Annotated in this window: 49 protein-coding genes and 1 tRNA gene (1 of these 50 cut by a window edge); 12 read left to right on the top strand and 38 right to left on the bottom strand. The window is 46.7% G+C overall.

The genetic code is table 11. The features are described from left to right. From WC647_06485 to WC647_06470, 4 genes are all read right to left on the bottom strand, one after another. Window positions 1-804, bottom strand: an 804-nt coding sequence (locus tag WC647_06485; protein MFA6221944.1) for a DUF3782 domain-containing protein, incomplete at its 3' end; no start/stop codon positions are given. A 494-nt stretch (window positions 805-1,298) separates the two neighbouring features. Then, the gene (locus tag WC647_06480; protein ID MFA6221943.1) at window positions 1,299-1,940 is read right to left on the bottom strand and encodes a hypothetical protein; all 642 of its coding nucleotides are present in this window, start codon (window positions 1,938-1,940) and stop codon (window positions 1,299-1,301) included. Window positions 1,941-1,986: 46 nt separating this feature from the next. Then, a complete protein-coding gene (locus tag WC647_06475; protein ID MFA6221942.1) occupies window positions 1,987-2,295 on the bottom strand; it encodes a hypothetical protein in 309 nt (102 codons plus the stop codon). A gap of 75 nt (window positions 2,296-2,370) precedes the next feature. Then, window positions 2,371-4,224 carry a hypothetical protein gene (locus tag WC647_06470; GenBank protein ID MFA6221941.1) on the bottom strand — a complete coding sequence of 618 codons (1,854 nt, stop codon included), beginning with the start codon at window positions 4,222-4,224 and terminating at the stop codon, window positions 2,371-2,373. A 340-nt stretch (window positions 4,225-4,564) separates the two neighbouring features. Between WC647_06470 and WC647_06465 the strand changes: the two genes are divergently transcribed. Next, window positions 4,565-4,855 carry a hypothetical protein gene (locus WC647_06465; GenBank protein MFA6221940.1) on the top strand — a complete coding sequence of 97 codons (291 nt, stop codon included), beginning with the start codon at window positions 4,565-4,567 and terminating at the stop codon, window positions 4,853-4,855. A 485-nt stretch (window positions 4,856-5,340) separates the two neighbouring features. Next, a complete protein-coding gene (locus WC647_06460) occupies window positions 5,341-5,577 on the top strand; it encodes a type II toxin-antitoxin system HicB family antitoxin (GenBank protein MFA6221939.1) in 237 nt (78 codons plus the stop codon). A gap of 154 nt (window positions 5,578-5,731) precedes the next feature. Here WC647_06460 and WC647_06455 read toward each other — a convergent pair whose 3' ends face one another. From WC647_06455 to WC647_06440, 4 genes are all read right to left on the bottom strand, one after another. Continuing rightward, on the bottom strand, window positions 5,732-6,028 hold the full coding sequence (locus WC647_06455) for a nucleotidyltransferase family protein (GenBank protein MFA6221938.1): 297 nt from the start codon (window positions 6,026-6,028) through the stop codon (window positions 5,732-5,734). 56 nt (window positions 6,029-6,084) lie between these two features. Next, entirely contained in the window at window positions 6,085-6,342 is a 258-nt protein-coding gene (locus WC647_06450) for a DUF2442 domain-containing protein (GenBank protein ID MFA6221937.1), read from the bottom strand. Between the two features lie 519 nt (window positions 6,343-6,861). Next, complete coding sequence (locus WC647_06445) at window positions 6,862-7,056, bottom strand: DUF2283 domain-containing protein (GenBank protein ID MFA6221936.1); 195 nt, start codon at window positions 7,054-7,056, stop codon at window positions 6,862-6,864. Then, window positions 7,053-7,436 carry a DUF4258 domain-containing protein gene (locus WC647_06440; GenBank protein MFA6221935.1) on the bottom strand — a complete coding sequence of 128 codons (384 nt, stop codon included), beginning with the start codon at window positions 7,434-7,436 and terminating at the stop codon, window positions 7,053-7,055. The genes WC647_06445 and WC647_06440 overlap by 4 nt, the downstream gene beginning before the upstream one ends. Before the next feature lie 245 nt (window positions 7,437-7,681). Here WC647_06440 and WC647_06435 point away from each other — a divergent pair, with 245 nt between their 5' ends. Beyond that, entirely contained in the window at window positions 7,682-8,146 is a 465-nt protein-coding gene (locus WC647_06435; protein ID MFA6221934.1) for a DUF3782 domain-containing protein, read from the top strand. Between the two features lie 404 nt (window positions 8,147-8,550). Here the strand turns inward: WC647_06435 and WC647_06430 are convergent, their stop codons facing one another. From WC647_06430 to WC647_06405, 6 genes are all read right to left on the bottom strand, one after another. Next, the gene (locus WC647_06430) at window positions 8,551-8,775 is read right to left on the bottom strand and encodes a hypothetical protein (GenBank protein MFA6221933.1); all 225 of its coding nucleotides are present in this window, start codon (window positions 8,773-8,775) and stop codon (window positions 8,551-8,553) included. Window positions 8,776-9,060: 285 nt separating this feature from the next. Next, window positions 9,061-10,737, bottom strand: a complete 1,677-nt coding sequence (locus tag WC647_06425; protein ID MFA6221932.1) for a long-chain fatty acid--CoA ligase — start codon at window positions 10,735-10,737, stop codon at window positions 9,061-9,063. Window positions 10,738-10,812: 75 nt separating this feature from the next. Further along, window positions 10,813-12,015 carry an acetyl-CoA C-acetyltransferase gene (locus tag WC647_06420; GenBank protein MFA6221931.1) on the bottom strand — a complete coding sequence of 401 codons (1,203 nt, stop codon included), beginning with the start codon at window positions 12,013-12,015 and terminating at the stop codon, window positions 10,813-10,815. Between the two features lie 134 nt (window positions 12,016-12,149). Next, a complete protein-coding gene (locus WC647_06415; GenBank protein MFA6221930.1) occupies window positions 12,150-14,279 on the bottom strand; it encodes a 3-hydroxyacyl-CoA dehydrogenase NAD-binding domain-containing protein in 2,130 nt (709 codons plus the stop codon). 74 nt (window positions 14,280-14,353) lie between these two features. Further along, window positions 14,354-15,604, bottom strand: coding sequence for a TetR family transcriptional regulator (locus WC647_06410; GenBank protein ID MFA6221929.1), 1,251 nt, complete (start codon window positions 15,602-15,604; stop codon window positions 14,354-14,356). 398 nt (window positions 15,605-16,002) lie between these two features. Beyond that, window positions 16,003-16,134, bottom strand: a complete 132-nt coding sequence (locus WC647_06405) for a hypothetical protein (protein MFA6221928.1) — start codon at window positions 16,132-16,134, stop codon at window positions 16,003-16,005. An 84-nt stretch (window positions 16,135-16,218) separates the two neighbouring features. On the opposite strand from WC647_06405, the gene WC647_06400 reads away from it, so the two are divergent. Further along, window positions 16,219-17,058, top strand: a complete 840-nt coding sequence (locus WC647_06400; protein ID MFA6221927.1) for a MaoC/PaaZ C-terminal domain-containing protein — start codon at window positions 16,219-16,221, stop codon at window positions 17,056-17,058. A gap of 255 nt (window positions 17,059-17,313) precedes the next feature. Here the strand turns inward: WC647_06400 and WC647_06395 are convergent, their stop codons facing one another. Beyond that, window positions 17,314-17,571: a hypothetical protein gene (locus tag WC647_06395; protein MFA6221926.1), complete on the bottom strand. Its 258-nt coding sequence runs from the start codon at window positions 17,569-17,571 to the stop codon at window positions 17,314-17,316. A 446-nt stretch (window positions 17,572-18,017) separates the two neighbouring features. Between WC647_06395 and WC647_06390 the strand changes: the two genes are divergently transcribed. Together WC647_06390 and WC647_06385 are read left to right on the top strand one after the other, a co-directional pair. Beyond that, window positions 18,018-19,772 (top strand): hypothetical protein, encoded by a 1,755-nt coding sequence (locus WC647_06390; protein MFA6221925.1) that lies wholly within the window; start codon window positions 18,018-18,020, stop codon window positions 19,770-19,772. A 221-nt stretch (window positions 19,773-19,993) separates the two neighbouring features. Further along, entirely contained in the window at window positions 19,994-20,287 is a 294-nt protein-coding gene (locus WC647_06385; protein MFA6221924.1) for a hypothetical protein, read from the top strand. A gap of 178 nt (window positions 20,288-20,465) precedes the next feature. On the opposite strand, the gene WC647_06380 is transcribed toward WC647_06385, so the two are convergent. The 8 genes from WC647_06380 to WC647_06345 form a co-directional block, all read right to left on the bottom strand. Then, complete coding sequence (locus WC647_06380; GenBank protein MFA6221923.1) at window positions 20,466-20,759, bottom strand: hypothetical protein; 294 nt, start codon at window positions 20,757-20,759, stop codon at window positions 20,466-20,468. Window positions 20,760-20,916: 157 nt separating this feature from the next. Continuing rightward, complete coding sequence (locus WC647_06375) at window positions 20,917-21,060, bottom strand: hypothetical protein (protein MFA6221922.1); 144 nt, start codon at window positions 21,058-21,060, stop codon at window positions 20,917-20,919. A 231-nt stretch (window positions 21,061-21,291) separates the two neighbouring features. Continuing rightward, window positions 21,292-21,531, bottom strand: a complete 240-nt coding sequence (locus WC647_06370) for a hypothetical protein (GenBank protein ID MFA6221921.1) — start codon at window positions 21,529-21,531, stop codon at window positions 21,292-21,294. A 1-nt stretch (window position 21,532) separates the two neighbouring features. Further along, on the bottom strand, window positions 21,533-21,778 hold the full coding sequence (locus WC647_06365) for a hypothetical protein (protein MFA6221920.1): 246 nt from the start codon (window positions 21,776-21,778) through the stop codon (window positions 21,533-21,535). A 193-nt stretch (window positions 21,779-21,971) separates the two neighbouring features. Then, window positions 21,972-22,226 (bottom strand): hypothetical protein, encoded by a 255-nt coding sequence (locus WC647_06360; protein MFA6221919.1) that lies wholly within the window; start codon window positions 22,224-22,226, stop codon window positions 21,972-21,974. 57 nt (window positions 22,227-22,283) lie between these two features. Continuing rightward, a complete protein-coding gene (locus WC647_06355; GenBank protein MFA6221918.1) occupies window positions 22,284-22,598 on the bottom strand; it encodes a hypothetical protein in 315 nt (104 codons plus the stop codon). 66 nt (window positions 22,599-22,664) lie between these two features. Further along, on the bottom strand, window positions 22,665-22,961 hold the full coding sequence (locus WC647_06350; protein MFA6221917.1) for a recombinase family protein: 297 nt from the start codon (window positions 22,959-22,961) through the stop codon (window positions 22,665-22,667). A gap of 751 nt (window positions 22,962-23,712) precedes the next feature. Further along, window positions 23,713-23,788 (bottom strand) — tRNA-Arg (locus WC647_06345). A gap of 120 nt (window positions 23,789-23,908) precedes the next feature. Between WC647_06345 and WC647_06340 the strand changes: the two genes are divergently transcribed. Next, window positions 23,909-24,256: a P-II family nitrogen regulator gene (locus WC647_06340; protein MFA6221916.1), complete on the top strand. Its 348-nt coding sequence runs from the start codon at window positions 23,909-23,911 to the stop codon at window positions 24,254-24,256. A gap of 25 nt (window positions 24,257-24,281) precedes the next feature. Here WC647_06340 and WC647_06335 read toward each other — a convergent pair whose 3' ends face one another. Next, a complete protein-coding gene (locus WC647_06335) occupies window positions 24,282-24,620 on the bottom strand; it encodes a hypothetical protein (protein ID MFA6221915.1) in 339 nt (112 codons plus the stop codon). A 139-nt stretch (window positions 24,621-24,759) separates the two neighbouring features. On the opposite strand from WC647_06335, the gene WC647_06330 reads away from it, so the two are divergent. Further along, window positions 24,760-25,830: a serine hydrolase gene (locus WC647_06330; protein ID MFA6221914.1), complete on the top strand. Its 1,071-nt coding sequence runs from the start codon at window positions 24,760-24,762 to the stop codon at window positions 25,828-25,830. 34 nt (window positions 25,831-25,864) lie between these two features. Here the strand turns inward: WC647_06330 and WC647_06325 are convergent, their stop codons facing one another. Beyond that, complete coding sequence (locus WC647_06325) at window positions 25,865-27,418, bottom strand: ATP-binding protein (protein MFA6221913.1); 1,554 nt, start codon at window positions 27,416-27,418, stop codon at window positions 25,865-25,867. Window positions 27,419-27,626: 208 nt separating this feature from the next. Here WC647_06325 and WC647_06320 point away from each other — a divergent pair, with 208 nt between their 5' ends. From WC647_06320 to ispG, 4 genes are all read left to right on the top strand, one after another. Next, on the top strand, window positions 27,627-28,355 hold the full coding sequence (locus tag WC647_06320) for a sugar phosphate nucleotidyltransferase (protein ID MFA6221912.1): 729 nt from the start codon (window positions 27,627-27,629) through the stop codon (window positions 28,353-28,355). Window positions 28,356-28,357: 2 nt separating this feature from the next. Continuing rightward, window positions 28,358-28,855 carry a dTDP-4-dehydrorhamnose 3,5-epimerase family protein gene (locus WC647_06315; GenBank protein ID MFA6221911.1) on the top strand — a complete coding sequence of 166 codons (498 nt, stop codon included), beginning with the start codon at window positions 28,358-28,360 and terminating at the stop codon, window positions 28,853-28,855. A 100-nt stretch (window positions 28,856-28,955) separates the two neighbouring features. Beyond that, window positions 28,956-29,975 carry a dTDP-glucose 4,6-dehydratase gene (gene rfbB / locus WC647_06310; protein MFA6221910.1) on the top strand — a complete coding sequence of 340 codons (1,020 nt, stop codon included), beginning with the start codon at window positions 28,956-28,958 and terminating at the stop codon, window positions 29,973-29,975. 12 nt (window positions 29,976-29,987) lie between these two features. Then, window positions 29,988-31,073 (top strand): flavodoxin-dependent (E)-4-hydroxy-3-methylbut-2-enyl-diphosphate synthase, encoded by a 1,086-nt coding sequence (ispG, locus tag WC647_06305; GenBank protein MFA6221909.1) that lies wholly within the window; start codon window positions 29,988-29,990, stop codon window positions 31,071-31,073. A 24-nt stretch (window positions 31,074-31,097) separates the two neighbouring features. Here the strand turns inward: ispG and WC647_06300 are convergent, their stop codons facing one another. From WC647_06300 to WC647_06240, 13 genes are all read right to left on the bottom strand, one after another. Then, window positions 31,098-32,150 carry an efflux RND transporter periplasmic adaptor subunit gene (locus WC647_06300; protein MFA6221908.1) on the bottom strand — a complete coding sequence of 351 codons (1,053 nt, stop codon included), beginning with the start codon at window positions 32,148-32,150 and terminating at the stop codon, window positions 31,098-31,100. Window positions 32,151-32,337: 187 nt separating this feature from the next. Further along, window positions 32,338-32,793: a ferritin family protein gene (locus WC647_06295; protein ID MFA6221907.1), complete on the bottom strand. Its 456-nt coding sequence runs from the start codon at window positions 32,791-32,793 to the stop codon at window positions 32,338-32,340. Between the two features lie 43 nt (window positions 32,794-32,836). Beyond that, window positions 32,837-33,352, bottom strand: coding sequence for a thiol peroxidase (tpx, locus tag WC647_06290; GenBank protein MFA6221906.1), 516 nt, complete (start codon window positions 33,350-33,352; stop codon window positions 32,837-32,839). A 30-nt stretch (window positions 33,353-33,382) separates the two neighbouring features. Next, a complete protein-coding gene (gene cydB, locus WC647_06285) occupies window positions 33,383-34,408 on the bottom strand; it encodes a cytochrome d ubiquinol oxidase subunit II (GenBank protein MFA6221905.1) in 1,026 nt (341 codons plus the stop codon). A 64-nt stretch (window positions 34,409-34,472) separates the two neighbouring features. Continuing rightward, a complete protein-coding gene (locus WC647_06280; protein ID MFA6221904.1) occupies window positions 34,473-35,777 on the bottom strand; it encodes a cytochrome ubiquinol oxidase subunit I in 1,305 nt (434 codons plus the stop codon). Between the two features lie 84 nt (window positions 35,778-35,861). Then, window positions 35,862-36,500 (bottom strand): DVU0298 family protein, encoded by a 639-nt coding sequence (locus WC647_06275; protein ID MFA6221903.1) that lies wholly within the window; start codon window positions 36,498-36,500, stop codon window positions 35,862-35,864. Between the two features lie 83 nt (window positions 36,501-36,583). Further along, window positions 36,584-37,786 (bottom strand): flavodoxin domain-containing protein, encoded by a 1,203-nt coding sequence (locus WC647_06270; GenBank protein ID MFA6221902.1) that lies wholly within the window; start codon window positions 37,784-37,786, stop codon window positions 36,584-36,586. Window positions 37,787-37,804: 18 nt separating this feature from the next. Continuing rightward, window positions 37,805-37,963 (bottom strand): rubredoxin, encoded by a 159-nt coding sequence (locus WC647_06265; protein ID MFA6221901.1) that lies wholly within the window; start codon window positions 37,961-37,963, stop codon window positions 37,805-37,807. Between the two features lie 100 nt (window positions 37,964-38,063). Further along, on the bottom strand, window positions 38,064-38,504 hold the full coding sequence (locus WC647_06260) for a flavodoxin domain-containing protein (protein ID MFA6221900.1): 441 nt from the start codon (window positions 38,502-38,504) through the stop codon (window positions 38,064-38,066). 78 nt (window positions 38,505-38,582) lie between these two features. Further along, window positions 38,583-39,245, bottom strand: a complete 663-nt coding sequence (locus tag WC647_06255; GenBank protein ID MFA6221899.1) for a flavodoxin family protein — start codon at window positions 39,243-39,245, stop codon at window positions 38,583-38,585. Between the two features lie 103 nt (window positions 39,246-39,348). Then, window positions 39,349-39,519, bottom strand: a complete 171-nt coding sequence (locus tag WC647_06250) for a hypothetical protein (protein ID MFA6221898.1) — start codon at window positions 39,517-39,519, stop codon at window positions 39,349-39,351. A gap of 30 nt (window positions 39,520-39,549) precedes the next feature. Further along, the gene (locus WC647_06245; GenBank protein MFA6221897.1) at window positions 39,550-41,055 is read right to left on the bottom strand and encodes a multiheme c-type cytochrome; all 1,506 of its coding nucleotides are present in this window, start codon (window positions 41,053-41,055) and stop codon (window positions 39,550-39,552) included. Window positions 41,056-41,188: 133 nt separating this feature from the next. Then, window positions 41,189-41,741, bottom strand: the 3' portion of a protein-coding gene (locus WC647_06240; protein MFA6221896.1) for a peroxiredoxin. The gene runs 71 nt beyond the window's last position; 553 of the gene's 624 nt are visible here — the last part of the coding sequence; the start codon falls outside the window, past its right edge; it ends in the stop codon at window positions 41,189-41,191.

The following is a 41,741-nucleotide window of genomic DNA, read 5'->3' as shown; positions in this document are numbered from 1 at the left end:
AGATGCGTAGGAATAGGCGATTATACCCCGATCCTTGATAAATTCATTGGCCTTTTCATCCATCATCGGTGAAATTACTACTAGGGCGTTGGCCTTTTTGTTGTGTTTTTCCTCGTAAAATTTGGCTTTTTTGACAAAAATGGCTACTTCATCCCCACTGACGGATGCTTTTATTTCAATAACAAACAACTTGCCGTTTGTTACAACTATATCCAGTTCAACTTGCGCCGGCCATCCAAAGACTACCCCATCCGTATCGTTCTCAATGACATTTAACACCTTGTAGTGCGTGGCTTCTTCGAGTATGCCTTTTAATGCGTTTCGAAACGATTGTTCCGATCTTGTTCCCCAACGGGTCCCCAAAGAGCCTACAGTTTCAGTGAAAAGGCTTCTTAGTTCCTTGTTGTTGATTTCAACTATTTTTATGCTCGCAAGAATTTCATTGATATTCTTTTGGTTTTCTTCCCATCTGCGATTGTGTTCAGCCCTTTCCTTAGTGCTTTCTTCCCATTTGCGGTCATTTTCCACCAACGTTTTTTGGGTTTCATCCCATTTACGGTCGTTTTCCTCTAGCTTCTTTTGGGTTTCTTCCCATTTGCGATTGTTTTCGGCCCACCGCTCATCGCTTTTCTCGCGTGCGATACGAATTTCATTCATCATCCGGTCGAAACGCTCGTCGGACGATTCTTTCCCCAAAAAACGATCCGAGACTACGTTATTCACGGCGTCACGGACTTCTTCATTTGAATTGATGGATTCTGCGACTTGTTTTTCGAATTTGTCTTTAAAGCTTATTGATTTCATGACCCGCCCCTATTTTGTTTCCAATTATAATAGCATCCTGGCGCAAAAAGACAAGAATTGCTAACAGAATGGAATGTTCACCCGCGTAGGTCTGCCTGTAGCCGACAATCGGCATGGCGCATGTTCGACGGTGGGAGAAGAATGGCGGGCACGGCCCGCCCTACGTAAAACCACATCCATGTCATCTCGAGCGAGCGTATAGCGACGAGAGATCTATCCCGCAACGGTGTTTATTAACCTCGGCGCCCTACCCACGGCGATGCCGTGGGCTAACATATCATGCCCCCGTTGGGGGCGGTCAGACCATGCATGGTAACCATTCGGCCCCTCGGCCATAACCGTTTTTACCCCGACAGGGGTTACATAATTCAGCCCCCGGCCTCGCCGGCGGAAGTGGCCGTAGGTCTTTTCAGTGAATGGTCGGTTTCGCTCGGGGGTTGAAATGGCCTTGATTGCCGCCCCGGGGGGGGGCAAGATTTTGAACGCCGCAGCGGTTAGAATTCGGTAGGTTTAAAGCCGGGTTCGTTCATAACGTCCATTAACTCCGTGCCCACGGCAAGCACAAGTATACCATGCCGCGATGCGTATTTGATCAAACTCTCGTCTGCGTACAATGAAGCTAACGAACCAATGATCCTTTTACTTTTATGTTCAGGGAAGTATTCCCGAAAGTCCGAAATAGTATCCAATAGTTCAGGAATGTCCGTTGGCCGAAGCTTACTTTTCGTCTCAGTTACCATAACGTATTCCCCGCACTCGGCTATAACGTCAAACTCTTTTCGTCGGCTTCGGTCTTTTGAATGAAATCGCTCCACCCTCTCGGATTTGATGCAGTTACAAGACCCAGCGCAGCCAACAACTTCCTGAAGGATGCGGCATATACTTGGCGCCACAAGATCTTCGGCCATGCGACCCTGCTTGTTCGCAATTTCGCCTAGTTTTTTATTAAACTTGTGATTCTGAAAACTCATCTCGTCCCTGAATTGCTTCATCTCATCCTTCATCTCTTCTTTGAAGGCCGCCATCTCCAGGGACGTTTGCGCAGCTATCCTGGAAGTGTTCTCAGACGTTGCAATCAGATCGGCCATCATTTCTTCAAGGCTTCTCACACGTTTGTCCATTAACGGGATGTTCATGTTTGCCTCCTTACCCCCTTGTATACTCGTTCTTAGGATGAATTATTTAGGAGCGTACGTCAAGAATGGAATGGTGGGCACGGCCCACCCTACGTAAGAACACACCGACGTCATCTCGAGCGAGCGTAGCGACGAGAGATCTTACCAGGTAGCGAACAGGCATTACCTGCAGGGTTACAGCGTCTAAGCCACCTGGTTGGATTTCTCCCAGGGGTCGAAATGACATCCAGGTTGAGCCGTAGAAGTTCAAGGTTTTGAACCCCTTCAATGTTTCTACCACCATGTCTTCACGTAGGTCGGCCCATGGCCGACAATTGGATTTGTACGGATTCGATGGGGAAAGAATGGCGGGCACGGCCCGCCCTACGTACAAGAAAAAAGCCCGAAGGCTAAATGCCAACGGGCTTTTGGATTCAACTAAGTTAAAGACTTAGAATGTGATATTGAATGAGCCGTGGAGGGCTTGAATGGCGTCACGTCCAAACATCAACCCCTGTCCTTGGACACCAAGGCCCGTGCCACCGGTAGTCTGAGCCGTGAATGCGCGGTAAGCCGTATCAAACCAGGGGCCGACTGACCAATAAGAATACTTGAGATTCATGCTCAGGTTTTCAAGCAGTTTCCAGTCAACGCCTGCCTGCGCTTCCCAGCCGATGAAGTTGTCATCAGGATACGGATTCATATTAGCCGCATCGCCGCCAAGCGCAGCCGCTTTCCAAGCCTGCGCCGAAGCTACGCTAACGCTTGCGCCACCGCCGTTAACCGTTCCGGTTGTGCTATTTACAGCCGCCAGCTTACCACCAGCCCAGTAACCGGCCGTCTCGAGGCGCCTTGCCCACATGTAAGTTCCAAACAGGTTCAAGTTCGCCGCGGCAGCGTAATCGACTCTAGCGGCGAGCACCATCCCATCGCCGAGTTGTCCAGTTCCGTCTGCATTGAAGGTGTCGTTTCCACCACCGTATATCGGGAACATCAGGAAGCTATATGGGTCCAAAACCTGGTAGTTAACCGGATTCGCAGCGTAAACTTTTCCAAAAGCCGCAGCGCCAGAGGATATCCTGGCACCGTTGTTTAGCACTGGACCGGAAGATTGCGCCCACATAAGGCTCAACTTTCCAGGTCCGCACATCACGCCTCCCTCGGCAAAAGCGTTATACAGTTCTACATCTGTGCCATAGTAACCCACCCTGCGAACATCCTGGGTTCCGCATGCATACTCTGCGTTCAGGAAGAAGCGTCCGTTGTTGTACTTTCCAAAGCCAAGATAAAGCGGGGAAGTATAATCATAAGCAGTAGTAGGCGAATTAGGAACGTTGTAATGACGTTGTTCATATACGGCTGCCCCGCCTAATTGCACTGGACCATTGTCGTATGTGAACAGGAAGCCTCCGTAAAAATTGGCCTTTCTGTCTTTGTCAGGAACGGTTTCCCAGCTTGCGGCGCCAATCCTGTTTCTCGCCAACCAATTTCCCCACATAAGCCTGAACGGCCCATAAGGAACAATCATTAGGAAAGCTTCTGATACGCTATTATTCGCGAAGTTCGTGCCTGTGCCGAAGGGGAAGTCCTTGGCGCCGATTGATATGATGAAAAGAGGAAGCTGAATTGTAGCCCTGACCTGTTCCCAGCTACCGATCGCCGCGGTGTTGTAGGCGCCTTCATGAGTCTGCAGGGTATAATAGCGCTCGAAAGGTGGGGTGCCAGCGGAAACTTGCCCATAGGCATCCGACGTGTTTTGAGCGTATTTGTTCCGAAAACCACCAACAGTGTATACGCCGTGCACTCTAATGGCGTTGTTCACTCTTATGGAGGGAACAAAGGTCAAGCGTTGGTCGTTGTACAGCGCGTCGCAACCATAACGAGAAAAACCGCCTCGTGTAACTACTACTCCGGCGCTAGCCGCGTCGTCAGCCAGTCTTGGAGCCGGGCCTGTTGGATTACTGAACCCATTATTGTAATAGTTGGGTCCAGCGAAACCAACGTAGTTCGAGTTGGCAGTTGCTGGCACGGCCCCAGCTATCCCGTAAGCGGTCCTAGCAGACAATGTCGGAGGCAGCGTGGTCGTAGCCCATGTTTGGGCCACTGGTCTTTGAACCTCGAAACTATTGTTAATTCCGCCGTCCTGCACGAAAGCTTGACCGAAGAGGTCGTTATTACCCGATCGAGTAAAATACCTGAGCCGGTATTCGTACTCGCCCGTCATGGTGAATTCCCATGCGAAACTGGGCGCGACGAATACGACAACCAACATCGTCGCTAAAATGCCCAACCAAAGTTTCTTCATCTCTCTTCCTCCCAATCCAAAATAAAATTGCCCGAAGGCAGTTAAAACCATATCGCCATACAACTTTCGGGAGGCCTCATACCGCCAGTTTCCCTCGGATCCGGCCAAGATCTTCGAGAAATAGCGGCTCAGCCTTTTTATACGGCGAACCTTTAGTTTTATTCAAGCCTAATATTTTGACATTCTTGTAACATGGAAAATGAAGGAAAGTCAACAAGAAAATTTTAACTGAATTCTAACAGGGCGGATTTTTTTGTGAAGGGCTATTTTCATTGAATTTTGTTCGTACATTTTTGATAGATTTTAACATATTTGTGGAGGGATGGGAAGACGAAATCGAATGAACGGTAATGCCGGTTTCAAGGGGTTCAAGATTTTGAACCCCTACGAGACGCGATGTGTTTCCACATATCATTATGTTCCGAGGGGTGGACGGAAAATCCCATCCGCAATGAACCATTCCCACGGCGATGCCGTGGGTTATTATGACGCCGCCCCTACGGGGCTATTGAGGTCGCACTGTGTTAACATCGCCGGAGTTTTGACCCCGGAGGGGTCACGCAGAATAGCGCATAGCAACGCTATGGGTAGCCGGATGGATCACAACCCCACCAGCCGGAATCATCTGTAAAGGGCCTCCTCGTTTGTCATTTCGAGCGAGCGCAGCGACGAGAAATCCCGCCAAACGCTGTTTGTGATTATGGAGGGCTATTGGGGAATCGAGCGACGGGATGGATTTCTCCCAGGGGTCGAAATGACATTGGGGGGCTTTATATTCAGGATGCTTTCTTGAGCCGCTCCGCTATCCAGAGCTTAATAATGGATTGCCTCGGCACACCCAAAAGCCTAGCTTCCTTGTCCAGTAACTGAATCATCCACAAGGGGAAATCCACATTTATCCTTTTTTATTCCTATTTCGGTCTTCGAGCCGTAGGGATGTCTATATACTGGGAAAAATCAACCCCCGCATCGAATTTGTCGTCAAACTCCTGTGCTGTCATACACGTTAAATTGAAATTATTGAGCGATACGATCGATTATTTTCGTCATGCGGGTCATGATTATAGTATCTTATAGGAATGTTTAACTTAGGTTTCGGCCATGAGGAAGTGAACCATGGAGAAGATCCTCAGAATACGTGTCGAGAGGTTGCCCGAAGGTGTGTACCTTGCGACCTCGGAAGATTTGCAGGGGTTGGTGGCCCAGGGGCGCACAGTTACAGAGACCATGGAAATAGCGCGTGACGTGGCGCGAAAATTGCTGGAAGCCAGGTCTGAGCGCAACCAATCGACGCCATTGGAGGTAGTCGCCGACCAATTTGAGTATCCTTTGATTGTCGGATGCGGAAATTAAATGGGCAAACTTGGCGGCTTTCGTTACTCTCCGAGCGATTTTGAAGCAGGCGGGTGTTGAGCCCGATGATTTTCTAAAAAGTCGCGCATGATGTCGTTTCCAATTCCGCATTTCGAGTGCGTCAAGTATATCCCGAATACGGAAAAGCAGTTGTCTAGGCGGCACGGACCGCCTCACTCAAAACTTGGTCTCTGAAAGCCTTGCTCAATGCGTCAGGAGTGGTCAAATCGACAGATCTTCCTAGAATTTCCGACAGCGTTCGTTGGAGACGCGAGAATTCGAAAAGGCCAATATGCGCTGTTGATTCGAACTCTACAAGCATGTCCAGATCACTATCCGGACCCGCTTCACCCCTGACAACAGACCCGAAAACGTAAAGCGCCTTGATGTTGTAGATTGCTAGGCTCAAGCGGTTCTTGCTCAGAATTGTCCGGATCTCCTCAACTTCCATTTATGGGCCTCCAAATCCTTGGGGACCAATTGAGGTTGGTGTTTCATTAGTCTGAATCAGGAAAGCACCCATTCCCCCTTCCGGCTTATAGCTCCATACATGGCGTCAGGAGCCAGATCGATATTTCCCGGCCAGGACACAAATCCGTCGGTTACTCGTATTTGTTGAAAAATAGTTGGATCAGCCAGTTTGGCAAAGACTCCGTGAAGATGCGTAGGTAGTATCTTCACTCTTCCTGAGGCGCCGTCAGCAAATTTGACTGTAAATTCCAAATGCTTTGTTACTTTTGCCTCTACGACATCGTAATAGGTCATTGTTCGAAACCTCTTACTGTAGTGGTTCGATAGGACTTGGGACGTGGTGTTGCCTGGGGAGGGCCATGGTCGTCGAAAAACATTCTGATAACAATCCCGTAAAATAGGCTAATTGTTGGCATAATTTATGGCCCTATTCCGTGTCGTTCCAGGCATGACTCAGTCGCCGCATTGTTTAAATTAGCGTACCATATTTGACAATCGGCATCAACTTCTCGTTCGTATTGGATATTAATGGGTTTGACAATATTTGGACGATCTTCGCGTAGAAAGAATGGTGGGCACGGCCCACCCTACGTAAGAATATCCCCAATGTCATTTCGGGCGCATCGACGGGAAATCTTGCCAAACGCTGTTTGGCAAGATGGTTGGTCATGTTGGTATTGCGGCACGGTGGCCCCCCACGACGACGCCGTGGGAGAACGAAACCAATACCGTAAATTGTACATCTTGTGAGAATTTATATGTTGGACAGCCCGTGCTGTCCAACATTAACCTATCAAATCTTTGAGCCGTTAATCATGCCACCTTAAATTGTAATGTCGCATAGTCCGGAACCTTCTTCGAAGCGTCAAGGATTTCCAGGCTGACCAAGTCCCCCTCTTCGTCGTAATCGAGGATAACGCCATTCTTGCCTTCATCACTCTCCGCAACTGGTCCAGGTTTGAAGACTACCGTGAGGGTATCGGTATTGGAATCGTATGTCACGTTCATTGTTGGACTCCATATTTCTCCAGTTTACTGGTTTTGTAGGCTGTCACTATTACTGGAGGATTTCTATCAACATCAACAAATATTCTTAATAAAGCAGACTTGCGGGAAATCTCCGAAATGACGAGGCCCTGAATAACGACACGGCCTTCTCTCGACGGCGCTATGCTTAAAGGGTTGGCGAGAACCTCACGGATGTCTTTAGGCGTTATTCCCCTGCGGTTGATCTGATTTGCGGCATGATCCGAAAACACAGCCAAAGAAAAATTATTTGTGTTGTTATAAGCCACTCCAAATATCCTATGCTCTTTGTTTATGGTGTAGCGCCTCGGCCTATTGTACACAAAACCGGTTTTTTTGCTAATGTCCTCGATCAATTTCACACTATTTGTCTGTATTGAGAACAGCCCATAGCGACACTATGGGTTATGGGTTACGGTCATGGATAGCGAAAGGTTTCCCACGGCGCTCGAAATGACATCGAGAGCCTCCATTACACACACGGTAATACCGTGGGGGCGCCGTTCATATTGATGGACGCCTGGGACCAAGGCTGTTATAATGATTATAAATACAACAGGGGTGGGTCATGAAATCGATTAACTTTAAAGACAAAATCTAAAAAGAAATCGTCGAAACAATTCAAACAAACGAAGGGGTTCACGACGCGATCAATAACGTCGTAAAGGAGAGGTTCGTAGAGAAAGAGACGTTTGAGCAACGCTGGGAGAAAAGCCAGAAACGATGGGAACAAAATCAAAAGGCAATTAATGAAACTCTTTCGAAGATGAAGATTGTCGAAATTACCGATGAGATGCTTGAAGATCTCTTTGCATCCACCGTTGGCGCTCTTGAAGCTCGATGGGGGATGGGGCCCGAAAAATCATTCCACAACGCATCGATAAGAATCTTCAAAAGAAACACCGACTTGAAGGTAATGCACGTTGTTGAACCCGATGAAGATGGAATCGTTTTCGGACGGCCGGAACAGATTGAACTCGATATCGTATTAAAAAATGGCAAATTCCTGATTATGGAAATTAAATCGAGCTTGAGTAGAGCCGATGTCATCTTGTTTGCGAAAAAGGCGTAATTTTACCAGGAAAGACTTAACAAAAAAGCGACGGCTCTGGTCATGATTTCTCCGATGATAGACGAAAACGCCCAGGATTATATCAATCATTTCGGGATAATCGCTTATTCTTTCGCCACTGAGGTTGACCCTGTCCTTCTGGATTGAAAGCCCCCCGATCAAGATGAAATAAGCGGTACAGAATCATGAAATGCAGAGCAGACATACGGGGCTGGCCCTAGGCCATGGGGTTCAAGATTTTGAGCCCCTACGCGAAGCGTGGTGTTCCCCCATGTCATTTCGAGCGAGCGAAGCGACGAGAAATCTTGCCAAACGCTGTTTGTGATTATGGAGGGCTATTGGGGAATCGAGCGACGGGATGGATTTCTCCCAGGGGTCGAAATGACGTGGAGGGGGCTTTATATTCAGGATGCTTTCTTGAGCCGCTCCGCTATCCAGAGCTTAATAATGGATTGCCTCGGCACACCCAAACGCCTGGCTTCCTTGTCCAGCAACTGAATCATCCACAAGGGGAAATCCACATTTACCCTTTTTTGTTCCTGTTTCGGTCTTCGAGCCGTAGAGATGTCCATATACTGGGAAATATCAACCCCTGCATCGAATTTGTCGTCAAACTCCCGTGCTTTCATATATTTCCACCGAATTCAACCAGAATAGTATAGGTAATATGCCTCATATATACATACTGTCAACTATTTCTCCGACAATTTTGAATCCGTTGTCATTTCGAGCGAGCGCAGCGACGAGAAATCCTGCGAGGCGCTCTTTTCGCAACATGGTTGGTTATGTTGGTATTGCGGCACGGCGCCACACAGCGTCCGCTACATTCTCACTTGCAACCTTTGTTCTCATTTTCCGCCTCCTGACAGAGCGGGCAATTAACTTGAAAACAGTCGTTCATGTAGTGCCCTGACCTACTTGCCGGAGCCAGCCTTGGGTTGATTAGCGGCCCTTAGCTCCTTACGGAGGATTTTACCTATTGCGCTCTTGGGAAGACTATCGACGAATTCCACATACTTTGGAACCTTGTACTTCGCAAGGTTTTGCTTGCAGTAGTCGATGATTTCTTCGGTGGTGGCCGTTTCCCTTTCTTTGAGCACTACATAAGCCTTGATCCGCTCGCCTGAATAATCATCTGGAACGCCTATCGCACAAGCTTCAAGGATTTTGGGATGCGAGAATAGGACTTCATCCACATCTCGTGGATAGATGTTGAAACCACCCGAGATGATCATGTCTTTCTTTCGATCCACGATGGTGAAATAACCTTCTTCATCAAAAATAGCTATATCACCAGTCAACAACCAGCCATCCTTGAGAGTCAGGGCTGTTTCGTCCGGCTTATTGATATATCCAATCATTACCTGTGGGCCTTTTACGCAAAGCTCACCGGGAGTCCCAGGTGTTGTAATCTCTTTGTCATAGTCATTCGCGTCTACCAGTTTCACGTCCGTATTGGAAAAGGGCAGACCTATGGTTCCAGGTTTGGTCTTGGCGCCATACGGATTCACATGTGTTGTCGGCGAAGACTCAGTAAGACCGTACCCCTCACAAATCTGTTTGCCTGTCAACCGCTCAAATTTCTTGATAGTCTCCATGGGAAGGGGCGCTCCGCCGGAGAAACATCCTTTGAGCGAGGCTAGATCATAATTTCTCAGTTCAGGAAAATTAATCATACCATTATACATTGTCGGCACAGCAGCGATAAATGTCACCCTGTATTTTTGAATAGCCTCAAGGATAATTTGCGGTTCGGGCTTCGGAATCAATACGTTTCCCCAGCCATAGAAAATTGCGCAATTCATAGCCGAGGTCATCCCGAAGGAATGAAAGAACGGCAGACACCCAATCACTGTTTCATTTCCTGGCTCGAAATCAGGGAACCATGCGTTAGTCTGTTGAACGTTCGATGACAGATTCTTGTGAGTCAATTGAACGCCCTTGGAAAGACCTGTGGTGCCGCCCGTGTAAAGAAGGCATGCCGTGTCATCCCATTTACATTTGTAAGTATATGTTGTTGAAATATCTTCCTTTACAAGGTCTGTGAACTCGAACATGTTTTCTGCGGCAGGAGTTTCGAGATGCATGCCCCTCCCTATTAGAGTAGGCAGATGGTTGAACGGAGAAGGCAGGTAATCACGAATATGGCACGAAATAATTTTAGTGATACTGGTTTTCTTTCGTAAAGCGATCATTCGAGGCACAAATAAATCCAGGGAGACCAGAAACTTCGACCCTGAATCATTGAACTGATGTTCCAGTTCCCGGTCCGTGTACAATGGATTGTTTGTGACAACGATCCCGCCGGCCCTTAACGTTCCATAAATCGCCACCACCATCTGCACAAGATTGGGAAGCAATGTGGCTACGCGATCACCCGACTGGAGGCCCAGCGAGATGAGCGAATTCGCGAACCGAGATACCATTTCGTCTAGCTGTTTAAAAGTCACCGTGGTACCCTGAAATAACAGGGCTGGATTGTCAGGAAACTGCGAAGCGCTTCTTGCAAGGGCTTCAGAAAGAGTGATCTCCTCCAACGTAATCTCCGCAGGCACATCTTTCCTGTAAGACTTCAACCAGATTTTCTCCATGACACGCTCCTCTCAATTAATGACTCTACGAACTGACGATGAACCTGCGGATCGCTTCGGCAGGTTCATCAATCATCAGACAACTCGTTCTATTATCGTGGCCACGCCTTGACCACCACCCACACAGGCGTTGGCGCATCCATAGCGCCCGTTCTTCTCTTCCAGAATCCGGGCCAAAGTTCCCACGAGTCGAATACCGGTCGCTCCCAGGGCATGTCCAATGGCGATTGCGCCGCCCATCACATTGACCTTGTCCGGATCCAGCCCCAGTTCCTTGATGCAGTTAAGAGCCACAATGGAGAACGCCTCGTTGATCTCCCAGTAATCAACGTCTTTGGCTTTCAGCCCCGCCTTTTGAAGGGCCTTGTGGCTAGCGGGTACCGGCCCCGCTCCCATGATCGTGGGATCCACGCCGGCGAACCCGATGGACTTTATAGTGGCCAGAGCCTTGATTCCTTTTGCCTGCGCCGCCTCTTTGGACATCAAGATCATGGATGACGCCGCCGCATTGAGGGGCGACGAATTCCCTGCGGTAATCTGGTGGTCTTTCTTGTAAGCCGGAGACAGTTTTGCCAGACCTTCGAGTGTCGTGTCCGCTCGTACGGTCTGATCCGTCTTCACGGCCATGACCGTCCCGTCAGCTTGCTTCGCCTCTATGGGCAATATCTCACCATCGAAGAAACCATTTGATTGAGCCTTTGCGGCGAGTTGGTGAGATCGCAGAGACCATTTGTCCATATCTTCCCGGGTTAGGCCGCACTGGAGGAGCAGCTTCTGGGCTGTGAGCCCCATGTTCAGGGTCGTCATCATATCCCAGTGTAAGTACTCCGGGGCCGAGAATAGCGCTAAGTTCGGGGCGATTAACCCACCCTCCGTCGTCGATTGGCCCATCGGGATCCTCGTCATGTGCTCCATGCCTCCCACCATGACGACATCCGCATTGTCGGTGGCAATCTCCAAGAACCCCATGTGTATGGCGGCCATGGAGGAACCGCACTGTTGATCCACGAACTTGGCGGCGACGGTTTTCGGGAAGTTGGCCAAAAAAATCGGGAAACGGCCTCCGTAGGCCCATTGTTCGCCAACCGCCGTGGCGCACCCTACGATGAAATCATCGATTTCTTCGGGTTGGATACCTGTTCTCTTGGCCAGTTCCGGGAGTAACTTTGCCAACAGCTCGTCGGCTCTCATTTTGCAGAATACATCTCTGGACGGATCCTTGGGCCGTGAGCGGGATTGAGCCGTTCTGAGGTATCCTGCGATGACTACTTCTCTCATGTGAGTATCTCCTTTTATGGTTATGGATTCTTGACTTACCGAGACAATTCCATTCTCAGAGGGATAACTCTTTGCGACAGGCGTGAGCAAATCAAGTAACAGTTCGTGCCGTTCCTTTTGCTCCGCATCCTCCGTTAGGCCGGGTAAAAAGTCTTACCGGATTTGGCCATTTCTTTTAGGAGATTCGCCGGCTGGAACCGCGACCCGTAACGCTTCTCGAGTTCAACCAGCTTAGTGTGAGCGTTGGCGCCGCCCCACTTGTCGGCGTAGCGCAATATACCGCCCCTGTACGGAGGAAATCCGGTACCGTAGATCATGGCCAGATCCATGTCTTGAGGCCTGTCGCAAACTCCCTGTTCGATCATAAGCGCAGCCTCGTTTATTGCGAGCGCGAGCATAGCGTCAACGATATCCTGATCGGAAAGTTTCTTTGGTGAGACGTCGTTTTCAGTCAGATAGCCCTGGATGACGTCTTCGACTTTTTTGTTGGGCACGGGTTTGGGCCCACTGTAGTCCATATATCCGGCCCCGGTCTTTCGTCCGTAACACCCGGTTTGATAAATTAGTTCGTTAAGAGGATGGACCATATATCTTTCACCCAACTCTCGCTCGAACGTCTTGTTAACGTGATGGTTGATGTCTATGCCGGTAAGATCGGCAAGTTCCGCCGGTCCCATCGGCATCCCGAAATCTTTCATAGCCCTTTCTATCTGGTTCCCATTTACTCCATCGGCGACCAAATATACGGACCCACCAAAAAGCCCGCCGAGTTGTCTGGAAACATAAAACCCAGGAGCGTCATTTACCACGATAGGAATTTTTTTGATCTTTCGAGCGAACGCCACGCAAGTCGCCAATGTTTCGTCTGACGTTTTCTTGGCGCAAATGATCTCCAAGAGCTGCATGCGGTGCGCCGGATTGAAGAAATGCAGGCCAATCATTCGCCCTGGGTCATTGAGCGCTGAAGCTATCTCGGTAATCGGCAAAGCAGAGGTATTCGTGGCAAATATAGATTCTGGTCGGCAGATCTTTTCGAGCTTCTTCCACAGGCCCTGTTTGACATTCATATCTTCGAGCACGGCTTCGATGATCAGGTCCGCGTCTTTCGCTTCCTCTAGAGATGTTGTCGCTTTGAACTGCTTTTTCAGCATTAACTCCAGATCATCCTGGGTCATTTTTTTCTGCTTGATGGGATAATCGAAGGTTTTCCTAATGGACAAGACGCCTCTATCCAGAGCCTCCTGGTTGATGTCCCACAGAACTGTCTCGAAACCGCCTTTGAGCAAAAGGTTGACGATCCCTGAACCCATGACTCCGCCACCAAGCATCACAGCCTTTTGAATCGGGGCCGGTTTAATACCTTCAATTCGCGGGAGCCGACCGGCAGCCCTGGTATTAAAAAATACGCCGATGAGGTTTTTGGCCACATCCGAGACAGCGCATTCGACAAAAAGCTCTCCCTCTCGTCGGATATCGGCTTCAATGTCAAAGGTGAGGCCTCTTTCTACAGCTTCAATAACTTTAAATGGCGCAAGATAGCCTTTTGCTTTGGTCATGGCCATAAACTTTGCGCCGTTGGCGACAGCTTTTAGTTCACTGGCGCTTGGAAGTCGATTGTTTCGATTACGCGTCCGCCTGTCATTAAGCGACAGGGATCCTGATACAAACTTACGGACTGCGCCAATAGCCACGTTCATTAAATCCTGAGGTTCAGCTATTTCGTCGATGAGTCGTCTGTCAAACCCCTTTTCGGCGGTGATTGGGTTGCCGGTAGTCATCATTTCCAAGGCGTTGGGCAGACCTATGAGTCTCGGTAAGCGTTGAGTGCCTCCGGCTCCAGGGATAAGCCCTACCTTGACCTCAGGTTGCCCAAGCTGGACGCCCCTGGATGCCACCCGGTAATGACATGCCATGGCGATCTCAAGCCCTCCTCCGAGCGCATTGCCGTTAATTGCCGCTATCACAGGCTTTGGCCCTGTCTCGATTTGGTTTAAAAAATCCGACATGGTTTCCACTCTGGGCGCCGAGGGCTCTTTTCCCGTGAATTTATAAATTTCCGTGAGGTCCGCGCCCGCTATGAAATTCTTTCCTGTTCCAGTCAGAATGATTCCTTTTACGTCCGAGTCCTGGAAGCCGCTGAAAATAGCTTGGGCCAATTCCTTTACGAAGGCCTTCGAGAGCTGGTTTACCGGCGGGTTGTTTATGAAGAGCGCCGCCACGCCATCCTGAATTTCTACTCTCACATGATTGAAGTCAGTTTTCATCCTCATCCACTCCTTTCGCCGGCCCAGATCGCCGGCGTCTGTTGTCCTCGGCAGTACAAACGCCACTGCCATTCTTATTGCGCCCGTTTATGAGAAGGGCTGTCCATAACCGCTGATGTGAGAAGCTCGGTTACTTGCTCAATCTCCTCCATCCTGTCCACATGATCCGGTTCACGTAACATTAGCCATCGCATAGACATATGGCCAAAGGCGCCGAGAAACATATTGCGGAAAACTCTGGAATTGACCGTGCCACGAAAAACACCGGCGGCTTTCCCCTCCTCTACGACGTCTTCGATTAGTGCGCAGTAGTTTCGGAATACTTCAAAGGCCTCGGATGTGTAGAACCTCTCGGTAACGTAGAGTCGCAGAAGAAACACTTTCAGGAACTCCTGGTCACTCAAGAAACTGGAAAAATGGTACTTGATCAGCCTGCGAAGCTTGCGATCCGGGCTCTTGATGTCGAATGCGCCGGTGACCTTCTCCATATAGGAGCCGAGTCGGTTTTTGGCTATAGAAAGAAGAATATCTTCCTTGCTTTGGAAATACTCGTAAATTGTCCCATCCGCTACACCCGCCAGACTGGCAATCTCGGATATGGTCGCCTTGGCAAAATCTTTCTCTGCAAAGACTTTTTTCGCCGCGTTAAATATGGCGTCCAAACGGGTTACCCGCACGCCTTCCAGCGGACTATTCGCGACAATCATGGAATCCACCAGATTCACAACATCTTCGAAATCCGACTCGCTCGACTCCCCCTGGTCGATTGTAAGAGCGCTGATGGTTACCATGTCCAGGGTCCCTAGAATCGTATCACGCATAAGCCGAATGGGGACATCAGAGCGAAATCTTCTTTCTTTGACCCCCCGAGCTAATATTGAAGACACTATACGGGTGTATTCGCGCAGGATTTCATACGCAGGACTGGAATAAAACGCCTCAAATGATCGGCATTCCAGAAGTAGCAACCGCGCATAACCACGGTGGGTGTCATGGTATCGGAGTTGCAACCACATGACTTTTTGCAGTTGGCTCTGCACGTCACGCATTCCTGCCAGATGCTCTTTCAACAAAACCAACTGGTTTTTCAGTTTTTCGCCGGGAACCGAGAAGAGAAGATGCTGTTTGCCTTTAAAATGCTGGTAAATAACTGAATCGGTCACATTGGCTTTGCGGGCGATCTCAGAAATCGATGAGGAGGCAAAGCCCTTCTCGGACATCACTTCTTCCGCTGCCGCCAGGATCTTCCATTTTGTCGTCGAGGCAGCGTCATTTTGCCGGCTTGCCTCAGCATCATCACTCACATGACCGCTGACTGACTGCATGGAATCTGAATCCTGTTCAATGACGATGAATTGGTGAGATAAATGGTCTCCCGATTTTGACAAATTTAATCTAACACCACATTAACAGCACTGTAAAGCAGTTTTTTTCCGAATAACATTCTCGGCCGATGACTGAACGGTGAATCAGTCGAGATTACCAAGGAAGGAAGGGGCTTTTGAATCCACACTGAGTTCTTTCCAGACAGAGGAAAGCGAATTTCGCGCCATTTAAGGCATAGTGGCTTCAGAAGAAGTTTTCGATCAAGGAAACAGACCCGGCCAACACCCAGGAGAGTTAACAAAATGTTGGAATACTGGGGCAATACCGTCAGCTAGTCAGCCAATTGATTGCGCCGATAACCAGACAGCGATCAGAGCAAAATTAGAACTAGATTTTCTTAGGAACTGAATGCTATTCTACAAACCAATGTAATCCCGATGCCGACGGCTCCGAAGTTAGCCTCCCAGGCGGAATACCGGACTTTGTCCGAGACTCTTTTTATTCCACCGCAAACAAAGCTTTGCGACATGTGAGGAACTCCGAGACGCCACAAGGGGAGATTAAGGCACAGACAGACAAGCCGTTTTGAATTGATGGAAGTTAGGAGGTAAGCATGATTGATTTGGCCCTGATCGGTAAGAAATACGGCCCGGTCCCGCTCAAATATACGTGGAAAGATGTTGTGCTATATGCGCTGAGTATCGGGGCGCAGACAGACGAACTCCAGTTTATTTACGAGAATGCCGAAGGCGGGCTGAAGGTCTTTCCGAGCTTTGCCACCGTCATGGGCGCTGATGTTTTTGCTGAACTCTTCAAAGATCTCAAGGTCAACCTTTCCAGATTTATTCATGGTGAAGAATCGGTAAAACTCCATCGAGCGATTCCACCTGAAGGGAAGGCCTTCGTTGAAGGAGAAATCACAAATATTTACGACAAAGTCAAAGGAGCGCTGATTCTCTGGAGAATGAAGGTCATGAGTGGAACGTATGAGCTTTTGGCCGAAGCCGAACACAGCGTTTTCTATGTTGGAGCAGGAGGCTTCGGTGGGGATCCAGGACCCAAAACCGAAGCGCTTGAACCTCCCGATGGAGTTCAGCCGAATTTTGCGATCTCGTATCATATCCCGGAAAACCAAGCTGCGCTTTATCGGCTGAACGGTGATTTCAATCCTTTGCACCTGGACCCAAATGTTGCCCACAATGGAGGTTTTCCCCAACCCATCCTGCATGGCCTCTGCACCTACGGCTACGCGACCCGAGCCATTCTCCGCGGCGCCTGTGATGGAGACGCTTCACGCTTTAAGGAATTCAATGCCCGTTTCTCAGGAGTGGTCTATCCCGGCGACACTCTTGTTACAGAGGGATGGGAGGATAAAGGCGACCGTTACCTTATCCGCAGCCGCACCCACAGCGGTGGGGTAGTACTCAGCCACGCCTATGCCAGAATTGATTAAGAGAAGGAGATTTGTTACTTTCTTTGGTGAAAAATCCGGGTAAAACACGTAACCTTTGGGTTTATGAGCGCAGGCTCTTCGGGTCAATCCGCATAAAAGCCCGGATTACATCTCTGGGGTCTGAGCCGTAAAAAGAAAGGGGATTGAGTTTTTATCTGACGCTGATATTGTGGCCTATTTTGAGTAATATCAGAGACTTGACGATAATACTCAATAATGGGAGCGGCGCTTACGCAACATTCCTGATCCGCCGGATTAATCCTTCTCGAGTTTGTCCATGTCTTTTTGCCATTTTCTCCAAGAGTTCTTCTCACAATCGTCAACACACTTAAAATACAAACGCCAGTCGTCTCCTGGAGGCCAGTAGCGATATTTGCAATTTTCTATACAGAGAGTCCGCTCTTGTTCTACGCTTTCACTTGAGATTGCAGGCGCTATAAATAGGCCAAAATTGGTTAACAGGATAGCTAACAGCATGGCTGCCACAACCAATGCGTAATTATTTGTTGTCATGGCCAGCGCTCCTTTCCTGGAAAATTGTCAAGCTCGTTTGTCAGTGTAGACTCTCATTGTAATATAATGAAACGGGAATTAGTCGCAATATCTGTGAAGAAGGTCTTTGCAAAGATGATGGAAAATCCCCATTACGCCACGTTTTAGAAGAGCGAAGTATGACTCAGCAGCGCTTGTATAAACAAATCCTCTTGCGAACTCCCCGCCACCATGGTTCACGGTTTCATCACCACCAGTGCGCTCTTTACCGATTTTTGTTGTAGAATTTGCTCTTTTTAGGTTACAAGATTTCTATTAAATTTTAACCATAAGATCAGATCTGACAACTTTACGGAATTTGAGAATTTTATATTCCTGAAAGGGGATAACGCTGTCAGATCTTTTTTTTGATCCATCGAATGACCATGTGGTCATTTTAGAATCTTCTGATTTTTCAGGAGTATAGGATGAAGAAACTTGCGTTGTTTCTAGTGGTATTGGGGCTGGTCTTTGGTTCTGTCGGCTTCTCATACGCATGGGAGTTTTCCATGACTGGTGAGTTCGAATGGAGGTATCGTTACTGGGGAAGAATAGGCGGATATGATGACTTGTTCGGAAACATGAACGCGCAGAACAACTCAAACGCTTTGATCGGATTTGCCGGCCCGAATTACTATCGTGGATACAATCCTAATGACTCAACCCTGAACTCAGGTTCCAACGCCGGTAATGTCAGGATTGTTCGAGGCGGCTTTTCCAATAGTGAATCTGATGGATTCCTAAACGATCAACGTATGACATTCTATCCCAAGCTGACGGTGAATCAGGCCTTACACTTTCTGGCCACAGTAGATCTTTCAGGTATCAGACAGAAATACAACCATCGTGACGTGGTCACGAACGGGCCTTTAGAAAGGTATTACGAAGATCGGGTGAGCCGGAACGCATTCGACACGGCAATGATCCCGAGTATAAGTCAGTTCAAATTGACGGCCCAAGTTCCTTGGGGAATTCTTTCGTTGAGCACGGCCAAAGACTTTGTGTTCGGGACCGGCGCTCTCTTGGGATTTAATAACCGAGGGTCCGCATTGGTCATGATAATTCCGTATGGTCCTTTTCGAATTATTCCGGCGCTCTGGGTAGCGAGGAGCTATCCGGTTCAGGAAGGATACGCCTCATACTATCCACCGGATGGTCTACCCTCGTATACGAACAACCCTGATAGCGCTACAAGAAACACTGCCCAGGCGGCAGGCGCAATAACTTACTCAAACGGCCCTGTCGATATCGGATGGATACTTGTGTGTCAGAATTACCATGTGAACAACTATGTTAGTAGTACTATCCCGGGGCCGAAGACCAGGACGGACTCGCAAGGAACTGCCTGGAACTACTATGGTTATGATCACTCTGCTGTGTTCAACGCATTTTATTTCAAATACAATAATGGCAGAATATTTGCGAACGCTGAATACGGCTTTTCACAGGATGACCGATACTACATTCACGCATTCCCCGACTATACCGAACGATCATATGCTTTCTCCGAATTTGGGGCTTTAATGGGACCGGCTAAAACTTCTTTCATGTTCGCCTGGTCTGGTGGAAACGCCCTGAACAAGAACAACGCATCCAAGAACTATGGCGGGTGGGCTGTTAATTATCAGGTAATGACTCCATATCAATATCTTATGTTCTACACTTACGGTGGGGGCAACGACACTCCATGGGTTACTGCCCCAAATGGCGTAATTAATCCATCCGCAATCGGCCAAAACTGCGATGAAAATGGTCAGATGGGTGACGCCTACGGTTTGGCGGTCAGGATGGATTACGCCCTGGCGTCGAATCTAAATATTTGGGGTAGCTATCTGTGGGCCCATAGAGTTGAACAGAATGGGTTTTACGCTGGTGGAAAAGGGACAACTGCAACAAATGGATCCACATCTATTGGTCAGGCGCAAACATGGAAACGCAACAATGGGTTTGGCCCGAACCCAAACCCTTTTGTAGATGATGGTTACTTGGGGTGGGAAATGGGTTTTGGCGTAGACTGGAAATTGCTGGAACACATGACATTTCGTTCACGCTGGGCCTATTGGCAACCCGGACCATGGTTTGATCAGGCCTACAAAGTCATTGGAGTCGGTTCCAATGAAGCATTGCTCCAAGGCAGGAGTTCAATAAACGCTTTTGAAGGAACAATGGAAGTTTCTTTCTGAACTTATTCCATTGTAAGCCTCTACTAAACCTGGATGAATGATAAGGAGTAGCAATTTTTGCCATAACCCTGCCATCTTCAGAAATTCTCTTCGGTGGTGTAGGAAGCGGGAATGGTTTTCCCCGGAGGGCAAGATTACAGAGGCTGGAAACCTTACATAGAAATTAGCATCTAGTGTCATATAGCACACGTTGACTAAATGTGAAGAAAGGAGCGCTCGCCATGACAACCAAGAATTACGCATTAACTGTAATGGTCATGCTTATAGCCGTCCTGCTTACAAATTTCGGGTTATTTATAGCGCCCGCAATCTCGTATGAAAGCGTAGAACAAGGCCGCACAGCATGTTTAAGCAGATGTAATAACCCTACCGGCGGAGGAGCCGGGATGTACTTCAGGGGTGGTGGCGGTAGCTCCGATAGCCTATGGCGACTCCGTTCCATTTGTATTTCTAACTGTGAGAAAAAGTATTGGAAGGAGTGGCAGAAAGAAATGGACGAAATAGGCCAGGATTGACGCTTACCTCTTCTACATTCGAAGGCACAGGGTTTCCAGGACACTGGGCTCGATTCTTAGCCGCCTACCGCACGAATATGCGCTCATATTATTGGTGAGACGGCCACAGTTGGCATCGACTCATGACAAAACGGGAATCGAAAATATCTGAAGCAGTTCACGTATCTTTTCGGGCCCGTCACTCTGGCGATTTTTTGTCTTCCGTAATAGGGACCAAAGGCAAATTATTAGGTTCTTCACCTACGATAGAAACATATCTTTCCTTGGATATCTGGGCCGCCTCTAATAACTTCTTACAATACTCTTTGAATTGCTCAGGTGAATGACGTGATGACCTTATTTGGTCCGGCGTAAAAGATTCGTCAATTAGTGGTAAAGCGACTTCAGACGGCACTCCATAACAATCTGTACTATTATAATAATGGCGTTCAGGCTTATTTTTAGGTTTTTTAAATCTATCGAATATTTTCATCGTAACCAAGTTTGCTCCTTATAATTTAAACTATCGGATTACCACATTGAGTTTGATTAATTAAGTTCAATGCCATGTTGGACGAAACGTTGATTCTCAGGCCGTTAACCATAGAATGATACATCTCAGAAACGGTAATCGGCTCACAGAGCATGTTTCATTCTGGTCTTATGTTGTTCTCAGCCTTGTTCTTTGCCTGTTTCGTCATTGCACGCATCGTGCGTTCTTTTACTATAAAGCCAATTCTCCAGCCGATTAATATACACATAAGGATAATTATTATTGCCACTGCCGTTGTCATTGTCATTCTCCTCTCTCATTACAAGATAATATTAACTAATCAAAGCTGCAGTGGTCCAGATTCTTTAGACAACTGAACGAGATTTATAAATGGGAAGCTGTCATTCACGTTCAACGCGAAAACGAAATCCGTTAAAGTAAATATCCACGTGCAAAGCGCTTATAGGCACGTTTTTGACTATGTGGCTGTAATTGGCATGTTCGGTGTGGTTGGGGCTGAACCATTCAGGTTCTATTCCACTGGCGGTAAACCAAAATGGCTACGAGCCTCTTGAATGGCTGAAATATCATCTTTACCCAAAGCAGCAAGGAAATATTCTGGCTCAGTCCAAGAGGATGATAACAAGGACGGCATCGAATCTAAAGCGTCTAGCGGCATAATGCCAGCTTTTTCAGCAAGGTCAATGTAGATTGATTCACCTCGACTGATTGCAACGAAATGGGTTTCCACGAATGATTCTAGCTCATCCATATCAATCACTGTCCTTGTTTATGATGCCAATAATGTCACCGTCTTTGTTTCTGAACACAGTTTTACCATTGTTGTAACGGGTTTCGCTGCCGGCATAATTGCCATTCTTGTCCGTGTAATTTATTACATCGCCGGGACGTGAAGTGTCACCTACAATATCACCATCCTTGTTCCGATAGGTATCGCTATCAGCGGCTAGACGTAGAGTAGGTGTGAGAATCAGCGCGGCGAGAATCAGATGTTTCATGGCTAATCTACCTTGTCTAAAGATAACGACCCCTTATTATCATCAATCGTGGCGTGTGTCTTGAGGTATTTGGGGTCGGGCCCCAAATCCTTCTATATCAGCATTTCCAGCATCCAGCTCAAGGTGCGGTAAGTCTCTTTGCTACGAGCCTCTTGTGTGGCACCGTTATCAATAATAATTTCATGCATTCATGTTAGTCCTGATACGTGTCATATCTGGATTCCAGTTTCACCCGCTCTCCGCACATTACGCCCAATATATCTTCAACAGAGAGCCTATTCGAGCCCTGCTTATACTTTTTCAGGCACCAATCAATTGTTATGAACTGGTCTGTTGTGTCTTTAGCCAAGAAGTCCTGGATTGCTTCCGCTCTTCCTTTGCGGCTACCATCGAAAATAAACGGTGGAAAAATGTGTGAATCGCTCGAATAATTTTCTATTGCTACCACGTCCATACCTCCCATAAGTTAGACCCCGTTAAGCAGGTGGTCACATGACATGACCGACTAATCGTCTACATCCTTTTCCAGCGACAATTTTAGAGACGACTGTTGATTATCTCTTGATGTGGATGCCTTGAGATACTTCGGGTCGGACCCCAATTCCTTCCATATCAGCATTTCCATCATACGACTGAAGGTGCGGTAATTCGCTTTGCTACGAGCCAATTGAAGAGCATCTTCATACATCTGGGCCGACAACCTTACCGGTGCTACTCGTGGACTGTCATGGCTGAATTTCGGGTTATTTTCGACGCTCTTTCCTGACCACCACTTTAAGATGTCTCTTAGCTGGTTTTCTTCTTCTTTTGACAGACTCATTCAAATATTCCTTGAACTTCTCTTGATTATCAGGTGGCAATTCATTCAGCAGCTTTAACTTTGAATTTATCTAATGCCTCGATGGTTTGAATGGGAATCTACAACATTTCTCAATCCACGGTCTGGTTTCGTGATTAGGATAAGGTCAAGTTTCCCATTCTTTGCGTCTTCCATAAGACTTGTTCCCGCTGGTTTTTCCAGCATTGGTTTTCCACCACTCACTGCGCCATCCTTATAGACGGTTATGTCTGAGTAGCCTTTCATGTCACAGAAAGATTGAAGTTGTTTCTGTTCGACCATGAGACTTGTTCCCTCTTTTTTCTGGTCTGCTGAAGAGACTCTCAAATATTGGGCTACTCTCATTGTCTGGTACCTTTCTCAATCAATCTATATACTGTCTATACTTGTATAGAACCAGTGTCAAGTATATTCTTCTATACTTTGTATATTTTTCAGTCACTTGGAAACGTCAGGCCGCGGCAATCGAAGCTGAACTTTGGGACGCATTGCAACGCAATGACTATGGTGGGCTTACAGGGCCAGCTAAACAGACATGTATCAGGTTGTTCACAAACCAGAAATGGGAAATGCCATCTGAAATAGCGCCGAAGCCAGTTAATGTTCCAGAAACTGCATTGTCGTTTATTGAAGCGGTTATCGGAAAAATCAAGTCTACGGCATGTCTACATCGGGTTTGATGATATTCAACGGATAATTGGTGAATGCCCAGAGTGGTATCAGGATATGATATGGGTTAGTTATCTCACAAGGTATGCGCCAGGGCGAGGTTCACAAGTTACGATGGCGCCATACATGGAAGACAAACGCATGACGGCCAGGAATAGATTCAGAGATACGAGAGTCAATACTAGGCCACAGCGACCGCAGTTTAGATGTGTCAGAGAGATATGGGGTTATCAGCGACGACGAACTTGTCAACGCCATTGATAAGTTCACTTACGACCATGGGTTAACTCAAATTCTAGTTGCTTCTAAGAGTGGAAAATAGAATGCTGGATAGCATGGATGTTAGCAAAATGTTAGCATTTTTGAGATTAAGGTGATTAGTGAGTCACTTTTTTGTGTTTCTTGGTACCTAACTTACTGATTTCTTTGGTACCCCCGGCAGGAATCGAACCTGCGACCTGCGGATTAGGAATCCGTCGCTCTATCCCCTGAGCTACGGGGGCATTTAGAATTAACCGTTTCATATATAGCCTTTTAATCTATTTTACGATATGCTTTTATGTCAAATCATTTGTTCTATTTTTAAAAATTGCTTACTCCAAGACCTTACGACAATCCAGCTTATGTTTTCAATAGAAGCCACTATCAAACCTTTTAAACTTGATGATGTCAGAGAAGCGCTGGCCGATCTCGGCATTGGAGGAATGACCGTCACTGAAATACTTAGACAGGTTGTTTCTCAGAGAACAGGTTCCAGGTTCAGCTCCGCCGATGCCCGGTCAGCCGATCTGACACCTCACATTAACATACAGGTGGTGGTACCCGACTGGCTGGTTGTATCAGTTATCGAGGCCGTCTGTTTACATGGATCCTCTGGAAAACTGGATGACAGCGTCGTAACTGTTACACGCGTCGAATCCGTAATTCGCGTTAGAACAGGCGAAAAAGATATTGACGCTTTGTCCATTTGACTTGCAATGACGCTGGTTGGATGATTCAGATCCTTTCCAGATCACATTGATCCTTGAATCTCTTCTGGATCTCACCGGTCAAAGCCTCAAAAAGTTCCTCGGATTCGACCTCGATCACCAGTTCACCATCATCAAAGGTTTTGAGTCTCCCATGTTTTTCAAAAACTTCTATGGCGTCCTTGGGACTCACTGTTATCCAGCCTTTCATTCTCTTGAGCAGTTCCGTGCCCGTGAAGTCACGTTCAATCGTCAGATCCACCCTCCGATTTTTCGCCATCCAACCTATGACCGCCGGGCTAACCAACCTCGGGGTGACGGGATCATGCATTGCAGCGCAACGGAACCACAGTCTGGCTCTAACCATAAGAACGGCCTCCTTCAGATCTATTACTGAAATAGCGCGCGATATTAATAGGTCACGCTCCAAGTCTAAACATCTTTAAAAAAACGATAAAGTGTGCTATACAATAGCCCTATTAAGAGATTAGTTTAACAGGGTAAAAATGTCACCTAACGCAAAGACTGATCATGCTGGAGCGGACTGCCATTTTTCTCGTTCTAAATTATGTCTTATTTATTTCACGATATCTTTGACACTGGTTTTCCTGACGGGCTCCTGTGGGGACTCTTTTGCCGCGTCAAAATCGTCCAGGCAGCAAGTTGTGGCCAAGAAGACCGCAAAAAAGCCTCACGTAAAGGTCAAGAAGAAATCATCGATAAAACCGTCCAGAACGAAATATATAAAGCCGGTTTCCCCCGGAGTCCAGGCCAAGGCCGCATATTGCGTCAACCTCGCGAACAATCAAACATTGATATCCAAAAACGCAGACCAGAAATTGCCTATCGCCAGCCTGACCAAAATGGTAACAGCGTTGCTAACTCTGGATCATATGCCGCTTGACAGGGAAATAACCATTCCGGACCACATTAAGACTGTTCCCAAATCCGTAGTCGGCTTGAAACCGGGAGATACCCTTACGGTCAAAGATTTGTTGCATGGGATGCTGATAAGCTCAGGCAATGACTGCGCGGAAGCTTTAGCGTGCGCGTTTCCCGGCGGCAAGACAAAATTTATCCAGGCTCTAAACCAGAAAGCCAAGAGCATAGGCGCCGTCCATACTCAGTTTTTCACTCCGAGTGGGCTGGATAAAAAGCTCGGTTCCGCTACTAAAGACGACAAAGAACCCGAAAGTGAAGCAAATGTCTCCACTGCGCGCGAAATTGCAACTATCGCAAGGATAGCTTTTTCAAACCTGACCATAAGGACCATTTGTCAGAAAAAATCCTACGTGCTCGCCAGTAAACTCAATCCCAAAGGTTATGCAATCAGAAACACAAATAAATTACTGCGGGATAATCTCCCGGTGGTGGGAGGAAAAACAGGGTTTACATGCAGAGCCGGCCATTGCCTCGCCTCTGAGTTTACACCCGGGAAAAACGTCTTTGTAATAGTAGTGTTGGGGAGTCCTAACCATTTCAGAGACACTCGTCTGCTGTATCACAAAGCCATCAAAGAAACGTCAGCTTCCAAGAGCGTTTCTGTTGATTCCAGTCCAAAAGTCGCCTCCAAATAACTGAAGAGGATTTTTATCTAAAGAATAATGACCTTCATTCTTTGGGTAGAGTAAAAAGGAAATTAACCCACTTTCCCATTTCTGATTCACACCAGATATTTCCACCGTGAGCCTCAATAATCCTCTTGATGTTGTAGAGGCCCAACCCTGTTCCACGTTTTGTACGAGTTATTTCGTTAGGTATTCTGTAGAATTTCTCAAATATCATTTCTCGCTCTTCGAACTCAATTCCTGGGCCTTCGTTCCAAACATTGAACAAGAATTTATCGCCAAGGTCGACCACTCCGTACGCTATTCTGCCTCCGGGGTATCCATATTTCAGAGCGTTCCCGAACAGATTGCGGTAGACAATTTCCAGAAATCTGGGGTCCCCATAAACAGGAACTAAACCTACGCCTCCCAGACTTTGATCATAACTGTCGAAAGAGTTAGGGTACCGTTCTTTAAGCCCAACCATTGCAGGCAACAGGACCTCTTCATAGAAATTTCCGATTTCCTGCCTACGGATCTGAAACTCTCCCTGCTCAAGGTCCGCCATAGTAAGAAAATCGCGACTCATGGCTTCCAGAAAGGTGGAATGATGATATATAATTTCAAGTTGTTCCCGTCGCTTCGGATCCGTCTCAGTGTCGAGCAGTCTCTTGACGAACCCACCGATCACCAGAAGAGAATTCTTGTTTTCGTGATTTATGAAATGAATAGCTTCCCGATAGTTCTTGTTGAGTCTTTCCAATTCTCTGGTAATGGCGTTGTCCTGTCCGATGTCCCTACTTATTCCTACTGTCCCAAGAAGTCGTCCTTCGTTATCTTTTAACTGAGACAGGGTGAGGGATATTTCAACAATTGCGCCATCTTTTCTTTTAAGTTTGGTCTTGTAATTTCTTATTCCACCAGAGTTTTGAACCTCTTCCAGGATCTCGTTCCGTTCACATGTGTCGACCCATACCTCATGGATCTTGTGGCCCTGAATTTCTTCAGCGGAATATCCTAACAGCTTTTCCGCCGCAGGATTGAATTCAACGATCCTGGAATCGAGGTCTGTAGTCATGATCATATCTGCGGATGATCTCAATATGCCTTCAAGATATCCTGTTTCACTCGCCAAAGCTTCAGTTCGGCGCCACATCTCCTGAGACAGGTTTGCCGCTAATTTCTTGTAGCGTTCCTCTGACTGTCTCAGCATCTGATTCAATTCATGAACTTCTAATTTCCTTCCGATGGATTCCGCTACTTCCTCCAGAAAATATTCGTCTTCAGGAAAGATTTGTTCATCTCGGCCGTATTTTACGCCTAATCGACCGCAGACGCGGTTTTGGACCTGGATATCTTTAATGAAAAGGGCACCGTGACCGTTTTCGGGTTTTTCTCCGAAAATGTCTCCGTTTATTTCAAGCCATATGGCGATATCTGCGCGATTTCCTAATAAACGATTGATGAGGGAGATCGTAGAGAGGATTTTTTGATTGAAAGGGTCCTGTCCAAGAAGGCCTCTGCCAATTTCAAGCAATATTCTGAATTTGGCCAACAATTGAGAAATTGTTAGCTTTGAACTATTGTCCTGGCCTTTTTTATCAAAGCTTTCCCGCATTTTCACCCTGAACCCCAATTATCGTAGTTTTCAGGTTTAGTCAACGATTTAGGCTTTACAACGCCTGAAAATGATTTCAGGAATTAGTCGTAATTCTATGTTAGTTTCCAGGCTTGATCAAACATTGAGGAAAATAGTAATATTCGAAAATAATATTGAACGCGTTTACCTCACAAGTATCTTCTGATCGACCGGAAGGAGATCTCAGATGAAGGGTGTTATCCTCGCTGGCGGTTTGGGCACTCGTTTATTCCCCCTAACCAAAATTACCAACAAGCACCTGTTGCCGATATACAACAGGCCTATGATTACCTATCCGGTCGAATGTCTGGTTAAAGCGGGAATCGATGACATTCTTATTGTCACGGGAGGTAATCATCCAGGAGACTTCCTGAGGTTACTGGGTAATGGGAAGGAATATGGAGTCAAGAATATCAGCTATGCCTACCAGGAAGGCGAAGGTGGTATAGCCGACGCTTTGGCGCTTGCCGAAAACCATGCGGCATGTGGGCCTGTCTGCGTCGTGCTTGGCGACAATCTTCTAGAAAAAACCATTCAGCAAGCGATTGAAGGATATCGAAAACAGGGGTCAGGGGCCAGGATATTGCTTAAAGAGGTTGAAGATCCCCAGCGATTTGGGGTTCCTGTGCTTGAAGGAGACAAAGTTGTAAGAATAATTGAAAAGCCCGTTGATCCTCCTTCAAATTACGCTGTCACGGGGATATACATGTATGATGTTCAGGTCTTCGACTTCATAAAGACGTTGGACCCATCGGAACGGGGAGAACTGGAAATAACCGATGTCAACAATCTTTACATTGACCAGGGGACTATGACATGGTCACAGATTGACGGGTGGTGGACCGACGCGGGAACATTTGATTCTCTATTAAAAGCTTCCAATCTTGTCGCTCACGGAGGAGCCAACAAAGTTTAAAAATGTCTCTCAAGAAAAGCAAATTCAAACAGCCATCATCGACTCCCATTAAGGGTGTTGTGATTCAGCCTCTCAAAGTTGTGCCTGATGAACGCGGCAGGCTGATGGAAATAATGAGAAATGACGACCCTTTTTTCTCGGGATTTGGTCAGGTCTACCTGTCAACTGTTTATCCCGGTGTTGTTAAGGCCTGGCATTATCACAGGATTCAGGATGATCGATTTACATGCGTGAGAGGAATGGTGAAGGCCGTCCTTTATGATGATCGTGAGGGTTCTGAGACTCGTGGGGCTCTTAATGTCCTCTATGCAGGTGAATATAATCCGGTACTTATAGTAATACCGGCAGGAGTCTTTCACGGTTGGAAATGCGTAAGTGATTACGAGGCCTATGTCATCAATATTCCTTCAGAGCCTTACAACAGGGCTGATCCTGATGAGTTCAGAGTTGATCCTCATGGAGACGTCATACCTTATGACTGGACCAGAAAAGATGGCTAGAGAAATGGTTGATGGGTTTATCGGAATATTTTGAGCCAGAGATTTAAAAACATGCGCGGCTTTGGATTCCGAAGGCGCCGGTATCAGGAGAATAACTGGAATGCGTTTGCTTGTAACTGGTGGGCTCGGTTTTATTGGTTCAAATTTTATCTTGAACATGCTCGAAACTTACAGGGATCTGAGCGTTATCAATCTTGATCTTTTGACCTACGCAGGGAATCTGGAAAACCTGTTAGGAGTTGAAAGTTACGGTTCCCGTTATGAATTTGTAAGAGGCGACATAGCTGACAGCAATCTGGTTTCAGAAATTATGTCTTCAAAACCGGATATAGTGGTCAATTTTGCGGCGGAGTCCCACGTAGACCGATCAATATTGGACGCGTCCACTTTTTTGAAAACAAATATTATTGGAACCCAGGTTCTTCTGGACTGCTGTAAAGAACACAAGATATGTCGGTTTGTTCAAATATCGACAGATGAGGTTTACGGCTCTCTCGGCCCATTAGATCCATCATTCACAGAAACAAACCATTTGAAACCAAACAGTCCTTATTCCGCTTCGAAGGCGGCTGCTGACTTACTGGTGCGGGCGTATTACAAAACCTATGGAATGGATGTCGTAATTACCAGATGCTCTAATAATTATGGGCCGTTCCAGTTTCCTGAAAAACTCATACCGCTAATGATCACCAACGCCATCCAGCATGAAGGCCTCCCGGTTTACGGTGATGGGATGAACATTCGTGACTGGATACATGTGCTGGACCACTGCAAGGCTATCGACACAGTAATGAGAAAGGGACTGGCGGGCCACGTTTACAACATCGGGGGATCCTGTGAGCGCCACAACATTGATATAGTCAGACAGATTCTGGCCAGACTCAACAAGTCCTCGTCGTTGATCAAGTATGTCCAGGACAGACCAGGGCACGATCGTCGATATGCGATGAATTCGGATAAAATCAGAACTGAACTCAACTGGGAGCCGGAGATCGGTTTTGAAGACGGCATAGATCAAACCGTGAGCTGGTACATAGAGAATGAGCCTTGGTGGAGAAGGATAAAGACTGGAGAATACCTTACCTACTACGAAAAATGGTATGGCGGGCTTCAGAAATAACCTACTAAAATTATGGATATTGTAAGAAGAAAAACCAGGACCATTCAATTGGGTACCATGACTGTGGGAGGAGACTCTCCTATATCTGTCCAGTCAATGGCCAATACCAACACTCGTGACATCAGAAAAACTCTTGCGCAAATTAGAAAGCTTGAGAAGGCGGGATGTGAAATTATAAGAGTCGGTGTTCCAGACATGGAAGCAGCCGGCTCGTTGGGTAAAATCAAAAGTGGAATGAAAGTTCCTCTCGTCGCTGATATTCATTTCGATTACAAACTGGCGCTTGAAGCTCTAAAACAGGGGGTTGACGGACTGCGACTGAACCCTGGAAACATAGGATCTTCCACCAAAGTTCGAGAAGTCACGCGGGCGGCCCTTGACCGAAATGTCCCGATTCGAATCGGAGTCAACTCCGGATCCGTAGAAAAGAAGCTCCTTGAGAAGTATGGCGGAGCTACTCCGGAAGCAATGGTTGAGAGCGCTCTGAGTCACATTGGTATTCTGGAGAAGATCAATTTTGGGCTAATAAAGGTTTCTTTGAAGGCATCAGACGTCCCAAGAACAATTGACGCGTACCGACTGCTCTCTGATAAGGTGGACTACCCATTGCACGTTGGGGTCACTGAAGCAGGCACGGTAATCCCTGGTTCCGTAAAATCGGCCATCGGCATAGGAATTTTGCTGGCTGAAGGTATTGGAGACACAATAAGAGTTTCTCTCTCGGCCGCTCCTGAGAAGGAAATTCAGGCAGGTTTCGCTATACTTAGAAGCCTCGGACTCAGACGTTGGGGAGTGGATCTTATCTCCTGTCCGACATGTTCCAGAACTGCAATAGATCTTATAGGGCTGGCGACTAAAGTTGAAAAAGCCATTTCCTTTATACGAACGCCGTTGAAAGTCGCGGTCATGGGTTGTGTGGTGAATGGGCCAGGTGAAGCCAAGGAGGCTGATGTGGGGATAGCGGGCGGAAAAGGGAGAGGGATATTGTTCAAGAAGGGCCAAGTGGTTGGGACCTACGAAGAAAAAGAGCTCCTGAAGGCGCTTCTGGATGAAATAAATAATCTTGCTCAAGACTCAGCGCCCGTGGCGACTTCATAAAATTTTCCCGGGCGCTGAGACTGATCATTCAATAACTACTACATCCCCAGGATCCAAACCCGACAAGATTTCAATATTGCCATTGTCGAGCTTTCGTCCGGTTCGGACGTGCCTGGTTTTGACTTCGCCGTGATCAACCACTTTCACTGTTTCAAGCTGACCGACTATTTTGACTGCGGTCGCCGGTATCACAATTACAGGCGCAGACATTGTCTTGAACGTTAACGTCCCGTACAAACCGGGTGTGAGGCCGTCAGTTTCATTCATAGGCGCTTTCACTGTAATAGTTCTGGTCTTCTCATCACGTTGAGGAACAATTTCCCTGATTGAGGTATTTATTTTTATGTTCAAAGACGGAACCGCCACAGTAACTTGTGAGCCTATCGAGAGAAAAGGAGCGTACTGTTCTCCGGCAGCGGCGACCATTTCAAGAGTATCCGGGTTGTAAATAGTAAGTAAATCTTTCCCCACGACCGCAAGGTCTCCCTGGTTGACATTCTTTTCGGCCACGATGCCGTCAAACGGAGCCGTCACAGACTCGTAGGACAGGAATGTCCTGGCTTCTTGAAGCGATGATTTGGCTTTATTCACAGCCGCCTGAGCCATTTCATAACGAGCGGAAACATCATCGAATTCTTTCTTGGCGATAGCCTGTTCACTAAATAAAACCTTGTAACGTTCATAATCCTGTTTGGTCTTGTCCAGATCAACCTGTGCGCTTTCAAGCGCCGCCTTGGCCTGGGCTTCTCGCTCCTCCAGTTCTCGGGCCTCGATCTTGAACAAGAGATCGCCTTTCTTGACTACACTACCGGCGTCCACTTTCAATTCAGTAATGTATCCACCTACTCTTGCGGCGATCTTGGCAGTGTCTCTCGCCAATATGGTTCCGGGAACAGTGACCTCACCGGAGGTTTCGATTTCTTCGGCTTTGGCGGTTTTGAGATTCGAAACCTGTTCTTTCGGAAGTTGTGTTTCTCCGCCGGGGACTTTGTAGTGAAATCCACCTTGAACCCATATTAGAAGTAAGATTAAAGCGATCGCTGAAATAGCGGCTGTGAGTAATTTAAATTTGGTCATCCAGTTTCCTCCGTGTCGACTCAGGATCATCCACGGTTTGAACAAGAAATCCTTGCTATCATGGATTCTTCACTCCGAATCTTCAGACGCAAGGATATCTTTCAAAATGTCATAGCGTAATAACGCTACTTGAATAACGTTTTCAGGCGAAGCCTTCGCTATACTGACTCTAATCATAGCCGGGAAACTAATTTTCAGTCATTACAAAATCGTCGTATTCAATCTCAAACCTGAGTTTATGTTTAGCTTCTTCCTGGGATAAAGCCAGAAAGATTTGTTCCAGATTGTCGTCCCCACAGGACGCCGCCAAATCCAGATAGAGTTTAAAGGCCTTTTTCTCTTTTTTCATGGCAAGGATCAACGCTTGTTGATAATCCATTTGAGGACCAGGCTCCGCGTCTACCAGATAATCACCTATTTTTAGGTCCAGAGCTTTCTTCTCTGTTGGACCCCATTGTTTGCCTGCCTTGATATTTTCGAGTTTCCGCTTGTGTCCCAATTCTTCTTTTGCAAAACTCTTGAATATTTCCGCCATCCACGGCCTGTCCATCTTTTCGCCCAGACCTATGTAAAAATCATGGGCTTGTTGCTCATTCTCGATGGCAAAATCCAGAATTTCGTTAACTGATTTCCATTGTTGCATAAGTTCAGCCTCCCAAAAAATTTAACGACGATTTACCAGGTTGTTATTTGATTTTCTTTAATGCTTCCAGTGCCGAGTCGTAATTCGGCTCTTGGGCTATTTCCGGCACAAGTTCAAGATATTGGATTTTACCGTTCTTATCAATTACAAACACCGCCCTGGCCAACAAACGCAATTCCTTGATAAGTAACCCGTATTGCATACCAAAAGAGGCGTCTTTGTAATCCGACAGTGTGACAACATTTTTCACTCCGGCCGCTCCGCACCATCTAGCCTGAGCAAAAGGCAAATCCATGCTGACGGTTAATATCGCAATATCATTGCCATGGTTGATAGCTTCTTCGTTGAATCGGCGCGTTGACATGTCACATATTGGAGTATCCAAAGAAGGGACTGAAGATATTATGATCGGTTTTCCTTTGTAAGAAGAAAGGCTTACAGGAGACAAATCATTGGCCATCGCCACAAAATCGGGAGCTGAATCGCCAACTTTGACTTCGTTTCCTACCAATGTCAGGGGATTGCCCTTGAAAGTTACTAAACCTTGCCGTTCGTTCATTTTATGTTCCTTTCACCGAAAAAAGTTATCTTAATAGGATTCTCTTGAAGCCAACATCGCTTCATCAATTTTCCCTCTAAACAGGTAATAGGCCCAACTCTGGTATGCAATTACGATGGGTACCATTATCAATGCTACTACGAGCATGATTTTCAATGTTAATGGGCTGGAACATGAATTAAAAGCCGTCAGACTGAGCGCAGGATCAATGCTTGAGGGATACAGGTTGGGAAATAGCCCTACAACTCCAAAAAGCACAGCGGTCATGATCGTGACACTGGAAGCGAACCATGCTTTCCAAAAAGAATCTTTCGCCAAAAAGATCCGAATCATAAATAACGCTAGCGTTGTGATAAGCGGCAGAATAAACAAAATCGGGTTATTCAGATAATTCCTGTAGAGGGGGGTCGCAAACCATGTAAACACCAGGAAAGCGACGGCCAGGATCAGGAGAGGTATCCAAAGAGCGGAAGCAAAGTTCTTTGCTCTCTTGTTTAGATCCCCATCAGATTTAATCGCCAGCCAAATAGCTCCATGCACGAGGAAAAGGGCTACAAACAGCAACCCGCCCAATAGACCATAAGGATTTAACAGAGTAAACAGATTCCCCTGGAACATATAATTCTTGTCAAAGGGAATTCCCTGAAAGATATTGGCGAACGCCACTCCGAAAAGCAGGCCCGGAATAAAGCTCCCAATAAAAAGACAGATATCCCAAAAGGATTTCCACGATTGGCTGGCTATCTTGTTTCTGAATTCAAAGGAGACGGCTCTTATGATCAAAGTAAAAAGTATAAGCAACAGCGGGGTATATAACGTACTGAACATCACGGCATAAGTTGTGGGAAACGCGGCGAAAGTCACTCCACCCGCCGTTATGAGCCAAACTTCATTCCCGTCCCAAAAAGGGCCCATGGCGTTATAAATGACCCTTTTTTCTTTGTCGCTTTTTGCTACAAAAGGAAGAAGAGTACCAAGACCAAAATCAAAACCATCGAGCATGAAATATATCGCCCAGATCAGTCCCCATAGCAAAAACCAGATGGTTTCCAGCATGTTGAGCCTACCTTTCTAATCGATTCCAAAGCAAAAATCCCACAATCTTTACTTAAGATGGTTTTCAGACTGGTTCAGGGCCATGTTTCGCATGACGAATAATCAGAAAAAAGGCAATTATCCCCAATAGCGAATACAAGATTATGAATGCGGCAAGTGAAACGGCTACCTGCGAACCCGCTATTGGGGAACCCGCGTCCATGGTTCTTAACACACGATAGACGATCCATGGTTGCCGACCCACTTCAGTTACTATCCATCCGAGTAGAGCGGCTATGTATGGTAGTGGAATAGAATAGAGCATTATCCTAAGGTACATCGGACTCGATTCCAGTTTGTTCCTCTTAAACCAACCAATCACGGTTAATAGAACAAACAGGAAGCCAAGGGCGACCATTATCCTGAACGCGAAAAAAACCAGTGTCACCGGGGGGCGATCTTCTACAGGCCACGCTTTGAGTCCCAGGACCTCAGCGTTCCAATCCCCTTTTGTAATATAACTCATAAACTTGGGAATTTTGAACCACTCTACCAGGTTCCTCTCATTTTTTTCATCAGGAATTACAAACATTGAGAAATCAACGCCTTTTTTCGTCTCCCAGTGCGACTCTACGGCAGCGGTTTTTTCCGGCTGAAGTATGGTCATTTCCTTGCCGGTGATGTCACCCATGAAAACTTCCCCGATTGAGAATATCAATGAAAAAGCAAGGGCCATTCTGAAGGACTTGGTGAACAGGCTAATCTCATTTTTCCTGAGAAGATGATAAGCGCTGACTCCCATGACGAAAAATCCAGCGACAATGTAGCCTGAAAAAATCGTGTGTAGAAAATTCATTATCGCATAATTTTGCGTGACCACGGAGAGAAAATCCGTTAGTTCCGCCCGGCCACCACGTATCTCATAGCCCACAGGATGCTGCATCCAGGCGTTAGCCGCTATAATCCAGTAGGCGGAGACGCTGGACGCTATGGCTACCAGCCATATGCACAACGCGTGAGCTTTAGGTTTAAGTCGATTCCAACCGAAAAACCACACCGCAATAAAGGTCGATTCCAGGAAAAAAGCCACAGTTGCTTCAATAGCCAGGATTGATCCAAAAATATCCCCAACGTACTTTGAATATCCCGCCCAGTTCGTTCCAAACTGGAACTCCAATGTTATGCCCGTCACTACCCCCACTACAAAGTTTATCAGGAATATATGCCCCCAAAATTTGGTCATTTTTTTGTATTCGGGGTTTCCTGTCTGAACATAACGTGTCTCCATTATGGCGACCAGAATGGCTAATCCCAAGGTCAAAGGAACAAAAATGAAGTGGAACAAAGTAGCTACTGCAAATTGCAAACGGGACAATAAAATTGGGTCCATGGGGAACTCCTTTTATTAACCTGGGAGAAGGGCGCCTCTTCAAGGTCCTAAACGACAAGGATCTTGTTTATCAAAATATCCATATCAACTCGTTGAATGAACAACTTTCTCAATTAGCTCGGAAACCTTAAATGTCGAGAATTCGTTGTTGAAGAAGGTTCTAAACTCCGCATGATCCTGTAACAGTTTTTCTAATAGCGGTTTCCGATCTTCGGTCCCTAACAAACAGAGACTCATACCACTAAAGGCTCGGATTGAAGGGTCCTCTGACTCAAGATACTTGTTAAGATACGTAACAGCGGATCGCAGCAAATCCGGTCTAACCGCTGCGAGTCTGGCTACGCCCCATAACAAACCCCTTTGCAAGGGTTCATATTCGAGAAAGTTACCTTCTTCATTGAGATATGAAATCAATATTGTATGATATTCGTCCGCGATTCCGGGGCTCCTGGCCATGATTTCACTCATTGATTCCGGGGCTCCCCAGCCTATTCCTCCGGATTCATCATTCAAGCTCCACATTAGGCGGCGCATTATAACCCGCGCCGCCTCAATGTCCTGATCTGAGAGACGTGACACAACCAGCCCTATCCCTGTCACAGCCCTCCATTTTGTCAGTTCATCATGATCCAGCAACAAGGACAATAATGTGTTTATTACAAGCCGACCTGGAAACTGCTCCAACTGTTCAAGCGAGGTTTCAAAATCTTGGCTCCTGAGCAATTCGAGTACCTTTTTTTTCAAATTTCGGCTTGATAATTTTTCCAAAATTGGAGCCTTGTTTGTAAAGTTTTTTCATTAACGGTTTATGCCGGCACAGACTCCTTGATGGCGCCCCCAATCTCCCGACCAAGATCGACACATTTTTTCAGACCCTCATGGTCAGGAACAAATTGCAGACTGATTCCAGGACCAAACACTTTCATTTTCATTTCTTCCAAAGACTTACCGATTTGTTTGACAGCTTCTCCACTCCATCCATATGAGCCAAAGGACGCCGCGAATTTGTTCATCGGCTTAAGGCCCTTCATGTAACAAAGCATATCAGCCATTCTTGGAAGCATCCCATTGTTCAGCGTGGAGGACCCCACAATTACGGCCTTTGAATCCATAAGTTCAGTAATTATTTCACTTCTGTGTTCACAGGCCAGATTCATGATTCTTACGCTTATTCCCGATTCAATCAAACCATCAGCGATCGCTTTGGCCATCATCTCAGTGCTATGCCACATGGTGTCGTAAACCAACAGGGCTTTCCTGCGGGATTCCTGTTTACTCCACTTGGAGTAGGCTTCGACTATCTGGAGTGGGTTTTGGCGCCATATTAGCCCGTGGTCCGGGGCTATCATGTCGATCTTGAGATTCATTTTCTGAACATCAGCCAATAATTTTTGAACCAGCCCTGCATAAGGAAGCAAGATATTGGCGAAATACTTGAGAGCATGTTTCATTAACTCGGGAGAATCGACCTCATCATTGAATCTCTCCGTTGTCGCCCAGTGTTGTCCAAAAGCGTCACTCGATATTAACAGGGCGTCTTCCTTGATGTATGAAAACATGCTATCCGGCCAATGCAGCATTCGAGTCTCAAGAAAAGAGATAGTTCTCTTCCCTATTGAAACCTCCTGACCGGATGAAACAACCTCGTAGGGCCAGTCCTCCCTGTGATAGTGATCCAGGAGAGCTTTCTTGCCTCTAGCGGAACAGAAAATTTTTTCAGGTTTTATAATTTCGACCATCTCGGGAATTGAACCTGAATGATCAGGTTCAACATGGTTTATTACAAGATAGTCTATCTTGCTCGGCTCGATAACTTTGTAGATATTATGAAGCAAATCGTTTTTGAATGGCTTTTTTACTGTGTCAAAAAGTGTAATTTTATCGTCCGGGATGAGGTACGAGTTATAGGTCGTGCCTTTGTACGTGGAATACCCATGAAAATCTTTGATATCCCAGTCAACAGCGCCGACCCAATGCACCCCATTTTTAATTTCAACAACTGCTCGCAATTTTTCCTCCAATTTTGGCTATTCAGGTGAAAATGAGTCCTTGTCCGCCCCACAAACCGGGCATACCCAGTCAGCCGGCACATCGGCAAAAGCCGTGCCTGGATTCACTCCATTATCGGGGTCCCCCGACGCTGGATCATAAACATAACCACATACCTGACATACATATTTTTCCATGTTTTCGTCTCCTTCTCTATGAATTTTGACCTAAATCCAGGTCATTAAGTTTTGAATCGTCTGTTTCCGGCTGTCCTCGTCATCATGAAATAGAGGACCGTTATTTGCCTGTGATCTTCTTGCCGATTTCCCGACCGTAATCCTGCGCCATTTGCATCCCGCCCTGTATGATCGCGGATTTCAGTCTCAAAGGCCCCCCGATCATGTCCATCTTCAGAATGTTCTGCATCGTATCGTAAATTCTATCTGGAGCTTCTCCGCTCCAACCAAATGCGCCAAATGAACCTCCGATCTTGCCGCCAAGATCCAATTTCGCCGCAAGAAAAAGCAGCGTCTTCATGGCCTGCATCATCTCACCATGATAAGTGGCTGATCCCAACACGTAAGCGTCATATCCCTCAAGATCTTCCTGCTTGATTACCTGGGTCGCGGAAACCACTTTGGCGTCAGCCCCGGTGAATCTTATTCCTTCGGCTATGAGGTCCGCTATGTTCTGCGTCTGGCCTGACCTGGTAGCATAAATCAGTAGCGCTTTTCCCATTCCTAAACTCCTCTCAATTGAAGACATTCTATTTTGGATCTTTGATTAGTCCTGAAATTAGCCCCAACACACCGTTGCTCACTTTGCGACGTGGAAACTTTCTCCCAGGACAGCCCTTTTCCCAAGCTCAAAAGCGTCGGCCAGGACATCCGGTCGGTCCTTAATCGCCGCCTTGCCTTCAACTGACTTTACAAACAGGCCACCGTTATAGCTCTTATCCAGCGCGTCGAAGAAATACTTGGCCACCATTTCCGACCCTTCAAAAAGATTGGTCCCTTTGGTAGCGCCCACAGCGATCAGATAACCATGTCCCGAATCATACCTTTTCCTCAGTTCAGGGGCCTTCTCCAGCATTCTTCTGCTCCACAAAGCCTGGCACCTGTCAATAACGGCCTTGGCGCTGGAAGTAATTCCGTAAAAGAACATTGGGCTGGCCAGCATGATTATTTCTGACTCAATCAGCTTGGGATAGACTAAATCCATGTCATCTTTGACTACACAAACCCCTGTTTTGTCACAGCCTCCGCATTCACGACAGCCGCTTAATTTTAATTTGAATGTCCGTATCGTTTCTGTTTCAGCGCCAAGCGATTCAGCCCCCTTCAGGGCTTCGGTCAATAACAAATCGCTGTTACCACCTTTGCGCGGACTGCCAAATATTCCTAACACCTTCATATTACGCTCTATTCCAGGAACGCCTTTGTCCCGAGGTTCTACGGCTCTAAAACGTGCACAAAGCACATCTGATCACTGTTAAAAGCAATTAAAGCCACACGCGTCATGTATCTCTCCGAAAAAACCGTTTATATTTTTGAAAAAGGTTCTGGCCGAGGAACATGTTAATCTACTTGAGTCGAGGATCCTGCCCCGCCATTCCGCATTCCGGGATGTAACAACTGACGTTCACGAATTCGCATTTCTCCTTGCACGTTGGACAAGTCTCGGCCGGAACTACTCCAGGTTCGGCCTCATACGTGTAGCCGCATTTTGAACATTTCCACGTAATTTTTTCCATCTTGTACAAACCTCCTTTTTCACAATATGTTTATCTTTTCTTCACATCTGCTAGAAAACTCAATCTGTCCAGCATGTCCTGAATTGTTTTGGACATGAACCACCATCCACGATCAAAAACTCCGTAATCGGCTCCAAGCATAGCTGAAGACACCCGCGTGGAATTTGCGTAAAAGAGCCATTGTTCCGTCCATTGTTTTTCAATCGCTTCATCAAAAGGATTTGTTTTGTCCGCCAGTTTTTGATCCCAGGCCTTAATCAATATTTTTGTAGCGGTAAGAGTCATAGCGTTGGTCGTCTGAATAGTGTTTTCGAAACGAGCCCAATGGCCCGCCACCCAATCTGGGGTGTGACAGGACAAACAGACTTTTTGTAATGTCTCTTTTCTCTCTTTCATTTGGTCAGGCCCAATCAGGTAATCAGAAGCAGGAACGCCCTGATAAGTCGTCGGCAAGGGCAATCCATCGGCATTTCGAATTATCGATGTGTCCGGAGACTTCGGATGAGCATGAGCGTATATCAATCCAAAAGTTCTCCAGGGAAGTCGGTCGTTCATTTGATGGGTACGGTTAACCACGACCGTCCCTTCAGGATCCACTATTAGACTCATGTGACAGGTTGAGCACGTCGGAGCGGTAAAGTCTTTTCCAACTGTCCAGGGAACAGCCTTAAAATTCCATTCATTGTGAAGTGATGAAAAAATGGCTCCGTGTTTGCTCACCGAATAAATCTTGTACCCCGGAACATCTGGACCTTTGTGACATTGGGAACATGTGTAGGGTTTTCTCGCCATTTGGATGGCAAATTGATGACGTGTATGACAGGCTGAACATGAACCTCGACTACCATCAGGGTTTAATCTCCCTACTCCATCATTTGGCCAGCCCGATAGCTGGACAAATTCCATGTCACCATAATCTGTGGATCTGGTTTTCCTGCTAATGACTTTCAACTCTGTCCCATGGCACGAATAGCAGGTTTCCGAATTGGTTTTTTCATCAGGATTCTGGATTACTGTCCCCTTCTTAACCAGTTCCTGGGTCCCGTTTATTGTGTTCAGGAGCGTTTGAAACAGGGGGTTTTTCGAGAGATTGGTATGAGCGAACGCCATTATATTTTTCTGGAATTGAGATTCTTCGACCGGATGACATGTGGCGCAGTCTTTGGGAGTAACTGTAAGGTGAACTTTTTGATCATTGTGATCAAACGAGTCCGTGTGGGCCTCCGAATTAATCAAATGACATTCGGCGCAAGCGACGGCGACATTCTTGAGTTGATCCGGAACAGATTTGACTGAAACCCGTCTTTCCAGTTCAGGTTTTTCGAGGGCCTTGTTAAGAGTAATTTTCGCGTGAGCGCTTCTACGCCAGTCAGCGACAATTGTAGGTGTCACGGAACTATGACACGCTATACAATCCTGGGATGAATCACTGATGACCTGGTCCTCACAAAAGCCTTCAGAAGTCAAAAGAAAGACCGCCAGTAAAACGCACTGCAGAATAATAACCAACGAAAATTCAGCTTGTAATTTGGCCATGATTCCATACCATCCAATCTTAGTGTTCACTAGAATCGGAAACTCTGCGATAAGCTTTTAAGCCATCCTTAAACGCTAATTCGGATCATCCAGGCCGGTTCTGAAAGCCCGCCTTATTTTTGCTGAATTGAACCTATTTGTTAGTATCGAGACTGTTTAACTTTTCAAGTTGTTGAGCTAGTTCTTCCAGCCTAGGCATTTTATTTATGTCGTGAACGTCAATGTAACGAATGACGCCTTTTTTATCGATCAAAAACAACGCTCTTTCTGAAACCCCATTGGACCTAAGGATTCCGTATTTCTTCGCTACATCCCCGTGAGGCCAAAAGTCTGACAGCACAGGAAACCACAGAGTCCCCATTTCTTGTGTCCAAGCGTGTAAAGTCGGAATATTATCTACTGAAATACCCAGCAAGATAGTGTCATTCTTGTCAAAAATATCCTTGGCAATGTTATAACCAGGCCATTGCTGTGAGCACACCGGGGTCCAGGCCGCCGGAATAAAAGATAGAACCACATTTTTTTTACCCCGATACTGGCTCAGTGAAACCGTACCGCCAGAGATAGCGGGCAGCGTAAAATCCGGAGCCTGGTCTCCCACCTTAAGGGTAGGTGAGTTCTCCGTAGGTTTTAGCTGACCTGGATCAAAAATTCCCGATTCAGCAGGAAGCGACTTGCTCCAACTT

Source organism: Desulfomonilaceae bacterium (assembly GCA_041662605.1).
Taxonomy (GTDB): Bacteria; Desulfobacterota; Desulfomonilia; order Desulfomonilales; family Desulfomonilaceae; genus CAJBEZ01.
This window is presented reverse-complemented; position numbering and strand designations above follow the sequence as displayed.

What these genes read in the sequence shown, in the direction of transcription:
- WC647_06340 (MFA6221916.1), top strand. Translation starts at nt 23,909, where the DNA reads ATGTTTTCAATAGAAGCCACTATCAAACCTTTTAAACTTGATGATGTC.
- WC647_06350 (MFA6221917.1), bottom strand. Translation starts at nt 22,961, where the DNA reads ATGAGAGTAGCCCAATATTTGAGAGTCTCTTCAGCAGACCAGAAAAAA.
- WC647_06395 (MFA6221926.1), bottom strand. Translation starts at nt 17,571, where the DNA reads ATGACAACAAATAATTACGCATTGGTTGTGGCAGCCATGCTGTTAGCT.
- rfbB (MFA6221910.1), top strand. Translation starts at nt 28,956, where the DNA reads ATGCGTTTGCTTGTAACTGGTGGGCTCGGTTTTATTGGTTCAAATTTT.
- WC647_06455 (MFA6221938.1), bottom strand. Translation starts at nt 6,028, where the DNA reads ATGGAAGTTGAGGAGATCCGGACAATTCTGAGCAAGAACCGCTTGAGC.
- WC647_06355 (MFA6221918.1), bottom strand. Translation starts at nt 22,598, where the DNA reads ATGAGTCTGTCAAAAGAAGAAGAAAACCAGCTAAGAGACATCTTAAAG.
- WC647_06420 (MFA6221931.1), bottom strand. Translation starts at nt 12,015, where the DNA reads ATGAGAGAAGTAGTCATCGCAGGATACCTCAGAACGGCTCAATCCCGC.
- WC647_06430 (MFA6221933.1), bottom strand. Translation starts at nt 8,775, where the DNA reads ATGAAAGCACGGGAGTTTGACGACAAATTCGATGCAGGGGTTGATATT.
- WC647_06370 (MFA6221921.1), bottom strand. Translation starts at nt 21,531, where the DNA reads ATGGATGAGCTAGAATCATTCGTGGAAACCCATTTCGTTGCAATCAGT.
- WC647_06260 (MFA6221900.1), bottom strand. Translation starts at nt 38,504, where the DNA reads ATGGGAAAAGCGCTACTGATTTATGCTACCAGGTCAGGCCAGACGCAG.
- WC647_06450 (MFA6221937.1), bottom strand. Translation starts at nt 6,342, where the DNA reads ATGACCTATTACGATGTCGTAGAGGCAAAAGTAACAAAGCATTTGGAA.
- WC647_06280 (MFA6221904.1), bottom strand. Translation starts at nt 35,777, where the DNA reads ATGGACCCAATTTTATTGTCCCGTTTGCAATTTGCAGTAGCTACTTTG.
- WC647_06405 (MFA6221928.1), bottom strand. Translation starts at nt 16,134, where the DNA reads ATGTCGCAAAGCTTTGTTTGCGGTGGAATAAAAAGAGTCTCGGACAAA.
- WC647_06415 (MFA6221930.1), bottom strand. Translation starts at nt 14,279, where the DNA reads ATGAAAACTGACTTCAATCATGTGAGAGTAGAAATTCAGGATGGCGTG.
- WC647_06410 (MFA6221929.1), bottom strand. Translation starts at nt 15,604, where the DNA reads ATGCAGTCAGTCAGCGGTCATGTGAGTGATGATGCTGAGGCAAGCCGG.
- WC647_06480 (MFA6221943.1), bottom strand. Translation starts at nt 1,940, where the DNA reads ATGAACATCCCGTTAATGGACAAACGTGTGAGAAGCCTTGAAGAAATG.
- WC647_06380 (MFA6221923.1), bottom strand. Translation starts at nt 20,759, where the DNA reads ATGAAAATATTCGATAGATTTAAAAAACCTAAAAATAAGCCTGAACGC.
- WC647_06300 (MFA6221908.1), bottom strand. Translation starts at nt 32,150, where the DNA reads ATGACCAAATTTAAATTACTCACAGCCGCTATTTCAGCGATCGCTTTA.
- WC647_06335 (MFA6221915.1), bottom strand. Translation starts at nt 24,620, where the DNA reads ATGGTTAGAGCCAGACTGTGGTTCCGTTGCGCTGCAATGCATGATCCC.
- WC647_06295 (MFA6221907.1), bottom strand. Translation starts at nt 32,793, where the DNA reads ATGCAACAATGGAAATCAGTTAACGAAATTCTGGATTTTGCCATCGAG.
- tpx (MFA6221906.1), bottom strand. Translation starts at nt 33,352, where the DNA reads ATGAACGAACGGCAAGGTTTAGTAACTTTCAAGGGCAATCCCCTGACA.
- ispG (MFA6221909.1), top strand. Translation starts at nt 29,988, where the DNA reads ATGGATATTGTAAGAAGAAAAACCAGGACCATTCAATTGGGTACCATG.
- WC647_06325 (MFA6221913.1), bottom strand. Translation starts at nt 27,418, where the DNA reads ATGCGGGAAAGCTTTGATAAAAAAGGCCAGGACAATAGTTCAAAGCTA.
- WC647_06330 (MFA6221914.1), top strand. Translation starts at nt 24,760, where the DNA reads ATGTCACCTAACGCAAAGACTGATCATGCTGGAGCGGACTGCCATTTT.
- WC647_06320 (MFA6221912.1), top strand. Translation starts at nt 27,627, where the DNA reads ATGAAGGGTGTTATCCTCGCTGGCGGTTTGGGCACTCGTTTATTCCCC.
- WC647_06445 (MFA6221936.1), bottom strand. Translation starts at nt 7,056, where the DNA reads ATGAACGTGACATACGATTCCAATACCGATACCCTCACGGTAGTCTTC.
- WC647_06385 (MFA6221924.1), top strand. Translation starts at nt 19,994, where the DNA reads ATGACAACCAAGAATTACGCATTAACTGTAATGGTCATGCTTATAGCC.
- WC647_06250 (MFA6221898.1), bottom strand. Translation starts at nt 39,519, where the DNA reads ATGGAAAAAATTACGTGGAAATGTTCAAAATGCGGCTACACGTATGAG.
- cydB (MFA6221905.1), bottom strand. Translation starts at nt 34,408, where the DNA reads ATGCTGGAAACCATCTGGTTTTTGCTATGGGGACTGATCTGGGCGATA.
- WC647_06315 (MFA6221911.1), top strand. Translation starts at nt 28,358, where the DNA reads ATGTCTCTCAAGAAAAGCAAATTCAAACAGCCATCATCGACTCCCATT.
- WC647_06365 (MFA6221920.1), bottom strand. Translation starts at nt 21,778, where the DNA reads ATGAAACATCTGATTCTCGCCGCGCTGATTCTCACACCTACTCTACGT.
- WC647_06400 (MFA6221927.1), top strand. Translation starts at nt 16,219, where the DNA reads ATGATTGATTTGGCCCTGATCGGTAAGAAATACGGCCCGGTCCCGCTC.
- WC647_06245 (MFA6221897.1), bottom strand. Translation starts at nt 41,055, where the DNA reads ATGGCCAAATTACAAGCTGAATTTTCGTTGGTTATTATTCTGCAGTGC.
- WC647_06425 (MFA6221932.1), bottom strand. Translation starts at nt 10,737, where the DNA reads ATGGAGAAAATCTGGTTGAAGTCTTACAGGAAAGATGTGCCTGCGGAG.
- WC647_06460 (MFA6221939.1), top strand. Translation starts at nt 5,341, where the DNA reads ATGGAGAAGATCCTCAGAATACGTGTCGAGAGGTTGCCCGAAGGTGTG.
- WC647_06465 (MFA6221940.1), top strand. Translation starts at nt 4,565, where the DNA reads ATGAACGGTAATGCCGGTTTCAAGGGGTTCAAGATTTTGAACCCCTAC.
- WC647_06470 (MFA6221941.1), bottom strand. Translation starts at nt 4,224, where the DNA reads ATGAAGAAACTTTGGTTGGGCATTTTAGCGACGATGTTGGTTGTCGTA.
- WC647_06390 (MFA6221925.1), top strand. Translation starts at nt 18,018, where the DNA reads ATGAAGAAACTTGCGTTGTTTCTAGTGGTATTGGGGCTGGTCTTTGGT.
- WC647_06265 (MFA6221901.1), bottom strand. Translation starts at nt 37,963, where the DNA reads ATGGAAAAATATGTATGTCAGGTATGTGGTTATGTTTATGATCCAGCG.
- WC647_06375 (MFA6221922.1), bottom strand. Translation starts at nt 21,060, where the DNA reads ATGACAACGGCAGTGGCAATAATAATTATCCTTATGTGTATATTAATC.